This window comes from Streptomyces sp. NPDC047525, from assembly GCF_040643025.1.
GTDB lineage: Bacteria > Actinomycetota > Actinomycetes > Streptomycetales > Streptomycetaceae > Streptomyces > Streptomyces durmitorensis.
This window is the reverse complement of record NZ_JBEYTL010000003.1, coordinates 341,607-398,405: the sequence shown is the minus strand read 5'-3', so window position 1 is coordinate 398,405 and position 56,799 is coordinate 341,607. Positions and strand designations below refer to the sequence as shown.

Sequence of the window (56,799 nt, the reverse complement as noted above, 5' to 3'; positions counted from 1 at the left end):
CGCGGCACGGACGCGACCCGCGCCGTCCTCGTGCTGCCGAACAAGATCGTCGACCCGCGTGATCTGTCCGGCAACCTGATGGAGCGGGTGCCGGGCACGGACGTCTGGCACTGGTCGGTCCGGATGCGCGCGGACTGGCGCGCGACCTACAGCCTCTGCGTGGACGAGGGGGACGGCCCGCAGACGGATGGCGCCTACTGGCCCTGGCTGCGGCAGCAGCAGCGGACCGACCCGCTCAACTCGCGTGTCCTTGCCCGGCGTTGGGGCGGCGATCCGGTCTCGTACGTCGAACTGCCGCACGCGCCGGCCGGCGACGACTGGCAGCGTCGCGACGGCGTCGCGCGCGGCACCGTCAGCACACACACGGTCCGCAGCGAACTGCTCGGCAACGAACGGCCGGTCCATGTGTACGAGCCGCCCGGCGGCGGGCACGACCTGCCCGTCCTGGTGCTCATGGACGGCGAGATGTGGCAGCCGGGGCTGGATGTCGCGGCCCTGCTCGACAATCTCATCGCCGACGGCCGCATCCCGCCCGTGGTCGCCCTGCTGCCCGAGTCCCTCAGCGCCGACCAGCGCTGGGCCGAACTCGCCTGCAACGAACGGTTCGTCGGATTCCTGGAGACCGAGCTGCTGCCCTGGGCGGGCGAGCGTCTCTCCCTGACCGGCGATCCCGCGCGGACCGTCGTCGCGGGCCAGAGCCTCGGTGGCCTCACCGCCGCGTACGCAGGTGTCCTCGCGCCGGGGCGGTTCGGCCGCGTCCTCGCACAGTCGGGTTCCTTCTGGTGGCCCGACGGGCCCGACCTGGAGCGCTCCGAGTGGCTGACCGGCCGCATCGCCGCGAGCGAGAGGCTGCCGGTGCGGTTCTGGCTCTCGGCGGGAGAGCAGGAGTGGGTCGCGCTGCCCGCCATGCGCAGGCTGCGCGCCACCTTGCGGGAGAAGGGGTACGAGGACGCCGTGTACCGCGAGTTCAACGGCGGGCACGACTACCTGTGCTGGCGCACCGAACTCGCGGACGGACTCGTCGGGCTGCTCGGCGCCCGGTCCGCGACGGCCACCGCCGCCGCGTAACCCTCGGGGACGGCCACGTCCCGCACCGTCCAGCCCGGGACGGCGAGAGGCACGGAGCCCGTCCCCACGAGCAGCGACGCCATCCCGCCACCGGCCAGCCCCTCGCCCGTCCCCTTGAGGCACGCCTCCTTGCGCGTCCAGCAGCGGGCGAAGGCCAACGGGCGCTCGGCGGCGGGGAGTTCCGCGAGTTCGGCCTGCTCCCTCGGGTGCAGGGAAGCCGTCACGTCGGCCAGCACACCCGCGGACGGCAGTTTCTCGACGTCGGCGCCGACCGGGCGGTCCGCGAAGGCCAGCAGGGCGAGACCGTCCGTGTGCGAGAGCGAGAAGTGCGGGCCCGCCCCGCCCGCCACGGCAGGACGTCCGTGGGGGCCGCCGCACAGCGGGCACGGCAGCCGCACAAGATCCACCGCCGCCGGGTCGACGCGGAGGTACGCGCCGAGCCGCCGACGCAGCGCCGAGTGCGCCGCCGCGTACAGCTCCTGGTCCGCCGGGCGCCGCAACGCCGCCGCCCGGCGCCGCTCATCGGCGTCGAGGAGCGACACGTCGAGCGGGGCCGGGCGGACGAGCTGGATCTCCGTCACGCAGGCGGATCCTGGAGGCGGGCCACGCAACGGCCGTACGTCTCCGGGCCGTACACCGCGGTCCAGCCCTCCGGCGCACTGCGGAAGACCGGCCACAGGGAGTGCTCGCCGAGCGCGTTCTCCAGGACGAGATGGGTCGGCTCGGTGTCAGTGCCGGTGCCGGTGCCGACCGGGTCGAAGGGGCCGGGTGTGGTCGTCATGCGTGGTCCAGTTCCTTGAGGCGGGTGGCGAGTACGGCACACACCTCGTCGAGGCGGCGCGGCTGGGTCAGCTCCGGGTGCAGGCAGTCCACGTCGTGGTTGCTGATCGTGCCGCTGACGTACGGCGCCCAGGCCTCCCTCGTCAGCCAGTCCTCGGCGCGCGGCGCGGAGGCCGTGAAGAACAGGGCGTCGCCGTCGAAGGCGCGGTGATCGTGCTCGCGCATCAGGCGGGCGTTGTTGATCACGATGTCGAGCACCGCCGACAGTGTCCGGTCGGGGAGCCCGGCAAGGGCGCTGCCCTCGCGCTGCAGCGTGGCCAGGACGTCCTCGCGGGTCAGCTCGTCCGTCAGGTCGTAACCGGCCATCCGCAGGAGCGCCTTGAGGGCGTCCGCCTCCGCGGGGACCGCGGAGTCCCGCCACTGGTCGGACGGATAGGCGTCGAGCAGGGCGAGCAACTCGACCTCTTCGCCCGCCTCTTGGAGCAGTACGCCCACCGTGTGGGCGAGGACGCCGCCCACCGACCAGCCGAGCAGCCGGTAGGGGCCGTGCGGCCGCACCGCACGCAGGGCGTCGACGTACTCGGCCGCCATCTCCTCCATCGTGGCGGGGAGTTCACCCTCGCCGTGCAGTCCGCGCGCCTGGAGGCCGTACACCGGCTGCCCGGGGTCGAGCCGCGAGAGTAGCCCCGAGTAGCACCAGCTCATGCCGCCCGCCGGGTGGAACGCGAACAGCGGGGTGCGGTCGCCGCCTGCGCGCAGCGGAAGCAGCACGTCCAGGGCGTGGTCGGCCTCGCTGTGGTCCGCGTCCAGGTGGGCGGCGAGCGCCGCCGGGGTCTGCGCCTGGAAGAGCGTGCCGATGGTGAGCTTGGCGCCCAGCGTGTCGCGGACCCGGGAGACCAGGCGGGCCGCCAGGAGCGAGGTGCCGCCGAGGTCGAAGAAGGCGTCGTCCACGCCGAGTTGGGGTACGCCGAGGATTTCCGCGAAGAGCCGGGTGAGCGTCTCCTCGCGGTGCCCGCTGGGCACCCGGCCGCCGTCGGCCGACCCCTCGAAGGCGGGGGCGGGCAGGGCGCGCCGGTCCAGCTTGCCGTTCGGGCTGAGCGGGAAGTCGTCGAGGACGAGGATCGCGCCCGGCACCATGTAGTCGGGCAGCGTGAGCGCGAGCCGGGCGCGCAGCCCATCGGGGTCGGGGACGGTCCCGCTGTCGGGGGGCGTCACGTACCCGACGAGCCGTTGATCGCCCGGCCGGTCCTCGCGGACCAGGACGCTGGCCGCGCCCACCGCCGGATCGGCGGCCAACTCGGCCTCGATCTCGCCCAGTTCGATGCGCAGGCCGCGCAGCTTCACCTGGTGGTCGGTGCGGCCCAGGTACTCGATCTCGCCGTGCTCGGTCCAGCGCGCCAGGTCGCCCGTGCGGTACATACGGGTGCCGGGAGCGCCGTAGGGGTCGGCGACGAAGCGGGAAGCGGTCAGTTCGGGCCGCCCCAGGTACTCGGCCGCCAGCTGCGTCCCCGCCAGGTACAGCTCGCCCTGGATGCCGGGCGGGCACGGCTGGAGCGCCGCGTCGAGGACGTACAGACGGGTGTTCCAGACGGGCTTGCCGATCGGCACCGGGCCCGCGGCGTCGGTCGCGCACGGGTGGTGGGTGACGTCGACGGCGGCCTCGGTCGGGCCGTACAGATTGTGCAGCGGCACGCCGTCAAGCACGCGCCCGAACTCCCGGACCGTCTCGCGCGGCAACGCCTCGCCGCTGCAGAAGACGTGCCGCAGGCCACCGCAGTCCGCCGCGGCCGGTTCGGACAGGAACACCTGGAGCATCGACGGCACGAAGTGGCAGACGGTGACGCCCTGTTCGCGGATGACGCGCGCCAGGTACGCCGGGTCCTTGTGGCCGCCGGGCTCGGCGACGACCAGCGTCGCGCCCACCCGCAGCGCCCAGAAGAACTCCCACACCGACACGTCGAACCCGGACGGCGTCTTCTGCAACACCCGGTCACCCGGGGAGAGTTCGTACTGGCCCTGCATCCAGCGCAGCCGGTTGTCGATCGCGGAGTGCGGCACGACGACGCCCTTGGGGCGGCCGGTCGAACCGGACGTGTAGATGACGTACGCGGGGTGGTGCGGGGTCAGCGCGCGCGGCGGGTCGTACGTGCCGTACGGCGTCGTGTCCAGGCGGTCCAGGGCGACGAGCGGTACGCCCGAGGCGGGCACCCGGTCGGCGCGGTCGGCGATCACGCAGGCAGGGCCCGCGTCGTCCAGCATGTACGCGAGGCGCTCCGCCGGATAGTCCGGGTCCAGGGGGAGATAGGCGCCGCCCGCCTTGAGCACGGCCAGGAGCGTGATCACCAGGTCGAGCGAGCGGGGCACGGCGACCGCCGCGAGCGCGCCCGGACGTACGCCGACCTCGATGAGGTGGTGGGCGAGCCGGTTGGCGCGGGCGTTCAGCTCGGCGTAGGTCAGCTCCTGGTCGCCGAAGACCAGGGCGGTGGCGTCCGGGGTGCGGACGGCCTGACCTTCGATCGGGCCGATCAGCGTGGTGGGCGGCACCGGGTGCGCGGTGGCGTTGAACTCGTCGACGACCAGCGTGAGTTCGGCGCGGCGGGCGATCGTGTGCTCGGCCAGCACAGTGTGCGGGCCCGCCTCGGCGATGCGCTCCAGGAGCTCCATGAACCGCGCCTGGTGGGCGCCGAGTTCCTCCGGCTCGTAGAGGGCGGGGTTGCCGTCGTAGTCGATGCGCAGACCGCTGCCGTCGGCGCGGTCGTAGACGTTGACCGTCAGGTCCTCGACCGGGCCCGCCGACAGGTTGTGGGCGTCCGTGCGGGCGCCCGCGAAGGTCAGGCCGTAGTCGAACGGCATGACGTTGACCAGCGGCCCGACCAGGGAGCGGCCCTCGCCGAGCAGGCCCAGGTCCCGGCGGATGTCCTCGTAGCGGTAGCGCTGGTGGCGGCGGGCGGCGCGGATGCCGAGCACCACCTGCCGGGTCAGCTCGGCGAAGGTGGCCTGCGGGGTGACGGTGAGCCTCAGCGGCAGCACGTTCATCACCATGCCGGGCACGCGAAGCGCCACCGAACCCATGCGGCCCATCATCGGCAGGCCGAGCACCACCTCGGCGGAGCCGGTGGCCCGCGACACGTACAGCGCCTGCGCGGCGACGAGCACCTCCGGCCAGGTCGCCCGCATCGAGGACGCCGACTCCCGCAGCCGCGCGGTCGCCTCGGGGGAGAGGCGGGCGCTGCGGCGGTGGAAGGTGCGGGACGGCAGCGCGGTGCGCCCCGCCAGGTTGGGGGCGTCGGGCCGGTCGGCGAAGGCGCCGTCCCAATGGCGGCGGTCGGTGTCGAACGTCTCCGACGCGCGGTACGCGGTGTCCTCGGCGACCAGGTCGTCGAGCCGCCCGAAGGGACTCTGGGCCGGGGTCTCGCCCGCGGCGAGCGCGGTGTAGATCTCGGCGGTGCGCCGCGCGAGCAGCGAGTAGCCGAAGCCGTCCATCACGATGTGGTGCACCCGCTGGTACCACAGCCACCGCTCGTCGTCGACGCGGAACAGCGCGTGCGCGAACAGCGGTCCTGCCGCCAGGTCGAACGGCGTGGCCAGGTCCTCCCGCATCCACGCCCGCGCGTCGGCGTCCGGGTCGGCCGCGGCGCGCAGATCGCGCACCTTCAGCGGAAGCGTCGGGTCGACGACCTCCAACTGGCTCGGCCCGTCGGCCCCTTCGATGATCCGTACGCGCAGGGCATCGGCCTCCGACACCACCTGGCGCAGGGTCCGCGCGAACAGGGACGGGTCGATGGGGCCGTGGATCTCCAGGCACTCGGCCGTGTTCTGGGCCGGGCTGCCGGGGTCGAGCGCCTGCGCGAACCACATGCCCGACTGGGCAGCGGTGAGCCTCATGTGGAGGCTCCCAGAATCGGTGCCCAGGCCTCGATGGCGGGCTGCTCGGCCAGGTCCACGAAGGTGGCGGTGATGTCGTGGTCGCGGCGCCAGCGCTCGATGAGCGACATGATGCGCACCGAGTCGAGGCCGTAGTCGACGAGGTTCTCGTCGACGGGGATGTCGGCCGGGTCCTCGCCCAGGACATCGGCGACGTCGGCCCGGATGAGTTCCACGCTGAGTGCCATGTCAGATCCCCTTCAGAACCGTGTCGGTGGTGGTGACGACCGCGCACCGTCCCGCCGCGTAGCGCAGCGCCATGTCGTGGTCCTCGCGGGAGAAGTCGGCCACGGCGTCGGCGACGACGAAGGCCTGCACGTCACGCATCCACGCGTCGGCGGCCGTCATCAGGACGCCGATGTGGGCGTACACACCCACGATGACGATCTGGTCCCGGCCCGCCTCGCGCATGCGCTCCTCGAGGTCGGTGCGGACGTACGCGCTGTACTTCCACTTCGTGAGCACGGTGTCGCCGGGCTCCGGCGCGACCGGGCCCGCGATCGCCTTCGCGTGCTCGTCGTCGGGCAGTCCGGGGCCCCAGAAGTCCTGCTGCAGGCCGCGCTCGGCCGGCGACTGGCCGCCCGGCTGCGCTGAGTACAGGACGGGGATGCCGGACGCGCGGGCCGCCTTCGCCAACTCGCCGACATTGGCGAGCAGTTCGGTGGTCGGCGAGGTGTCGGGGGTGTAGGCGGTCAGGAAGTGGTTCTGCAGGTCATGGACGAGCAGCACCGCCCGCTGCGGGTCGATGGTCCACGCGACCCGGTTGTCGGGCAGCTCGTCGGACGAGGGCATCGGGTACGGCGTGACGGCGGGGAGCGCCATGTCTGGAGGCCTTTCGGGAACTCAGGAAAGCTGGGTGGATCGGGGTGCTGCCGGGCAGGGGTCGGCTGCCCGGAGCGGGCAGAGGTCAGGCGCCCGGAGCGGCGGCGGTCGTCCGCTGGTCCTTCTTGCTGATCTTGCCGATGCCGGTCTGTGGGAATGCGGTCACGAACTCGACCCGGTCGGGCACCTTGTACGCGGCGAGCCCGCGCTCCCGTACGAACTTCTTGATGACGACGGGCTTCAGCGGTTCGGCGTCCGCGCGCAGGATCACGTACGCGAGGGTCCGCTCGCCGAGGTACTCGTCGGGGACGGCGACGACCGACACGTCGTGCACGTGGGGGTGGGCGAGGATGATGTTCTCGACCTCCTCCGGTGCGATCTTCTCGCCGCCGCGGTTGATCTGGTCCTTCGCCCGGCCCTCCACCACCAGATGTCCGGTGGGGGTGCGGCTCACGATGTCGCCGGTGCGGTAGAAGCCGTCGGCGGTGAACGAGCGTGCGTTGTGCTCGGGGGCGCGCCAGTAGCCGCGAATGGTGTACGGGCCGCGGGTCAGCAGGTGGCCCGCCTCGCCGTCCGGCACGTCCTGGTCGAGGTCGTCGACGATGCGGACCTCGTCGTCCGGGGAGATCGGACGGCCCTGCGTGGTGACGATGGTCTCCGCCGGGTCGTCAAGACGCGTGTAGTTGACCAGGCCCTCGGCCATCCCGAAGACCTGCTGGAGGGTGCAGCCGAGCGCGGGGGCGACGCGGCGCGCCGCCGACTCGCTGAACTTCGCGCCGCCCACGAGGAGTACGTCGAGGCTGGAGATGTCGTACGGAGTGGTGCGCCCCGCGTCCGTCCAGACCAGGGCGAGCGGCGGGACGAGACCGGTGATCGTCACGCGTTCGCGCTCGATGAGCGGGAACGCGGTGTCCGGGTCGGGCTGCGGGCACATCACGACACGGCCGCCCGCGTAGAACAGACCCAGTGAACCGGGCGACGACAGCGGGAAGTTGTGCGCCGCGGGCAGCGCCACGAGGTAGACCGAGTCCTCCGTCACGCCACAGATCTCGTTCGAGCCCCACAGCGAGTACATGTAGTCGTCGTGGGTGCGGGGGATCAGCTTGGGCACGCCGGTGCTGCCGCCCGAGAGCTGGAGGAACGCGAGGTCGGACGGCGCGGGGCCGTCGATCTCGACCGGCTCGCGCGGCACGTCGGCCAGGGCCGTGTGCTCGCCCGGGTCGCCCACCACGAACACGTCGCGCAGCGTGGGCACTTCGGCACGGATCTTCGAAGCGAGGTCGCGGTGGTCGAAGCCGCCGGCCCGGTCCGGGATGACGTAGGCGACGGCCTCGGTGAACTCGCAGAAGTAGTGGATCTCCGTCTCGCGGTGCGCGGGCAGCGCGAAGACCGGCAGGGCGCCGATCCGGAAGAGCGCGAAGATCACCTCGAAGAACTCGGCGACGTTCGGCAGCTGGACGACGACCCGGTCACCCTTGGTGATGCCGCGGGCGATGAACCCTGCGGCCAACTGGTCGGCGCGTACGTCGAGTTCGCCGTACGTCCAGTTCCGGTCCCCGTCGGTGACCGCGACCCGGGCGGGGTGTGCGTCGGCCCGCTCGCGGAGCATGCCGCCGAAGGTCTCGCCGCGCCAGTAACCTGCGGCGCGATAGCGCTCGGCGAACACCTCCGGGATGCGCGGCGCGTCTCTGCGGCTGTCCGCCCCCAGGCTGTCCGTCTTCGTCATCGGTCGACCCCCACCGCATCAAGGAACGTACGGAACTTGGCGCCCGTCTCGGCCCGTTCGGCCTCGGGCGAGGAGTCGGCCACGACACCCGCGCCCGCGAAGAGCCGCAGCTGTCCACCGCCGCCCTGTGTCTCCTCGGCCTCCGCGCAGCGGATGGTGACGACCCACTCGCCGTCGCCGCGCGCGTCGCTCCATCCCACCATGCCGGTGTAGTGCCCGCGGTCGAAGGGCTCGAGCTCGCCGATCACGCCACGGGCGTGCCCGGTAGGGGTACCGCAGACCGCCGGAGTCGGGTGCAGGGCGGTGGCCAACTCCAGTGCCGAGGTGGTCGGTTCGGCAAGATCGCCGGTGACGGTCGTCGACAGGTGCCACATGGTGGCGGTGCGGACCAGGGTGGGCCGCTCCGGGACGTCGAGGTCGGTGCAGAACGGGGCGAGGGCCTTGTGCACGGCGTCCACGACGACGGCGTGCTCGTGCAGGTCCTTCGCCGATTCGAGCAGCGCGGCGGCCCGGCGCACGTCCTCGGCGAGGTCCGCCGAGCGGGGCGTCGAACCGGCAAGCGGGTTGGCGGTCAGGCGGTTGCCGTGCCGGGACACGAGCAGCTCGGGGCTCGCGCCCATGAGGGTGCGGCCCGCGCCCGTGGGCACGGCGAAGGAGTAGCCGCGCGGGTCGCGCCGTGCCAGGCGCTGGAGCATCGCGGGCAGGTCGAGCGGGCTGTCCGTGGACAGCTCCAGGGTGCGGGCGAGGACGACCTTGTCGAACTCTCCGCTCTTCATGCGCGCCACGGCGGCCTCGACCGAAGCTGCGTACTCGGCGCCCGACGGGACCTCGCGCAGCTGCCAGCCGCCGGCCGTGGCGGGCGGGGGAGTGGGCAGCGCGACGAGCGGGTCGGTGCGCAGCGCGGGCGCCCAGCGGGCCGCTTCGGGCACGGCGAGCACGGCGGGTGCGGTGGGGTCGAAGGGGATGGAGCCCACCACGATCGGGGCCTGGTTGCCCGCGCGTCGCTGCGCGTCGAGCGTGGCGGTGACCCGCTCCGTCAACGGCCGCTCGTCGTGCGGTACTTCGGCGGCCGTGCCGTGAGCGAGGAGAGTACGGGTGGGCGACGCGAAGAACCGGGTGTCGCCGGGTCGGTAGGCGTCGAGCAGCGCGGTCGCCGCGCCGACGGCCCCGGGGGTGGTGGGGGCGGCGACTGCGACCACGTCGTTGGGGGGTGTCACGGATGACTCCTCGTCAAGTAGGGGAGGGCGGCGCGGCTTTCAGGCGCGCAGGGTGGCGCCGCCGTCCACGTACAGGTCGTGCAGGGTGATGTGCCGGGCCCGGTCGGAGACCAGGAAGGTGACCGCGTCGGCGATGTCGGCGGGATCGGCGATCCGGCCGAGCGGGATGCCGACCCGGTACGAGGACGGGTCGCCGTCGATGACCCGGGCGGCGGCCTGCTCGTGGTCGTCCGTCCACAGCTGCCGCTGCATGTCGGTGTGCGTGGAGCCCGGCGAGACGACGTTGCAGCGCACGCCGTCGCGGGCGACCTCGAGGCCGAGGCATTTGGTGAACATGGTGGCGGCGGCCTTGGACGCGGCGTACGCGGCCATCTGGGTGCGGGGCACCCCGGCGGCGTTCGAACCCACCGTCACGATGGATCCCTTGCCCCGCGCGGTCATGCGGCGGGCCGCGGCGCGCGAGGTGTGGAAGACACCGTTCGTGTTGACGGCGAAGGTGTCCGCCCAGTCGGTGTCGGTGAGTTCGACGACCGGGGCGGGCCTGAGGATGCCCGCCACGTTGACGAGGATGTCCAACGGCCCCACGGTGCGCTCGACTTCGTCGAACGCCGCGTCCACGGCGGCCGCGTCGGTGACGTCGAGGACCATGCCGGTGATGCGGCCGCCCTCCGTCTCCTGCGGCTGCTGCTTGACGTCGGGCGACCGGTCGGCGGCCACGACCCGCGCGCCGCGCTCGGCGAGCGCGCGGGCCACTGCCTGTCCGATGCCCCGGTTCGCGCCGGTGACCAGGGCCACCCGCCCCGCGAGCTCCAGGTCGGCTATGCCGGAGGTCACTTGCCCATCGCCTTCTCGACGTCCTCGAGGACGGAGACGGCGGCCTGCGGGCCGCCCAGGCTGGTCCACTTCGAGCCGTCGATCTCGGTGGTGTGGTCCTTCTTGACCGCGTCGAGCTGCTTGTACGCGGCCTTGCCCTTCAGCTCCTTGAAGAGGTCGGCGTCCGGTCCTGCGGAGGCGAGCGTGCCGATGAACAGCCAGTCGGCGTCGATCTGCTTCAGGTCCTCGTCGCTGAGCGGCGTCGAGTGGCCCTCGCCCTTCTTGTTCTGGATGCCGGGGCGCTTGAAGCCGAGGTCCTTGAGGACGTCGGAGATGAACACGCCCTGCTGCATGACGGCGGTGCCCTTGGCGGAGTAGCGCGCGACGGAGACGCTGGCGCCCGCGTTGTCGCCGAGGTTCTTCTTCACGGCGGCGGCCTTGGTGTCGTAGTCCTTGAGGAACGCGCTCGCCTCGTTGGACTTGCCGAGCACCTCGCCGGTGATCTCCAGGGACTTCTTCCAGTCCTTGGTTCTGTCGATCGTGACGACCGTCGGGGCTATCGCCTTGAGCTGCTTGAGCACCTGCTGGTCGGCGAGCTGGCCCGCGAGGATGACGTCCGGCTTGGCCTGCAGGACCTTCTCGATGTCGGGTCCGGTGACCGCGCCCACGACGGGGATGTCCTTGGCCTGGTCGTTCAGGTACTCGGGGGCGCCCTTCTGGCCGCGGCCCGCGGAGAGGCCGACGGGCTTGACCTTCAGGGCGAGGGCGGAGTCCAGGTCCATCTCGCTCAGCGCGATGACCTTCTTGGGATTGGCCGGAACCTTTACCTCCGCACCGGAGGCGTCGGTGACGGTGACGTCCTTCGCGGCGTTTTTGGCCTTGTCGCCCGATCCGGAGCCGGAGTCGTCGGACGAGTCCGAACCGCAGGCGGAGAGGGCGAGCGCGGAGGCCAGAGTGAGGGCCGCAACCGCGGTCAGCCGGGTGCGCGGGGAGTGGTTCGAGGACATGTCCGTGATCTCCATGCTTCTGTAGTCCGGCGGTCAGTCCGGACATAAGGGTCATCCCTGGCCGTGTCGGGGCATGACGAATTGGCCCTGAGGGATCAGGGAGTTCGGCCACACCCCGAACCGGGGCTCCAGGTCAAGGTTAGGTTAGGCTAACTTCATGTTGGTTGCGCAAGAGGGGCGGGTCCCAACGTCCGGATCCAGACCTCCGATACCGGGCTTGGCGAAGATGCATCGCCCCACGCTGTGGGCGGCTGCCGCCCTCGTTGTCCTGCTTCTGCTGCTCGGCCTCCTTTCGCTCCTGGTCGGGTCGGGGTCGACGCCGATGGGCCGCGCCTGGGACTTCCTCACCGGGGATCCTTCGGCGCGGGCCGACGCCCAGATCCGGCTCGCCGTGATGGACGTACGCCTTCCGCGTACGCTCGCCGGTGCCCTGGTCGGCGTCGCCCTCGGCGCGGCGGGCTGCCTCCTGCAGGCCGTCACCCGCAACCCGCTCGCCGAGACGGGCCTCCTCGGGGTCAACTCGGGCGCGGCCCTTGGTGTCGTGATCGGCCTCACCTACTTCGAAGTGACCTCGGCGTACGGCGTGTTGGTGTGGGCGCTCGTCGGCGGCATGGCCGCGAGCGCGGTGGTGCTGCTGCTCGCCGCGTCCGGGCGGGCCGCTGGATCGCCGCTGCGGCTCGTCCTCGCCGGATCGGCGCTCGGCGCGACCTTCCACGGCATGACGTCGTACGTCCTGCTCGGCACGCAGTCGACCTTCGACACCTACCGCTACTGGACCATCGGTTCGCTGGCCGGCATCAAGACCTCCGAGACCTACCCCCTGATCCCGCTGATCGCGGTCGGCCTCCTGATCGCCTTCTGCTGCGTACGGCCGCTGTCCGCGCTCGCACTCGGCGACGACAGCGCACGCTCGCTCGGCCACCACCCGGGACGGATCCGTCTGATCGTCGCGGCGGCGGTGACGCTCCTCGCGGGCTCCGCGGTCGCCCTCGCGGGACCCATCGCCTTCCTCGGCCTGCTCGCCCCGTACGCCGCGCGCGCCGTCACCGGCCCCCGGATGGCGGGCCAGTTGGTGCTCTCGGCGCTGGTCGCGGCGAACGTGATGATCGCCGCCGACCTGCTCGCCAGGGTCGTGATCCGCCCCTGGGAGACCCCTGTGAGCGTGCTCCTCGCCTTCATCGGCGGCCCGTTGCTGATCTGGATCGCACGGTCGCAGCGGATGTCCACGGCGGGGGTCGCCGCGTGAGTACCCACGAGACACCGGAGTCAGGGGCTCCGGAGGCCGCGCATGTGACCCCGGACGACATCACCCCGCCCGACTCCACCGCCGTACGCGTCGGCGCCTTCTCCTGGCTCTTCCCCTACCGCAGCGCCCTCGCCGCCGTCGGACTCACGCTGGTCATCGCGGCGGTCGTCTCGCTCGCCACCTTCGCGAGCTCCACCGGGATGAGCTTCTCCGACAGCCTCTCCGGACTGCTCGGAACCGGGGACTCCGCCACCGTCATGCTGGTGCAGGACTTCCGCCTCCCGCGCATCGCCGTGGGGCTCATGGTCGGCGCGGCGCTCGGCATCGCCGGGTGCCTGACCCAGACGCTCGCCGGGAACCGCCTCGCCACCCCCGACATCATCGGCGTCAACGAAGGCGCCACCGCGGCCGTCGTCGCCTCCGTCGTCGGCTCGTCCACCGGCATGATCGGCGACTGGTGGCTCGGGCCGCTCGGCGCCGCCGCCGCGGCCATGGTGGTCGTCGCCTGCGCGGGCGGCGCGGGCAGCGGGGGATACCGGATCCTCGTCGTCGGCATCGGCGTCTCCACCGTCATCGGCGCCGTCACCGACCTCGTCATGTCCCGCGAGAACGACAACACCGCGGGCGGCGTCTTCCTCTGGACCGTCGGCTCGCTCAGCGGCCGGGACTGGAGCGTCGGCACGCCCCTGTCGCTCGTCCTGCTCGTCCTCGTCCCGCTCTCCCTCGTGGCGGGCAGCCGCCTCCAACTCCTGCGCTTCGACGACGACATGGCGGCCACCCTCGGCGTCAACGTCCGCCGCGTCCGCGCGGTGACCCTCGCGCTCGCCGTCGCCCTGTCCGGCGTGGCCGTCGGCATCGGCGGCCCCATCGCGTTCGTCGCGCTCGCCGCACCCGTGGTCGCGAGCCGGCTCAGCGGACCCACTCGTGTCCCGGTCATCGGCTCGGCCCTGGTCGGCGCGGCCCTCGTGGGCGCAGCCGACGCGCTCGGCCGCGTCGTCGCCCCCGTGGAGATCCCCGTCGGCGTCATCACCAGCGTCCTTGGCGGACCCTTCCTCCTGTGGGTCCTCTTCGGCAAGAACTCCGAGCAGACCGGAAAGGCCTGACCCCGTGCAACTGACCGTCGAGGCGCTCACCTCCGGCTACCCCGGCCACACGGCCGCCGTGGACGGCGTCGACCTGACCATCCCCAGCGGACAGGTCGCCGCCATCGTCGGCCCCAACGGCTGCGGAAAGTCCACGCTCCTGCGCTCCATCTCCCGGCTCCACAAGCCGAGTTCGGGCACCGTGCGCGCCGGGGACGAGGACGTGTGGCGGCTCACCCAGCGCCGCGCGGCCCACCGCATCGCGCTGCTCGCCCAGTCGCCGCAGGCCCCCGAGGCGGTCACCGTCGCCGGACTCGTCCGCTACGGCCGCCACCCCCACCAGGGGCTGTTCCGCCAGTGGTCGCGCGAGGACGAGGCCGCGGTGCGCGAGGCGCTCGAAGCCACCGGCACCACGGAGCTCGCCACGCGCCGCCTCGACCACCTCTCCGGCGGTCAGCGCCAGCGGTGCTGGCTGGCGATGGTCCTCGCGCAGCAGACGCCGATCGTGCTCCTCGACGAGCCGACCAGCGCCCTGGACCTCGGGCACGCCGTCGAAGTCCTGTCCCTGGTACGGGAGGTGGCCGCGGCGGGCCGCACCGTCGTCATGGTCCTGCACGACCTCGCGAGCGCCGCACGCTACGCCGACACCGTCGTCGCCATGAACGCCGGAAAGATCGTCGCGAACGGCCCGGCCCGCGACGTGGTGACCGCCGAGCTGGTCAAGGAGCTGTACGGGATCGACGCCGACATCCTCCAGGCACCGGGCGACGGCTCCCCGGTGGTCGTACCGACGATGACCGGGAAGCCATCGGTGCCCGCCCCCGCGAAGGCGACTACGAAATCGCCGACCGGCTGACGGCGAAGTCCGCGGCCGTCCACGCGAGCCCCACGGCCCCGTCGATCAGGGCCCGTTCGGCGAGGGGCGTGGCGGCCGCGGCGGCGAACTCCGGCTGGTGCGGGCCACAGCTGCCCCCGCTGATGTCGAGCACGGGGTGGATCGAGGGCACGACGTGCGAGACGTTGCCCATGTCGGTGGACGCGAAGGGCCCGCGCCGCTGCGGCTCGGGCCGCCCCAGGGCGCGCGCGTTAGCCTCCCACAGTGCGACGAGCCCGGCGTCCGACCGGAAGTCGAGATAGTCGGGCGCGGGCTGCTCGAGCTCCACCGTGCACCCGGCCGCGAGCGCCCCCGCCCGGAAGCAGTCCGCCACTCGCTCCCGCAGCTCGCGCAGCTCTTCGACGGACGGTGTCCGCAGCGCGTACGCCGCGCTCGCCCGCTCGGGAATCGCGTTGAGCGCCGTCCCCGCCTCGGTGGTGATGCCGTGCACCTTCCACTCCCCGGGCAACTGCTGCCGCAGCAGCCCGAGCGCCACCTGCGCCACGGTCAGCGCGTCGGCCGCGTTCCGCCCGTCCTGCGGGTTGAGCGCGGCGTGCGCGGACTTGCCCGTGTACGTCGCCGACAGCGCCCCCATCGCGTACGAATGGAAGTCGGCCACCTCGAACGGGCACGGATGCACCATCATCGCCGCGTCGACCCCCTCGAAGGCCCCGGCGTCGAGCAGCAGCGCCTTCCCGGCACCGCTCTCCTCGGCGGGAGTCCCCAACACCCGCACGGTGAGGCCCAGTTGATCGACGAACGGAGCAAGGCCGAGCGCGGCCCCCACGCCCGCCGCCGCGATCAGATTGTGCCCGCAGGCATGCCCCATGCCCGGCAGCGCGTCGTACTCGCAGGCCAGCGCGACGGTCACGGGCCCGGACCCCAAGGTCGCCTCGAAGGCGGTCTCGAGCCCGTAGGCAGGCGCGGTCACCGCGAACCCGTGCCCGCGCAGCACGTCCGCACACCAGGCGGCGGCCTGCCGCTCCTCGAACGCGATCTCCGGATGGGCGTGGATCAGCCGGCTGAGCCCGACGAGCTCGCCTTGCACCTCGCCGATCCGAGCCCGGATCTCCTCCTTGAGCCCGTCGCCTGCCACGCGTCCTCCTCGTCACCGCCGCCGACACTCCGTTCGGACAGCTTACGGTCGGCCGCGCGCCTGGTCAGACCGGCAGCAGACGCCCGATCAGCGCGCTGAGCTGCCGCGCGTTGCGGCACTCGTACATCTCCACGTACTCGGCGTAGGTGGAGGCCGCCGAGTCGCCCGTCTGCCACTGGGCGCGGCGCTCGGGGTTGAGCCAGTACACCTGGCGGGCGCGCGAGGCGATGGTGCGCAGGGCGGGGACGTTCGGGTCGCTCATGTTCGTGCGGGCGTCGCCGAGGACGAAGACCGTGGAGCGCGCGGTGACCGCCTCGGCGTAGCGCTCCGCGAACTCGCCCAGGGACGAGCCGTAGTCACTGCTGCCGTGGTAGCCGGTGACCGCCGCTCCCGAGATGATCCGGCCGCCCAGGCCCTCGGGGTCGGCCGTGCCCCGCGCGATGAGGTCGGTCACCTCGTCGACGCGGTTGACGAAGGCGAAGACGCGCACCTTGCTGAACTGGTCGTGCAGCGCCTGGACCAGCAGCATCGTGAAGTTGGCGAAGCCCGCCACCGAGCCGGACACGTCGCACAGGAGGACCAGTTCGGGGCGCGCGGGGCGGCGGCGCCGCAGGATCGGGCGCATGGGGATGCCGCCCGTGGACAGCGAGCCGCGCAGCGTCCTGCGCAGGTCGATCCGGCCGCGGGTCGCACGGCGGCGGCGCGCGGCGAGGCGCGTCGCGAGTTTGCGGGCCAGTGGCTGGACCGTTCTGCGCAGTTCGTCGAGCTGGGCGCGGCCCGCGATGAGGAAGTCGACCCGGTCGGCGGTCGGGGCGATGGCCCGCCGCGCGATCACCTCCGCGCCGCGCCGCTCGGCGACCCGGCGGCGCGCCTCGGCGCGTACCGCGTCGCGGAAGGTCTCGATGCGGCGGCGGATCTCGTCGGCGGTGAGGCGGTCGGTGAAATCGCCTTCCGCGGTGCCCTGGCGGATACCGGCCAGGACGCGGGCCAGCAGGGTCTCCGGACGGAGCCGGGACAGCGTCTGGTGCGACGACCACCCGTCCGAACCGCCCGAGCCGCCACCTTCACCTCCCGCCCCGGGCCGCGTGCCGTAGCCGCCCATGCCGTCGACCGCCTCGGCCGCCAATTGGACGAGCAGTGCCTGGTCGTCGGCGGCGAGCGCGGCGGCCAGGCGGTCGCGCAGGTCGTCCCTGTCGAAGGCCTTGCCGGAGCCGTCAAGGACCTCCGGAGCGCCGACCCCGCGCGGAAAGTACAGGTCGAAGACCGGATCGAACACCGGCCGCTGCCCCTCGCCGTGCAGCAGCGCGGCGGCGAGACCCTCCCGCAGCCGCTCCCGGTCGGTGAGGCCGAGCGCCTCCACCGCCATCCCGGCGTCCACCGTCTCGCCCGTGCCGATCCGGATGCCGTGCGAGCGCAGGGCCCGCACGAGTGCGGTGACACGTTCCGGTACCCCGGTGGTCCCGGCCGCCGACGGCGCGGTCACACCGCGTCCAGGTCCAGTTTGGCCGCCGCCTTCAGCACGTCCTCCTGGTGCTTGAGCACGACGCCGAGACTGCTCCGCACGACGTCCTCGTCGAGACAGTCGGCGCCGAGGGCGAGCAGCGTACGGGCCCAGTCGATGGTCTCGGCGACCGACGGCACCTTGCGCAGGTCCATCGCGCGCAGCGCGCCGACCACGCGGACGACGGACCGGGCGAGCGCCTCGTCGAGCCCCGGCACCTTCAGGCGCACGATCCGGCGCTCCAACTCCTCGTCGGGGAAGCCGATGTGGAGGAAGAGACAGCGGCGGCGCAGCGCCTCGGAGAGCTCACGGCTCGCGTTCGACGTGAGCACGGTGAAGGGGCGGCGCGTGGCGGTGATCGTGCCCAGCTCGGGGACCGTGACCTGGAAGTCGCTCAGGACTTCCAGGAGCAGCCCTTCCACCTCGACGTCCGCCTTGTCGGTCTCGTCGATCAGGAGGACCTTCGGCTCGCTGCCGCGGATGGCGGTGAGCAGCGGGCGCGGCAGCAGGAACTCCTCGCTGAAGATGTCCGTGCGCGTCTCGTCCCACGACTCGTCGCGGCCCGCGGTGATGCGCAGGAGCTGCTTGGCGTGGTTCCACTCGTACAGCGCGCGGGACTCGTCCACGCCCTCGTAGCACTGGAGACGGACCAGGCGCGCGTCCGCGACCTCGGCGACGGCCTTGGCCAGCTCGGTCTTGCCGACGCCCGCCGGGCCCTCCACGAGCAGCGGCTTGCCCAGGCGGTCGGCAAGGAAGACGGTGGTGGCGACGGCCGTCGAGGCCAGATAGCCCGTTTCGGCGAGCCGCGTGGCGACATCGTCCACGGATGTGAAGAGCAACGGAGCCTCCGGGCTGATACGGAACGACGTGACGGCTCCTGCCACTTGATCAGCAGCACGGACCCTTCCACAACGGCGGCGCCGCGTTTGCGTCGAACGTCACGTGAGCGCGCCCGCACCCGCCCCGGTCTGCTGAGTCCAGTCCCGAGACCCACCGGGATCCGTGGCCCCTTCTCGTATCCTTGCGGCATGAGGCGGACCTCCTTTGCCAACTGGCCCTGCTCCATCGCCCGCACCATGGACCTGCTGGGCGACTGGTGGACCCCGCTCGTGCTGCGCGAGGCGTTCTACGGGATCAAGCGGTTCGACGCCTTCCAGCAGGAGCTGGGCATCGCGCGCAACACCCTGACCGACCGGCTGCGCCGCCTGGTCGACGAGGGCCTGCTGGAGAAGCGCGCCTACCAGAACGAACCGGTCCGCTACGACTACGTGCTCACCGAGAAGGGCCGCGACTTCTTCGGCGTGCTCGCCGTGATGAACAGCTGGGGCAACCGCTGGCTGAGCGGTGACGAGGGGGCGCCCGTCGTCTTCGAGCACGACCGCTGCGGGCACGAGGCCTCGGCCGAGGTGGTCTGCGGTCACTGCAAGGAGCCGATGGCGGCCGCGGACACCCACCCGCGCCTCGGCCCCGGCTACCCGGCGCGCCTGGCCGAACGGCCGGGCATCCGGGACCGTTTCAACCGCTGAACTCCCCGGCTCCCCGCGTCTTCCCGTCCGTCGCCGCACTCTTGACGAGTGAGTCTATCTACGCAACTCTCGTGGTCAGCGACTACAGAGAGGCGACCCACGATGGAGTGGACAGGCGCGCGCTACGCGGACAGGCCGACGACCGAGGTGCACACACGGATCGCCGCGTCACCGGAGCACGTGTGGGAACTGGTCTCCGACATCGGCCTGATGCCCACGCTGAGCACCGAGCTGCGGTCGGTCGAATGGCTGGACGGAGCGACCTGGCCCGTGCTCGGCGCCCGCTTCCTCGGCCGCAGCGAGCACGCGTCGTTCGGCGCCTGGGAGACCACGTCGTACGTGGTGGAGTGCGAGGCCCCGCGTGTGTTCGCCTGGGCGGTCGAGGACCCCGAACAGCCCAGCGCCGTCTGGCGGTTCAGCCTCCGGGCGGCGGACGACGGCGGCACCGAGCTGACCCAGTGGATGCAGATGGGGCCCGGCCGCTCGGGCCTGTCGTACGCGATCGACCGGATGCCGGACAAGGAGCAGAAGATCGTGTACGTACGGATGCGGGAGTTCGAGCAGAACATGGCGGCCACGCTGGGCGCGATCAAGAAGCTGGCCGAGGGCGCCGCCTCCGGAGAGGCGGACGCGTGATGCGCACGTCGACGACCATCGAGGCGTCCGGGGCCAACTGGCGGGAGACCGTCGACTTCGTCACCGAGGCCGAGAAGCTGGGGATGGACATCTGCTGGGTCGCCGAGGCATGGGGATCCGAAGCGCCGTCCCCGCTCGGCTACTTGGCCGCGCGCACGGAACGGATGCTGCTCGGCTCCGGCATCATCCAGCTCGCGACCCGGACCCCGGCGGCCATCGCCCGAGCGGCGATCACCCTCTCGAACATCTCCGACGGGCGCTTCGTCCTCGGGCTCGGTCCGTCGGGACCGCAGGTGATCGAAGGCCTGCACGGAGTGCCGTTCGCCCGGCCGCTCACCCGGATGCGGGAGACCGTGGAGATCGTCCGCCAGGCGGCCACGGGGGAGAAGATCTCTTACGCGGGAAGGGAGTTCACCATCCCGCTGCCCGGCGGCGAGGCCAGGCCCATGCGCCTGTCGATGCGCGCCGAGCACGAACTGCCCGTCTATCTGGCCACCCTCTCGCCCAAGATGCTGCGCCTGACCGGCGAGGTCGCCGACGGCTGGCTCGGCACCAGCTTCGTCCCCGAGGGCGCCAAGGAGGCCTACTTCGACCACCTCGACGCGGGCCTCGCCGCCTCCGGCCGCACCCGCGGCGACCTGAACATCTGCCAGGGCGCCGAAGTGGCCTTCGCCGACGACGAGGACGCGCTGCGCACGATGGTCGCGAGCCGCAAGGCGGAACTCGCCTTCAGCCTGGGCGGCATGGGCTCTGCCACCACCAACTACTACAACAACGCCTACAGCAGGCAGGGTTGGGCCGACATCGCGGCGCAGGTCCGCACCCGCTGGCAGTCCGGCGACCGTGACGGAGCGGCGGCCCTGATCACCGACGACATGGTCCTCGCCACCACCCTCATCGGCACCGAGGACATGGTCCGCGAGCGGCTGAGGGTGTGGCGCGACGCGGGCGTGGACACGGTCCGCTTCTACCCCGCGGGCGAGAGCCTGGAGGCGCGGCTCACGACCCTGGGGCGGGCGATCGACCTGGTCCGTGAGGTGGAGGGGCAGGGGAGCGCTCCGGCGGCTGGGCCGTCAGACGCCACAGCGACGTGACCTCGGCGGCACGTGCCGCGTGCAGGGGGTCCGCGGGGTCGGATGCCCGGGGGTGACGTGGCCGGGTGTCGAGGCGGTCCGCGACCCGCAGGCCCGCTCCGGTGATGGCCGAAGGGAGTTCGCCGGGTGCGCGCAGGCCCAGGTGTTCGGCCAGGTCCGACATGATCAGCCAGCCTTCGCCGCCGGGCACCAGATGAGCGGCCAGGCCCGTCAGGAAGGCGTGGAGCATGGCGCCCTTGGGGTCGTAGACGCCTTGCTCCAGGGCCGAGTTGGGCTTCGCGGGGAGCCAGGGCGGGTTGCACACGACGAGGGCGGCGCGGCCGGGCGGGAAGAGTTCCCCGCCACCTGCGATCTCCACCTGCCCGGTCAGACCGAGGCGGCTCATGTTGGCGCGGGCGCAGGTCAGCGCACGGGGGTTGTCGTCGGTGGCCACGACGCGCCGCACGCCCCGGTGGGCGAGGACCGCGGCCAGGACGCCGGTGCCGGTGCCGAGGTCGAAGGCCGGTGCTCCGAGTGAGACGGGGCGGGGCAGCGGTGCCCGCGCCACCAGGTCGACGTACTCACCCCTGACCGGCGAGAACACCCCGTAGTGCGGATGGATCCGGGCGCCGATCGCGGGAACGTCCACGCCCTTGGCGCGCCACTGGTGCGCGCCGAGCACACCGAGCAGCTCCCGCAGCGAGACCACCGACGGGGTCGGCAGGGGCGGGCCGTACGCCTCCTCGCAGGCGGCCCGGACATCCGGAGCCCTGCGCAGGGCGAGCGTGTGGTCCGCGCCGAGCGGCACGATGAGCCTGCCGAGCACGCGGGCCCGGTGGCCACTGGCGCGCCGCTGGAGGTGGAAGGCCGCCTGTGCGGACGAGGCCACGGGGGCCTTGCGGTCGATCCGGCGGCCCATCGCGCGCAGCAACTGGCGCGCCTGGTGGTAGTCCCCCTGCCACAGCAGGGCGGTGCCCTCGCAGGCGAGGCGGTGGGCGGTGGAGGCGTTCATGCGGTCGTCGGCCGGGACGACATGGCGGGGCGCGGGCATTCCGGTCTCGGAGTGCCAGCGGGCGGTGTGCTCGGTGTCGCCGTCGATCCAGTGGATCTCGGACACAAATACTCCTCAGAGAGTGAACGTGCGGGGCACGAACAGCACTTCGACGAGGAGCGGGAGCGGTCGGCTCAGGAAAGGCGGTACGGCTCCCGCGTCGAAGTGCGGGAGGCGTCGCCGAGCACCAGGCCGGGCACCGCGCCGAGCGTCATGACGGGCTCCTTGAGGAGAGGGCCGTGGAGAGGGCCTTGAAGGTGGCCTTGGAGACGGGCCGTGAGGAAGAGCGAATGTCTCACACGGGACGGCGGCCCGGCAATCGACTTCTCGGCCCCTTGGATCCGTCGGCCCTGCCGGTCCTGACCAGCGCGTCCGATGATCCTCAACTACCGGTCAGGCAGGGCCTGTTGGCGCGGGGAACCCCTTGATCTAGCCTGGTAGCCGCCTGAGGGGGAGTCGAATGAGCGGAAGCGTCGAGCACACCCGGGACAGCAAACGTCCGGCTCCGGCCGGCAAGGGGGAGCGGGTCGCCGACTGGGCGGACGGCCGCCTCGGCATCAACACCCTGGCCAAGAGCCAGATGCGCAAGATCTTCCCTGACCACTGGTCCTTCATGTTCGGGGAGATCTGCCTCTACAGCTTCCTGATCCTGATCCTCACCGGCATCTATCTGACGCTGTTCTTCGAGCCGAGCGGATCCGAGGTCATCTACGACGGCGTCTACACGCCGCTCAAGGGCATCCAGATGACCCGGGCGTTCGAGTCCACGGTCGAGATCAGCATGGAAGTGCGCGGCGGGCTGCTGATCCGGCAGATCCACCACTGGGCCGCGATCGTCTTCGTCGCCGCCATGCTCGTGCACATGATGCGGGTGTTCTTCACCGGCGCCTTCCGCAAGCCGCGTGAGGTCAACTGGCTGTTCGGCTGGACGCTCCTGTTCCTCGGGATCATCACCGGCCTCACCGGCTACTCGCTCCCGGACGACCTGCTCTCGGGCACCGGCATCCGCTTCGCACAGGGGGCGATCCTGTCCGCCCCGGTCGTGGGGACGTATCTCTCCTTCTTCCTCTTCGGCGGAGAGTTCCCGGGCGACGCCATCATTCCGCGGCTCTTCAGCGTCCATGTCCTGCTGTTGCCGGGGATCATGCTGGGGCTCGTCGTCGCCCACCTGATCCTGGTCTTCTACCACAAGCACACCCAGTTCGCCGGGCCGGGCAAGACCGAGAAGAACGTGGTCGGGGCGCCCTTCCTGCCCATCTACATCGCCAAGGCGGGCGGCTTCTTCTTCCTGGTCTTCGGCGTCCTGGCGATCATGGGTGCGGTCGCCACCATCAACCCGGTGTGGGTGATCGGGCCCTACCGCCCGGACCTGGTCTCCACGGGCGCTCAACCCGACTGGTATCTGGGCTTCTCCGAAGGTCTGATCCGGGTGATGCCCAGCTGGGAGATCAATGTCTGGGGGCACACGCTCGAACTGGGTGTCTTCATCCCGTTCTCGCTCTTCCCGCTGATCCTGATGGCCATCGCCGTCTATCCGTTCATCGAGGCCTGGGTCACCGGCGACAAGCGCGAGCACCACATCGCGGACCGGCCGCGCAACGCCCCGGTGCGCACCGGGCTCGGCGTGGCGTGGCTGACGCTGTTCGCCGTACTGATGGTGGGCGGCGGCAACGACGTCTGGGCCACGCACTTCCATCTCTCCATCAACGGGATCACGTGGTTCGTGCGGATCGCGTGCTTCGTCGGTCCGGTGCTCGCCTTCTTCGTGACCCACCGATGGTGCATGGGGCTGCAGCTCCGCGACCGTGAGAAGGCGCTGCACGGCCGGGAGAGCGGCACGATCAAACGCCTGCCCCACGGTGAGTACGTGGAGGTGCATGTCCCGCTCTCGCAGGGCGAGCTGTACACCCTGACCGCGCACGAGCAGCCCAAGCCGTACGAGATCGGCCCCGAGGTCGACGCGCAGGGCGTGGCGCGCAAGGTCACCCGGGGCGAGCGGATGCGGGCACGCCTCGGCCGGGCCATGTACGGACCGTCGGCGCAGGTGCCCAAGGCGACTCCCGAGGAGTATCTGGAGATCCAGCAGGGCGGCGGGGACGGGCACCACTGACGCCACCCCGTCACTTCGTCAGGAGCCACCAGACCCGGTCGTAGGCGAGGACGTGGTAGACGACGAGGGCGATGAGGAACCAGCGGGCGACCCGGCGGATCTCCAGCTGGTAGAGGGCCGCGACCGCCCCGAAGAACACGGCGAGTTCGAGGAGCAGCCGGATCGGGCCCGGCGTCTCGTAGTCGGTCTCGCCCGAGCGTGACTCGTCGCCCGAGACGGCGAAGGCGCCCCAGGCCCAGCCGACGAAGACGGGTAACGCGACGACGGTGAGCCAGCGCCACGGCGACGGTGTCCTGCGCCACGCCCACAGACCGAGACAGCCCAGCGCGAAAAGTTCGAAGAGGAAGCGGAACAGCAGCATGGCCGGGTTGTAGGCCAGGGCGAGGGCGGTCAACGTGCCTCCACAGTAGGCGACTTGGGCGCATCATAATTACGCTACGGCAGTTTCGTAAATAGGGGGCCGGTTAAACTCATGGCCATGACCACCACCGCCCGACGCGGCCGCCCCCGGGGGGAAGGAACCGACGCCCGCATCCTCGGGGCGGCGCACGAACTGCTCCTGGAGCGCGGGTACGACGGCTACTCGATGGACGAGGTCGCCCAGCGGGCCGAAGTCGCCAAGACCACGCTCTACCGGCGCTGGCCCACCAAGGACCACCTCATCGTCGCCGTCGTCGCCAAGATCCAGGACGACGTCCCGGTGACGGACACCGGAGACATCCGGCACGACCTGGTCACGTACCTCGAAGCCATCGTGGCGGGCCTTGACCGCATGCGCCGGGTCGGCGCGTCGGCGGATGGCCCGTCGGCCGGTCTGGTCGCGGAGATCGTCGCGGCCGCCGCCCGCCATCCGGACGTGGGCCAGGCGGTACGGGCGGTCTTCGCCCGCCGCAACGCAACTCCGCTCGCGCTCCTGGAGAGCGCACGGGCACGCGGTGACCTGAACCCCGACGCCCGGCCGGACGTGATCTTCGACGAGCTGGCGGGCGCGGTCTACTACCGCCTGCTGATCACCGGCGAGCCCTTCGGCGGTGACTACGCCTCCCGCCTCGTCGACCAGGTCCTGGCCGGAGCCCGTACGCCGTCCCCGCGCGCCGAACGAAGCTGATCGCGCCACGCCGCGTCAGCACTGCGGTTAGCCTCACAGAGTGACACAAGTACCTGAGAAGACGCCGAAGTTATACGCCATCAGCGATCTGCACGTCGCGTACGACGACAACCGGAAGTTCCTCGATTCCCTGCGCCCGGAGACCGACGAGGACTGGCTGATCGTCGCGGGGGACACCGCCGAGCGCATGGCCGACGTCGAATGGGCGATGCGCACCCTCACCGATCGCTTCGCCAAGGTGGTGTGGACCCCGGGCAACCACGAACTGTGGACGCCCCGCGACGACCCGAACCAGTTGCGCGGCGAGGCCCGCTACCGCCACCTCGTGGACCTGTGCCGTTCCTTGGGCGCCGCGACCCCGGAGGACCCCTACCCGGTGTGGCGCGGCGAGGGCGGCCCGGTCACCGTGGCCCCGCTGTTCCTGCTCTACGACTACACGTTCCGCCCCGAAGGCACGTACGCGAAGCGGGACGCGCTCAAGGCCGCGCACGCGGCGGGCGTCGTCTGCACCGACGAGATGCTGCTGCATCCCGACCCCTACCCGGGCCGTGACGACTGGTGCCGCGCCCGCGTGGCGTTCACCGAGGAGATGCTCGCCCGGCGGACGCCCGGCCTGCCCACGGTGCTCATCAACCACTGGCCACTGGTGCGCGACCCCACGCGGATCCTGCACTACCCGGAGTTCGCCCTGTGGTGCGGCACCGAGCTGACCGCCGACTGGCACGTGAAGTACGAGGCGGCGGCCGTCGTCTACGGCCATCTGCACATCCCCCGCACCACCTGGCACGACGGAGTCCGCTTCCAGGAGGTCTCGGTCGGCTACCCGCGCGAGTGGCGCCGCGACTTTCACCCCGACCCGCGGCTACGCCAGATCCTGCCGGAGCCGCGCGAGGACGGATAGGGATGGTCAGCCGGTCCGGGCCGTCCGGGGCGCGGCAAGGCGGTGGGCGAGATCGACGAGGTCGGCGAGGCGCAGCGTCCGGCCCGGCCTGGCGGAGCCCGGGAGCGGGACGTGCAGGGGAGCCGTCCAGCGGGCGGGGATCGCGGTGAGGCCGTAACGGGCACCGGCAAGGGCGCCGGTGACCGCGGCCACCGTGTCCGTGTCGCCGCCGAGATCGACCGCCGCGCGGACCGCGTCCTCGTACGTGGACGTGGCGCGCAGCGCCCAGACCGCCGAGCCCAGACAGGTCCAGACGGCGCCGTTGAACTCGGTGGCGTCGTCCGGGTGCCAGTAGGGGGCCAGCGCGAGCGCGTACCGGTCGCGGTGGTCCGGGTGGACCAGGGCCAGCGTCTGCGGAAGGCGGTCCAGGGGATCGGCGCCCTCCAGCGTCAGGCGCAGCAGCTCGTGGAAGATCGCCGTGCCTTCCCAGGCCGCACGGTCGCCGTGCGTGAGGGCGGCGATGCTGCGGGCCGCGTCCATCGTGGCCGCCCTGCCGTCGAGGGCGAAGTAGAGGGCCGCCGTCGTGGCGCGCATCAGTGAACCGTTGCCCGCGGCCCGCGTGTTGACCTGGAAGTGGACCTGGGCGGCGAGGTCCCACGGCAGTCCGTTCGTCAGGACGTCCTCCGTCTGGAGGCCGATGTCCTTGGGCTCGGCCGCCGCCCACCGCTGGAACCGGCCGAAGACGTCCGGCAGGTCGAGACCCGCGTGCGCGAGCAGCGAGTCGGCGACATGCACCGCCATCTGCGTGTCGTCCGTCGCCTCCCCGGCGTCCCAGCCGCCGCCACCGCACATCTCCCCGCCCCGGCCGGGCCCGGGGAAACGCGCGGAGAAGTCACCCGCGAGCCCGAACTCGAAGGGCGCCCCCAGCGCGTCGCCCACGGCGGATCCGACGAGGGCGCCCGCGGCGCGCTGGGCGCGGTCAGGGAGGAGACTCATGAGGGCAGGCTAATGGTCCCTTCCATCTGACGGTCGACGGCGAGACCGAACTCCCGCAGCCAGTCCGGACGTACGGCCGCCATGCCGAACCCCGACGGCGTCCGCAGCGGGCCGTGCGACAGATCTTCCTCGCGGTAGCGGCGGCAGTCGCGGTGCCAGGTGTAGATGCCCGCCATCCAGTTCTCCAGCTCGCGCACATAGCCGTCGAGGATGTCCCGCGTCTCCTGCGGCAGGCCGAAGTCGTCGTACAGGGCGGGCAGTTCGTGGGCCGCGACGTGCTGGAACTGGCTCAGCCGCGACTTCATCAGGTCGTCGATGATGCCGAGCGCCGCCGGATAGTCGCAGCCGAAGAAGTTCTGCACGACGAGGATGCCGTTGTGGACCTCGCCCTCGTACTCGATCTCCTTCTGGTACGAGAAAACGTCGTTCATCAGGGCCGAGTAGTCGCTGGCCGCGTTCTCCAGGGCCTGCATCGGGCCCGTGCGGTAGATCTCCTGGGGCACCTGCGGGCCGTTGCCGAGGCGGCACAGGCTCATCGTGAGCGGGGAGCCGAAGGTGAGGCGGCGCATCTCGATGTAGTCGACGGGGTCGGGGATACGGTTCTGCGCCTGGTTGTCCAGCTCCCAGAGCCAGCTGGCCGTCATGACCTCGATGGCGGTCCGCAGCGTGCGGCGCGCCTCCTCGTCCATCGGGCCCGCGGTGCGCGCCCACAGGTCGGCGAGGCCCCGCTCCAGCGCGCTCGTCGGTGCCGGCATGCCGGTGAGGTCCAGCGGCATGAAGAGCGAGAGCCGGTCGTTGCAGAGCTTGGCTCCCGCGAGGTCGCGGGGCCTGCCGAAGACCACGGGGAAGTAGTCGTCGCCGTACGTCCCCCAGGTCAGCCAGTGCGCGCTCAGGTCGAGGGCTTCGAGTGTCGCGTCCGGGTCGAGGCCCGCCGAGCAGAGCGGGAAGTCGTAGCCCTCCAGCTTGCGCGCGTCCCAGATGTCCGAACTCGGCACCCCGGCCTGCGGTTCGAGCATGCCCATCCGCTCCGCCCACTGGACGGTGCGCGGGCGCGAAGCCTCCAGGTGCGGCGAGAGCCGGGTCTCGAACGGCAGGTCGAAGTCGGGGAGCCGGGACGGCCCGACCCGCTGGAAGGGGACATGGGTGTGGCCGCGCAGCCGCTCCGCACCCGTGGTCGCGATCAGCGCCTTGATCCCGGCGGCCGACGTGCCGGGGCCCGTGGGCCCCGCGAGCGGCGAAGGAGCGGCGCCGCCCTTGTTCATGTAGCGGCTGGACACCATGTGCCACTCGTGCCCGCCGGACTGCCAGTCCTGAAGACCCTTGGTGTACGCGAGCACGTCCGCGCACTGCTTCGGGGGCAGTCCGGTCCGGGCGAAGAGCGGGGCGAGTTCGGTCAGCGCCGTGTGCTCGAACTGCTGCATCCGCGAGGTCAGGAGGTCGTTCACGGCCTCCGCCGCCTCCTGTGTGCTGCAGTCGAGGAACTTCTCCAGGACCAGGACGCCATTGGAGAGTTCGCCCTCGTCCTCGATCTCGCGCTGGTACGAGAAGAGGTCGTTGCGCAGGTGCACGGCGTCGGAGAACGTCTCCTTGAGGACGCGCAGAGGCCTGGAACCGGCGACGGCCGGGGGGACCTCGGCGCCCGTCGCGTACTCGACGAGCCCCGCCGACCAGGGCGCGCCGCCCACCTTGCGGCGCATCTCGATGTACTCGACGGGGTTGGCGACCCGGCCCTCGTTGATGTTCGAGAGCTCCCACAGGGATTCGTTGAGCAGATTCTCCGTGCTCTCCGCGAACCGCGCCCGCCAGTCCTTGGACATGAACGGCACCGTGCGCGCCCACAGGTCCGCGAGACCCGCCTCGACGGGATTCGTCGGCTCCGGCACGGGCGCGGTCATGTCCATCGGCATGAAGGCGGGCAGCCGGTCGAGATAGGCCTTGCCGCCCTCGCGGTCCTGCGTCCGCTTGAACAGTTCGAGGAAGTGGTCGTCGAAGAAGAACACCCACACATACCAGTCGGTGATCAGGGACAGGGCGGGACTGTCGCAGTCGGGGTGGGTGTAGGCGCACAGCAGTGCGTAGTCGTGGGCGTCCAGGTCGCTCTGCTCCCAGACGCCCGACCCCTCCAGCATCCCCATGTCGCGCGCCCACTTCCCGGAGTGCTCCCTGGCCTCTTCCACATGGGGGTTGAGGCCGGCGGGATGCGCCATGTAGAAGCTGGGCAGTTCGAAGGGCTGCGACATACGGCGATCTCCTCGCGCGGTGGCTTACGGGCAGCGGAGCACTACCCGCGCGGGGGTGAGCGATGCGGTGATCGTGGGAGTGTCACACCATCGCGTGATGAGCGGAGTTCAAACCCGTCGTCAGCGCACCGGGGCTCCCGGACCCAGTGGGATGCCGAGCGCCCACCAGGCGAGGAACAGCAGCGTCCAGGCGACGGTCATCGCGACGGCGAGAGGCAGCGTGTACGAGGCGAGCGTGCCGAGCCCCGCCGACTTGCGGTACCGCTGAAGGAAACCGAGCGCCATCACGAAGTACGGACTCATGGGCGTGATGGCCGTCGAACCGGAGTCGGCGATGCGGAAGAGCGCCTGCGTGGTCTCCGCCGGGACGTCCACGAGCATCAGCATCGGTACGAGGACGGGGGCGGCCAGGGCCCACATCGCGGACCCGCTGGTGACCATGATGTTCACGACCGTCAGGAGCAGCAGGATGAGCAGGAAGACGACCACGATGGGCAGTTGGCTGTGCTCGAGCGCCTCGGCCGCCTTGACGGCGAGGACGTCGCCGATGTGCGTCCAGTCGAAGTAGGCGAGGAACTGGGCGATGGCGAAGAACAGGACGAGCACCGGAGCCATCTGCTTGACGCCCTCGACCATCAGCTTCGGTACGTCACCGGGTTTGGCGACGGATCCGCTGCGGGCGCCGTAGACGATGCCGACGAGCGCGAAGAGGAACGCGACGATCGCCGCGATCCCGTCCAGGAGCGGTGACTCGACGATGCTTCCGCCGTCGCCGCGCAGGGGCGAGGAGGCGGGCAGGACGGCCGCGGTGAGGGCCGCGACGGCCACCAGGAAGGTGAGGCCCGCCCGGCGCAGGGCCGAGCGTTCCCGGTCGCTGAGGCTGAGGGCGCCGATGTCGTCGAGGTCCGCGTCCGGGTCGGCGTCGAGGTCGGGCCGCTTGCTCAGGACGAAGCGGGTCACGAGGGTGATGACGGCGGCGAGGAGCAGGGAGGAGGCGATGTTGAAGAACCAGTTGCTCAGCGGCGAGACGTACGCGTCGTCGCCGCCCGCGATCTTCGCGGCGGTCGTGGTGATCCCGGCGAAGATGGCGTCGTTCGGTGTCGGCACGGGACTCGCGTCGTAGCCGGAGGCGATGGCGGTGTAGGCGACGACGATGCCGAGGACGGGGGAGCGGCCCACGGCACGGAAGGCGAGCCCGCCGAGCGGTACGAGGATGACGTAGGCGGCGGCGGACGCGACATGGGCCACCGTGCCCGCGAAGGCGACCGCGAAGACCACCCAGGAGGCGGGCACGCGGGAGACGCCGACCTTCATCAACGCGGCCAGGAATCCGCTGCGTTCGGCGACGGCGACGCCCATGATGACCACCACGATGGTCGCCATCGGCGGGAACGCGGCGAAGTTCTCGATCATCGTCGAGACGGCCATCGCGAGTCCGTCCCCGCTGAGCAGGCTCTGTACGGCGACGCCCTTGCCGTCGCCGGGCGCGATGACGGAGACGCCGAACCCGGCGAGGACCGCGCTGATGACGGCGAGGACGCCGGAGAGTATCCAGAACAGCCAGAAGGGGTGCGGCAGAGCGTTCCCGGCGCGTTCGACGACGGCCATCGCGCGGATGATGCGGGGGAGCGGGGGTCCGTCGGGTGGTGGGGGTGGCGCGTCCGGCAGGGCGGGGGTCGGGGAGGACATGGCGGCTCCGCGGGGGTGGGTGAGGAGGGGACGAGGAGGGTGCGGCTCAGCGCAGGTGGTGGCGGCGGAGGAAGTTCCACAGGACTTCGTGGGCCTCGATGCTCTGTGTGGTGTATCCGCCACCGCTGTAGCTGTCGGCGCCGGGCCAGGTGTGACCGCCGTCGGTGACGGCCACATGGCGGACCTCGGCGCCGCCCGCGCAGTCGGTCCAGCGGGACTCGGTGATGTCGGGGGCCGTGGCCCGGTCCGGGACGCGGGTGCGGCAGCCGTCGCGGTCGGCCCAGGCGGTGAGCCAGTCCTTGAGCGCGGGCAGACCGCGGCCGGGGTCTCCGGCGTACGGGATGGTGGCGTCCCCGGTGCCGTGGAAATCGATGACGGGGACCGGGCGGGCGGGGCGGCAGTTCTCGCCGGTACCGGGATAGAAGGCGCCGGCGACGGGCGCGATCGCGGCGATCCGGCCGGACATGCGGCAGGCGAGGAGCGCGGTGAACCCGGCGCCGTTGGACTTCCCGGTGGCGTACACGCGCCGCCGGTCCACGCAGAGGCGGTCCTCCAGCGAGTCCAGCAGATCACCGGTGAACGCCACGTCGTCCACGCCGGGCGCGGCGTACGGAGCGCCTTGCCACGCCTGCCGCTGCCCGTCACCGGTGCCGACGACGCCCTCCGGATACGCGACGATCGCGGGCAGGGAGGACAGCTTGCTGAACTCCTCCGTGCCGCTGCCGGTGTTGCCACGCCCGTGGAAGGCGAGGACGACGGGCAGAGCGCGGTCGCCGGTGTACCCCTCGGGCAGGTGGAGCTGGTAGGTCCGGGTCAGACCGCCGCTGGTGAGGGTGTGCGGGACGGTGGTGCCGGGAGGCTGCGGGGCGTCCTGGCGGCAACCGGGGACACCCTCACGGGCAGCGGAGGGAGAGGCAAGGCCCACCCCCGCGAGCAGGGTGAGACCGGCGATGACAGAGGCGGCCGTGCGGGACAGTGCGCGTTTCAAGGCAGGCTCCTTCCGCCGACGGCGCGATGCGCGGACGGCTGACAGGGGGGCGGGTGTGCTGACGGAGAGTCAGCCGGTGGCGTCCAGCCACTCCTTGGCGAAGGTGACGATGCGGTGGACGGCGGCGTCGACGATCGCGCGGCCGTCCTCGGGCGTGGCGCGGCGCGGATCGCCGAGTACGCCGTTGGGGCTGAGCCGGTCGTACGGCAGGGTCAGGGCGGGGTGGCCGCCGCGGCGGGCGACGCGCGAGAGCGGGTCCAGGTCGTCCTGGGTGACAGAACCCGGGGCGAGGCGCTCGCCGTGCACCAACTCCGGTGCCAGGTAGAGCATTTGAGCGGTCTCCGCCTCCCCGCTGTGTCCATGGACCTCGCTGGGCCGCATCGCCGCCACCGCTTCCCCGGCGAGCGAGGTCAGGGGGGTCCAGGCGAACCGCAGGCCCGGATGGGTGACGAGCAGGTCCTGCGCGACGGTGGTGAGCGTGGCGTTGTTGCCGCCGTGCCCCGTGATCACGAGCACGTCACGCCAGCCGTGGCGGTGCAGGCTGTCGACGTAGTCACGGACGAGCGCGGCCAGCGTCCCCGTCGACAGGCTCACCGTGCCGGCGAAGGTCAGATGGTGCGGCGAGACCCCGATGCCGATCGAGGGCCCGACCACGGCGCGCCCGGCGAGCTGCGAGGCGACAAGGCCTGCGACGTGCTCCGCCCTGATGGTGTCGGTGGCCAGCGGCATCCCGGGCCCGTGCTGCTCGAAGGCGCCGGCGGGAACGATGACGAGAGGGCTGGCACGGACCGCGGCGGCGGCTTCGAGAGTGGTCATCTCGGCCAGGCGGTAGGGATGTTGAGGGCTCGGGGGAGCGGAGTCGCTCATCGGCCGCCCTCCTCGGGGAAGTCCGCCGCGGCGACGGCGTCGCGGATCGCCGTCAGGTGTTCACGGGTCAGGCGTTCCGCCGCCTCCGCGTCGCCCGCGCGCACCGCCTCGTAGATCTCGACGTGTTCGGCGTGGTCGCGCTCGCGGTCGTTGTAGCGGTGCCGGATCTCCACCTGCTCGCGCGCCCTCACGTACAGCAGCGCCTCGACGGCCTCACGGAGCAGCGTGTTGCCGCTGGCCGCGGCGAGCGCCACGTGGAAGTGCACGGACTGGCGCAGGGATTCCTCGGGCGGGAGCAGGGCGTTGCCGGATGCGACAGCCAACTGTGCGACGCCCTCGCCGACTTGGGCGCGGGCCGCGCTCGCGGCGATGGCCGGTTCCAGGACGAGGCGGGCGCCGACGAGCTCAAGGACCGAGGCGCGGTCGCTGCGCGGCTGATGCGGGTTGGCCAGGAGCCTTCGGTCCACGCCGGGGCCCACGTACGTCCCCGAACCGTGCCGGAACTCCACCACCTCGGTGGCCTCCAGCCTGCGCAGCGCCTCGCGCACGGTGGGCGTGGTGACCTCGAAGCGGCGGGCCAGCTCGCGGGAGGAGGCCAACGCGTCGCCGGGGGTAAGGCGTTCGGTGCGGATGATCTCGACTATGTCGTCCGCCAGACGCTCGGACAGGGAGGGCTGACTGCCGTAACTCATGAAGTGAATAAATCACTTGGTCTCTAGGGCGGTCAATACTCGTCACATCATGGGAATTTGACGTCTCCCGACCCCTTGTACACGACATCTTTCTCGATCTAGCCTGCTGGCGCTCAAGCGCTTCAGCTCAGCGGTCACCCGCAGTTCGTCAACCCTCCTCGCCCGTGGACAACGTTGCCAACGGGACGTGCCCCACCGCACCCGCACCCCCATCCCGAAGCCCGGAGGTCCCATGACACGCCCCACCCGCACGCTCAGACCGCGTACGGCGCTCCTCGCGCTGGCCGTCCTCGCCGTTCCGCTGGCACCGGCGGCCGCCGCCGCGCCCGCATCGGCCCAGGGGGAGGCCGCCCAGGAGGAATCCGTGACCCGCAAGCTCCCCGTCGTCTCCCCGACCCCGCAGCACATGGCCCGCGCCGGCGACGACGTGCCGCTCGCGCGGCGCGCCGAACTCGTGGTCGGTGATGCCGCCGAGGAAGCCGACGATGCGGCGCGGGGCCGTGTCACCGAGACGCTGCGCGCCCACGGGGTGCGCGACATCGACGTACGCGCGAAGGCGTCGGGCCGTGCCCCGCTGACCGTCCTGCTCGGCCCGGCGGCCCGGCCCGACATCGCGAAGGCGCTCGGCGCGACGAAGGTGCCGGAGCAGGCCGAGGGGTACGCGCTGCGGGCGAAGCACCGCACCGTCGCACTCGGCGGCAAGGACGCGACCGGCCAGTTCTACGCGGCGCAGACCCTCGGCCAGCTGATCTCCAAGGGGCGGATAGCGGGGGCGGAGATCTCCGACTTCCCCGCCATGCCGCTGCGCGGCAGCATCGAGGGGTTCTACGGCCCGCCCTGGACCGAGGCCGAACGCCTCGACCAGATGGACTTCCTGGGCGACACCAAGGCCAATACGTACGTCTACGCGCCCAAGGACGACCCCTACCACCGCGAGAAGTGGCGCGACCCCTACCCGGCGGACAAGCTCACCGAGCTGGGCAAACTGATCGACCGCGCGACCGCCAACCACGTGCGCTTCACCTTCGCGGTCTCGCCGGGCGGCTCCATCTGCTACTCGGATCCGGCGGACGTCAAGGCGCTGACGGCGAAGCTCCAGGCGATGTACGACCTGGGGGTGCGGTCCTTCTCCGTTCCGCTGGACGACATCAGCTACACCAAGTGGAACTGCGACGCCGACAAGGCGAAGTTCGGCGAGCCCGGCCGTGGCCCCGCGGCCAAGGCGCAGGTGGGGCTCCTCAACACCATCCAGCGGGACTTCATCGCGCAGCACGAGGGGGCCAATCCGCTGCAGATGGTGCCCACGGAGTACGGCGACCTCACGGACACCGCGTACAAGCAGACGATGCGGGCCGAGCTCGACGGCGCCGTGGAGGTGATGTGGACCGGCACGGACGTGGTGCCGCCGGAGATCACCAACTCCCAGGCGGAGAAGGCCGCCGAGCTGTTCGGGCGGAAGGTGTTCGTCTGGGACAACTACCCGGTGAACGACTTCGCGCGCACGGCAGGGCGGCTGCTTCTCGCGCCCTACGACAAGCGTGAGCCCGGTCTGTCCGGTCACCTGAGCGGCATCGTGTCCAACCCGATGAACCAGGAAGGAGCCAGCAAGCTCGCCGTCTTCACCATGAACGACTTCTCGTGGAACGACCGGGGGTACGAGCGGGAGCGGTCGGGGCGGCAGGCTGCGCTGTATCTCGCCGGGGGCGACAAGCGGGTCGCCGACGCGGTGCAGACGTTCGTGGACCTCAACCACGCGGCGCCCACGTTCGGCGAGTCGAACTGGCAGCCGCAGTCGCCCGTGCTCGGGCCGAAGCTGGATGCCTTCTGGAAGCGGTACGAGAGTGATCCCGCCGGGGCCCTGCGGGCCTTGCGGCCCACCGCTCGGGAGATCGAGAAGGTCCCCGCGGTGCTGCGCTCCGGGGTGCCGGACGCGCAGTTCCTCCACGACGCGAAGCAGTGGCTCGACGCGACGGAGCTGTGGGGTGCCGCGCTGGGGCATGGGCTCGCGGCGCTGTCCGCTGCCGAGGAGGGGGACGGAGCGGAGGCCGCGCGGGAGCGTGCGGCGATGGAGTCCCTCGCGGGACAGGCGCGGGCGATTTCCGTCGACCCGGCCGAGCATCATCAGCTGGGGCAGGTGAAGGTCGCTGATCCGTTCCTGGACGAGTTCGTGAAGGGGGTCCAGGACAGGGTCTAGCCCCCGGGCTTCTTGGCGGATCTCTCTCTCACCCACCCACCCGTTTACCCCGCAGTGCAGGGGGGAGCGGGTGGGTGGGTGTGCGTGGTGGCCCGGTCTCCTCGCCCCCGCCCTTGTCGTGACCCGCTGGGGCCCCATTGCGATAACTGATACGTCAGTCAGGGTCGCAACCCAGGCCAGTAGCTGCGAAAAGGCGCGCCCCGCAGATTGCGATCAGCGCAACGCCCAGGTAGCGTGACCGCCCATGCAGCAAGACCCCGAGGTCGCGGACCGAGTCCGCAAGGTCATCGCCGACGCCGGCGCGACCCAGCGCGAATTCGCCCGCCGCATCGTGATGGACCCCTCCAAGCTCTCCCGCTCCCTCGGCGGCACCCGCCGCTTCACCGCGGCGGAGCTGGCCCGCATCGCGGACACCGGCGGCGTGGACGCGGGCTGGCTCCTGGGCACCCAGCACGTGGCACCCCCGGCCCACAGGGAACGCACCGCCGCCGCCCCGGAAGGCGGCCGCCCCCTCCAGATCGTCCGCGAAACCGTGCGCCTCGTGGCCGAGCGCGGCTTCCACGCCGTACGCGTCGCGGACATCGCCGAAGCCTGCGCCACCAGCACCGCCGCCATCCACTACCACTTCCCGGGCCGCGACGACCTCCTGGAGGCCGCCGTCCGCTGGTGCATGGACGAGGACACCGCACGCCGCGCGGCCCGCATCGCCGACGCGGCCGACGCCGCCGACGAGCTGCGTCAGCTGATCGAGCTCCAGACGCCGCGCACCCCGCAGCAGCGCTGGCAGTGGAGCGTCTGGCTCGACCTGTGGGCGGAGGCCGCCCGCTCCACCGCCGTCGGACGGCTGCACGCCGACTACTACCGGCAGTGGCGCGCGACTGTCGCCGACGTCATCCGGCGCGGGGTCGACCAGGGCGTGTTCCGCCTCGTCGATCCGCAGTCCGCCGCGCTCCGGCTGACCGCGCTGATCGACGGCCTCGCCACCCAGGTGCTCGCCTCCACGCCCGGCACCGACGGCACGACCCCCGACGACATGCACGAGGCGCTGCTCGTGTACGTGGACGCGACGCTCGCGGCGCCGCGCGGCGCGTAGCCGCCCCGCGACGCCTCTCCACGAGAGCGCAGAGCAGTAGAAAAGCAGAGCGTCAGAACCCCAACACCCCACCCCTGAGGGAGAGTTCACCATGCCCGTGAATCAAGACGTCATCATCACCGCCGCCCTCACCGGCGCGGGCGACACCGTACGCAAGAGTCCCCACGTCCCGGTCACCCCCGAGCAGATAGCCACCTCCGCCGTGGAGGCCGCCGAGGCCGGCGCCGCCGTCGTGCACATCCACGTGCGCGACCCCGAGACAGGCGACCCCTCGCGCGACCCTCGCCTCTACCGCGAGGTCGTCGAGCGCATCAAGGAGACCGGCACCGACGTCGTCATCAACCTCACCGCGGGCATGGGCGGCGACCTCGTCATCGACCCCGTCCAGCCGCTGAAGGACCTCGGCGAGCTGCCCGGCACCGACCTCGTCGGCGGCCTGGAGCGCCTCCCGCACGTCGAGGACCTGCTGCCCGACATCTGCACCCTGGACTGCGGCTCCCTCAACTTCGGCGACAACCTCTACATCTCCACCCCCGACATGCTCCGCCAGGGCGCCAAGCGCATCCAGGAGCTGGGCGTAAGGCCCGAGTTGGAGATCTTCGACACCGGTCAGCTCTGGTTCGCCAAGCAGCTCCTCGCGGAAGGGCTGCTCGACAACCCCACCGTCTTCCAGCTCTGCATGGGCATCCCGTGGGGCGCCCCCGCCGACCCGGGTGTCCTCCAGGCCATGGTCAACATGCTCCCCGAAGGCGCCCAGTGGGCCAGCTTCGCGCTCGGCCGCATGCAGATGCCGTGGGTGGCCCAGTCCATCCTGCTCGGCGGCCAGGTCCGCGTCGGCCTCGAGGACAACCTCTACCTCGGCAAGGGCAACAAGGTCTCCAACGCCCAACTCGTCGAGCGCGCCGTGCAGATCACCGAGAACCTCGGCTCGCGCGTCGCGACGCCGGACGAGGCCCGCCAGAAGCTCGGCCTCAAGCCCCGCGCCTGACGCCCCCCCCACGACGAGTAGGACCCCCTCCATGAACGACATCACCACGCCCCCCGCCCCCTGCGCCCCCGAAGACGTACGCCGTATCGCCTGCGTCGGCGCCGGAGTGATCGGCGGCGGCTGGGTCGCCCACTACCTCGCCCGCGGCTACGACGTCACCGCCTGGGACCCGGCCCCCGACGCCGAGCACAAGCTCCGCCGCCTGGTCGACGCCGCCTGGCCCGCGCTGACGCAGCTCGGTCTCGCCGAAGGGGCTTCCCCGGACCGGCTCACCGTCACCGCCACCCTCCAAGAGGCCGTCGCCGACGCCCAGTTCGTGCAGGAGAGCGCCCCCGAGAAGCTGGAGCTCAAGCGGGATCTGCTGGCACAGCTCGACGCCGCCGCGCCCGCCGGAGTCGTCATCGCCTCCTCCACCTCCGGCTACCCGATGACCGACATGCAGACCGAGGCCGCCGATCCCGGCCGCCTCGTCGTCGGACACCCCTTCAACCCGCCCTACCTGATCCCGCTCGTCGAGGTGGTGGGCGGCGACAAGACGGCCCCGCACGCGGTCACTTGGACCTCCCGCTTCTACGAGGTCGCGGGCAAGTCCGTGATCACCATGGCGAGCGAGGTGCCCGGCTTCATAGCCAACCGCCTTCAGGAGGCGCTCTGGCGCGAGGCGCTGCACATGGTCGCCAACGGCGAGGCCACGGTGAAGGAGATCGACGACTCGATCACCGAAGGCCCCGGTCTGCGCTGGGCGTTCATGGGTCCCATGCTCACCTTCGCGCTCGCGGGCGGCGAGGGCGGCATGGCCCACATGCTCGACCACTTCGGCCCGTCCCTGAAGTCGCCGTGGACGCGCCTCGAAGCACCCGAGCTGGACAAGGAGTTGTACGACGCCGTGGTCGCCGGATGCGACGACGCGGCGGACGGCAGGACCATCGCCGACCTGGTCGCCGAGCGTGACCAGGGAGTCATCGACGTACTGCGGGCGACGGGACGCCTGCCCCAGCAGCGCACCGCACAGGAGGACACCAAGTGAGCGAGTCCCTGACCGTCGAGCCGCTGCCCCTCCTCCACCGGACCGTACGGCCCGAGTGGATCGACTACAACGGCCACATGAGCGAGGCGTTCTACGTCCTCGTCTTCGGCTACGCCACCGACGCCATGATGATCGAGACCGGTCTGCACGCGGGATACCGCGAGTCCACGGGCTGCTCCCTCTACACGGTCGAGGCGCACATCCGCTACCTCGACGACGTCGCGGAGGGCGCCCACCTCGCGGTCCGCACCCGCATCCTGGGCGCGGACGCCAAGAAGGCACGCTTCACCCACGAGCTGTACGTCGTGGAGGAAGCCGACGCGGAGATACCCGCGGACGCGGTCCCGGCGGCGACCACCGAACTCCTGGCCCTCCACGTAGACCAGAACGCGGGCCGGACGACCCCGTTCCCGGACACGATCCGCGACCACCTGAAGACCCTCGCGGAACCGGCCCCGGGATGGGCGGGCCGCTCTATCGGGGCAGTTCCCAAGGCCCCGTAAGGGGCGCGGGGAACTGCGCGACCGGCCACATCCGGGCCGCAGTTCAAAAGAATCCTCACCGTTCGAGCTCTTTGTGCGCCGTTTCCGGCAGGCGCACGTAAACGGCCGACGACGCCAGGCACAGCACGGCCACGTACCAGGGGAAGAGCCCGGGAGAGCCGATCTCCTTGAACAGGGTTCCCATGTACGGGGCCGTGCCGCCGAACAGCGCCACGGTGAGCGAGTACGGAAACCCGATCCCGGCCGCCCGAACCCTCGCGGGGAAGATCTCCGCGTTCACGGCGGCCGAGATCGACGTGAAGCCGGTGAGCAGCACCATGCCCGCGCACTGCACCATGAGCAGCGAACCGAACGAGCCGTTCAGGGACCGGAGCAGCGGCACGCTCAGGACGGCGAAGCCGAGCCCGAAGAAGAGCAGGAGCGGCCTGCGGCCGAAGCGGTCGGAGAGCAGTCCGCCGACCGGCTGGAGCAGCGCGAAGAACGCGAGCGAGAGCGTGCCGGACAGGAGTGCCTGGCTCTTGCTGATGTCGGTGTTGAGCTCGGCGTACGTCGGCAGGTACGACGTCCACGTGTAGTACGCGATCGTGCCGCCGGCCGTGATGCCGCAGATGAGGAGCGACTGGCGTGGGTGCTTGCGCAACGCGTCGAACAGGCCGGGGCGCTCCGACGCCTCCTGGGGTGCCTGATGGGTCTCGTACGCGCCCTGCCTGATCCAGAAGCCCACCAGGCTCAGCACCGCGCCGATCACGAACGGCAGCCGCCAGCCCCAGCCGTCCATCTGCCCGTCGGAGAGCGTGCTGACGAGCAGGGCCGCGACGCCGGACGCGGCGAGCTGACCCGCGCTCGTCGACACGTACTGGAAGCTGGAGAAGAGCCCGCGCCGTCCGGGCCCCGCGGACTCGACGAGGAAGGTCGTCGACGCCGCGAACTCACCTCCCACGGACAGGCCTTGGAGCAGTCGCGCCAGGACCAGGATCACCGGCGCGAGCACCCCCACGGACGCGTACGTCGGCGTCAGGCCGACCAGCAGGCTGCTGCCGCCCATCAGCAGGATCGTGACGGTCAGCGCGACGCGCCTGCCGCGCCGGTCGGCGACCGCGCCCATGAGCAGGCCGCCGACCGGCCGCATGAAGAAGCCGACCGCGAAGACGGCGAACGTGGAGAGCAGCGGTACGAGGGAGTTCCCCGAGCTCTTGGGGAAGACCTGGTCGGCGATGTACGTCGCGAGGAACGTGTACGCGTACCAGTCGTACCACTCCACGGCGTTGCCCACCGAAGCGGCGAGCAGCTGCCGTATCGGGCGGCGGGGCGTGGCGGGGAGTGTGTCGGTCACGGGTTCGTGCCGGTGTTGCTGTGTCATGATCGCGACCATCCCCCGCCGGTCCCGTCGGCACACGTCAGGTGTGTTCAGAGTGTGTGCAGGTCAGCTCGTGCGGGTGGTCGGCGGTCAGCCCGTCGTCGGCTTGTACGAGTAGACCGACGTCGTCACCAGGCACGGCGCGGGCGGCACGACCTCGGCGCGCAGAGTGCGCCGCTCGGAGTCGTAGTCGACGCCCTCCGTCTCGAACGTGCCGCGGCACAGGCTCCGTTGCGGGGCGGCGAACAGGCTCGAGACCTTCCCCGTGACGGGCTTCCCGTCGAGCGCGTGCTCCAGGTCCACCTGGAGGACGGGACGGTCCTCGGGCCACAGTTCCTTCGACGCGTCGTTGGACGCGCACACGAGGCGGGTGCCGGAGACGAAGTCGCAGCCCTGGATGTCGCGCACCGGCTTGTCGAGCGTGATCTGCCCGGCCTGCGGGAGCGCGCCGCCGGTGGGCGGGGTCGAGGAGTTGAGGAGCGGGGCGGGGAAGACCTGGAGGCGGTTCTGGTCGCCCCATTCGCCCGACACCAGCCATTGTTTGTCGGGCGAGACGGCCGCGAAGGAGTTGTTGAGCTTCTCTCCGGCGTCGAGCTGGTGCTCGTAGAGGTAGCGCTTCCCGCCGGGTGTCGTGACGGCGAACATCTTCGACTTCGCGTCGTCGCCGCCCTGATAGGCGTCGACGGTGTGGCCGGCGGCTATGTCCGGGTCGCCGACATGGCTCCAGCCCTTGATCCGCAGGTCGAGCGGGATCGAGGCGAGGCCACGGTAGAGGAGGCTGCCGTCGGCGCGGCTCGCGAGCCCCTGGCTGCCGGTGAGGGAGTTGACGGACGAGACGCCGGACTCCTGCCAGCCGCCGGGGGATCTCGGCGCGGTGTCGGCGGAAGCGGAAGCGGAGGCGCTGGTGCCGGTTGCCAGGGCCAGGGTGAGGGCGCCCAGCAGTGCGGCGGATGCCTTCGCGGACGTCTTGAGGGGTGTCATCGGTGCGCTACCTCCGTGGGGGGTCGATCGCTGCCGGGCAATCGTACGTAACGTGACCTCTGTCGACGGTTGGGTTCTGACAGGTCGACAGATCGACAGATGTGCGTGAGCTGTACCGACAGAAGGTGGTCGAGACGTGAAGCTGGTCATTCTCGGTGGCGGCGGATTCCGCGTTCCGCTCGTGTACGGCGCGCTGCTCGGTGACCATGCCGAAGGCCGGGTCACCGAGGTCGTGCTGCACGACCTGGACGCGGGCCGGCTCGGCGCGGTCGCCCGGGTCCTCGCCGAGCAGGCCGCCGGGGTGCCGGACGCGCCCGCCGTCACGGCCACCACCGACCTCGACGAGGCCTTGCGCGGGGCGGACTTCGTCTTCTCCGCGATCCGGGTGGGGGGTCTTGAGGGGCGTGCGGACGACGAGCGGGTCGCTCTCGCGGAGGGGGTCCTCGGCCAGGAGACCGTGGGGGCGGGCGGCATCGCGTACGGCCTGCGGACCGTGCCCGTGGCCGTCGACATCGCGCGCCGCGTGCGGCGGCTCGCCCCGGACGCCTGGGTCATCAACTTCACCAACCCCGCGGGCCTGGTCACCGAAGCGATGTCCCGGCACATCGGCGATCGCGTCATCGGCATCTGCGACTCGCCGGTGGGCCTGGGGCGCCGCGTGGCACGCATGCTGGGCGGAACTCCCGACGAGGCGTTCATCGACTACGTCGGACTCAACCACCTCGGCTGGCTGCGGGGCCTGCGGATCGCGGGACGGGACGAGCTGCCGCGGCTCCTCGCCGATCCGGAGATGCTGGGCTCGTTCGAGGAAGGGCGGCTCTTCGGCGCGGAGTGGCTCCAGTCCCTGGGAGCCATCCCGAACGAGTACTTGCACTACTACTACTTCAACCGCGAGGCGGTCCGCGCCTATCAGGAGGCCGAGCAGACGCGGGGGGCGTTCCTGCGGGATCAACAGGCGCGGTTCTACGAGGCGTTGGGGCGGGCGGAGGGTTCCACCTCGGCCCTCAAGGCCTGGGACACGACGCGTGCGGAGCGTGAGGCCACGTACATGGCCGAGAACCGGGAGGCCGCGGGTGTGGGGGAGCGGGCGGCCGAGGATCTTGAATCCGGGGGGTACGAGAAGGTCGCCCTTGCCCTGATGCGGGCGATTGCGCGGGACGAGCGGACGACGCTGATCCTCAACGTCCGCAACCGCACGACGCTTTCGGCGCTGGACGCCGACGCGGTGATCGAGGTGCCGTGCTCCGTCGACGCCAACGGCGCGCATCCCATGGCCGTCGATCCGCTGCCGGGGCATGCGACGGGGCTCGTGTGCGCGGTGAAGGCGGTGGAGCGGGAGGTGCTCTCCGCTGCGGAGAGCGGCTCTCGCGCTACGGCCGTGAAGGCGTTCGCGCTGCATCCGCTGGTGGATTCCGTGGCGGTGGCGCGGCGGTTGGTGGAGGGGTATCGGGCGGTGCATCCGGGGTTGGGGTACTTGCGCTGATCCTGGCTCGGGGGCCTTGGGCGGTGCGGTGCGGTGCGGGTGCGTCTTGGGGTGCGGGGCCGCGCCGGTATGTCCGTCCTCGCTATCGTCCGGTGGCCGCGATTGCTGCTTCGGTGCTGGAGCGCCGCGAACCGTGCTCCGGGCGGACATACCGGCACGTCCCCTCGCGTACGTCGCCGACTGCGGGTGCCTTTGGGCCGGTCTCCGCCCATGTGACTTCCCCCGGCGGAAAAGGGGAGGACGGCTCGGCGGTTGCGTTGATAAATTCCGGATCATGGAACCTATCGGCGAGAAAGAGATTCGCGCGGCCTTCGTCAACTGCTCCAAGGGCGAAGCCCGCAGACTCACTCTCCCTGCGGGCTTCCCGGAGACTCCCTGGTCCGACCTGGACTTCCTCGGGTGGCGTGACCCCAAGGCCCCGGACCGCGGCTACATCGTGACGGAGCGGGACGGCGAGTACGTGGGCATCGCGCTGCGCGCCTCGACCGGCGCGCGCAAGAGCCTGCTCAAGTCCAGCATCTGCTCGGTCTGCGTGACCCCGCAGTCAGGCTCGGGCATCACCCTGCTCGTGGCGCCCCTGTCCGGCCCCGCGGGCCGGCAGGGCAACTCGGTCGGCATCTACATCTGCGCGGACCTCGCCTGCTCCCTCTACGTACGAGGCAAGAAGACGACGGCTCTGGCCCGCCGCTTCGAGGAGAGCCTCACGCTGGAGGAGCAGAACGCGCGCACCGTGGCGAATCTGCACGGCTTCGTCGACAAGGTGCTGGAAGGCTCGAAAACGGCGACGGCCTGAACCTCAGGACTTCCGGGGGTCGACCACCTGCAGCGTGAGCGCTGCCGACGGTGCCGCGATCCCCGGGCCGCCCGCCTCGGCCCACGCGATTATCTCGTCGATCGACTCGTCGTCCATGGCGAAGCCGATCCAGACGGCTCGGCCGCCTCTGCGACGCCCCTCTCGTGAGGGCTGCACGACGATGATGTTCGCCTGTCCGCAGGGCCCGAGGCACTCACTCGTACGTACCGCGAACCGCCCCGCCGACTCCGCGGCGGCGGCCCGCATCCGCGCCAGATGCCAGTCGTGGTCCGTGCCGGGGTGCTTGCGTGCGTCGCCGCAGCAGCAGCCCCGGCACACGACGAGTGTGCAGGGGCGGGCGGCGGCGGATCCGATGGAGATGACGGGGCTCATCCGGTGATCATCTCAGCCCTGTTGCCCGTACCTCCCGGCACGCCCGGTCCGGACGGTGAGGGATCAGCCCCTCACGCACGCGCAGTCGGCGACGCACGCGAGGGGACGTGCCGGTATGTCCGCCCGGAGCACGGTCGCGGCACTCCGGTGCCGAAGCACCCGGGCGGCCACCGGACGATGGCGAGGACGGACATACCGGCGCGGCCCCGCACCCACAGACGGACAAGCGCCGTCCCTCAGCCCCCGCCCCCCACCGGCACCCGAGCAGAGAGAAACCTGGTCCTGGATCGCAGCCGGAAGCCCAGCGACTCGTACAAGCGGATGGCCTCGGTGTTCCGGGCCGACGTATGCAGGAACGGCGTCTCCCCGCGGGAGCGGATCCCATCGGCCACCGCCAGGACCAGCCGCGACGCAAGCCCCTCTCCCCGGTGGCCCGGATCAGTGCAGACCGCGCTGATCTCCGTCCACCCCGGCGGCCGCAACCGCTCCCCGGCCATCGCGACGAGCGCACCCCCGCGGCGAATGCCGAGATACGTGCCGAGCTCGACCGTGCGCGGCAGGAAGGGACCGGGCTGCGTGCGCTCGACCAGGTCCAGCATCTCCGGCACGTCGTCCGCCCCGAGCCGCACAGCCTCCGGATCGGGCGCGGCAGCCACCCCGTCATCCACCAACTGCACGCCCTCCATGTCGAACGTCACCTCCCACCCCTCCGGCAGCGCCACCCGCACCCCCGGCAGCGGCACTTCCACGCCGGGTCCCGCGAGCGCGGCGAGATCCGCCCAGTCGGCCGCCTCCGGAGCATCGGGCAGACCGAGCCACGGCGACACGTCCAGCTGATAGCGCACCACGCGCCCCTGCCGCTCGGCGAACCGCGCGTGGGGTCCGTTCAAGGCGGCGTAGGCGGGGTTGTCCAAGGGGTGCGACCCCTGCTGAACGGGCACCGCACGGCTCGGGGCCTCGAGGCCCGTCCCGCTCACCGCACTCACGCCCCCACCTCGATCACGACCTTGCCGCGCGCATGCCCGTCCTCCACCGCACGGAGCGCCTCACCGGCCCGCTCCAGCGGATACGTCGCCGTCACCTGAGGCCGCAGCACCCCGTCCTCGGCGAGCCGCGCCACCGCTTCCAGGACCTCACTGGTCCGCGCCCGCGCGACCGCGGCCCCGCCCAGGTCGGCGACCGTCTCCTTGGCCGCGGCCGTGATCAGCTTCCCCCGGCGTTCCGCTGCGGGGAGCAGGGACGCCGCCGCCACGAGATCCTCGCCGCCCACCAGATCGAAGACCGCGTCGACACGGCCGCCCGGCGCAGCCGCCCGGACCCGGTCCGCCAGGTCCGGCCCCGGCGGCACATGCACCGCACCCAGGGACTCGACGAAGTCCTTCTTGCCCGCGCTCGCCGTGCCCACGACACGGATGCCGAAGTGCCGCGCCAACTGCGCCGCGGCCACGCCCACCCCGCCGCCGACCCCGGTGATCAGCAGCGTCGCCCCGGCGGGCAGATCCAGCTGACGCACCCCGTCGTACGCCGTGGCCACCGCGACCGGCAGGGCAGCGGCCTCCGCGAAGGTCAGCCGCGCCGGCTTGTGCGCGGCAAGAGAGGCGGGAAGGAGGGTGTGCTCGGCGTAACCGCCGGTGTCCGGGTTGCCGAACACCGCGTCGCCCACCGCGAAGCCCTCGACGCCCGCGCCGACCGCCTCGACCACACCGGCGACCTCGCTGCCCAGCACCTCGGGGAACTCGGCGGGCGGCGACCCCGGCCTCCGCTTGCCGGCCCGCAGCTTCCAGTCGACCGGATTGACCCCGGCCGCCCGCACCGCGACCAGGAGCTGCCCCGGACCGGGCTCCGGTGGCTGCTGGTCGACGAAGGCCTCCACTTCAGGGCCACCGAACCGGGTGAATACGTACGCCTTGGACATGTGCTCCCTCGCTTCGAACCGTGATCCGCATCCGCGTCACTCTGAACGACCGCCATGATCGCCCCGCTATTCCCCGTGCGGCACAGCGTTCACGAGGTCGCAATGACTTGCACCGACGCGGCCGCCCACCCCTGTTCCCACCCGCCACCACAAAACTGAACGACCCACAAAGTTTTGCTGGCACGAGCCTTGACCTTCACCGTTCAACCAATCAAGACTCAGGCCCCGTAACACCGCACTGGCGCGGATGACGCATTCAGCTCTTGGCGTCGCCGACCCAGTTCGGCATGCCCAGAGCCGCGTTCGGAGGCCATTTCGCCATGCCTGCCACCACACGTCGTGAACTCATGAAGCAACTGGGCGGCACCGCAGCCGCCTTCGCCTTCGTGGCCGCCGCCGGCCCGATCGCCGCAGCCGCGCCCGCCGCGGCAGCCACCGGAGCCGCCGGAGGGACCGAAGGCGCCGCCTCCCCGGGCGTGGCCGCCGCCACGCGCCGCGTCCGGGGGCTCATCGCCCGCCTCACCCTCGACGAGAAGATCAGCCTCGTCCACGGAGCCACCGACCCGCGAAGACTCGGACAGGCCGGGTACCTGCCGGGCGTCAAGCGCCTCGGCATACCGGAGCTGCGCCTGAGCGACGGCCCCGCGGGCGTGAACGTCACCGAGTCCGCGACCGGCCTCCCGCCGGTCGCGACGCTCGGCTCCTCCTTCAACCTCGAACTCGCCCGCGAGTACGGCGAGGTCATGGGCCGCGAGGGCCGCACCCTCGACATGGACGTGCTGCTCGCCCCGCAGATCGAGCTCTCCCGCACCCCCTTCTTCAGCCGCAACAAGGACCAGTCCGGCGAGGACCCCTACCTCAACGGCCTGATCGGCGCCGCCCAGGTCGAGGGCGTCCAGGCGCAGGGCATGCTCGCCCAGGCCAAGCACTTCCTCGCCAACAACCAGCGCCTGCACGAGTTCGACCGCGAGAAGCCGGAGAACTCCTACGACTTCGTGGTCGACGACCGCACCCTGCACGAGCTGTACCTGCCGGCCTTCGAAGCCGTCGTCCGCGCGGGCGTCGCCTCCGTCATGTCGGCGTACAACCACCTCAACGGCGTGTGGAACTCCGAGCAGAGCACCACCCTCACCGGCATCCTCCGCGGCGAACTCGGCTTCAAGGGCTTCGTCACCTCCGACTGGGGCGCCACCCACTCCACGGCCGCGCTCGAAGCGGGCCAGGACATGCAGATGTGGGACGGCTCGTTCTACGGGGAGCCGCTGAAGAAGGCCATCCAGGACGGCTCCGTCCCCGAGGCCGCCCTGGACACCGCGGTCTCCCGCATCCTCGGCCGGTACGACGCCTTCGGCATGCTCGACGGCAGCCGCGTCCCCGCCCGCAAGAGGATCGACGTCAGGGCAGGAGCCCGCGTCGCCCGCGAAGTCGCCACGCAGGGCGCGGTGCTGCTCGCCAACGACGGCGGCCTGCCGCTGTCGCACGCCGCGCTGCGCGACCTCGCGCTCATCGGCCCGACCGCGGGTCAGGTCGCCACGTCCGTCTCGGGCGAGCGGGCGTACGGCTTCGAGGAGCGCCTGGTCAGCCCGCTCGACGCGCTGCGCCGCTCCACCAAGCGGAAGATCGCGTACGAGGTCGGCGTCGACCTCACGGGCACGGCCGTCCCCGCCTCCGCGTTCCCCAAGGGCCTGACGCGCAAGGGTGCCGGAACGGACAGGAACGTCGACTTCGTCGGCGACGAGGCGCTCCCCGTCGGTACGACGGCCGAGTGGACCGGCACCTTCGTGCCGCCCACCACGGGCGAGTACGCGCTTCTGATCCAGGGCTGGGGCGCGGCGGTCTCGCTGAGCCTCGACGGCAAGGAGCTGACGACCGCGGCGGGCGCCCGTGACAGCTTCGCGCGCAAGTGGTCCTCCATCGTCCCGACCACCGACGGCCTCGACAACGGCCAGGCCGAACCCGTCGGGCTCACCGGCGGCAAGCCCTACCAGGTCGTCGTCAAGGCCACTGGCTGGGCCGCGACCATCGCCGAACGCGGGCCGGTCCAGGTGCGGTTCGCCTGGGTGACCCCCGAGCGGCGCACCGCCTCCATCGCCGCCGCGGCGAAGCTGGCCCGGCGCGTCCACACCCCGGTCGTCTTCGCCTTCAACGGCTCGGGCGGCTCGGTGGGCGGTGGCGGCGACTTCACCACGCTGACGCTCCCCGCCCACCAGGACGAGCTGATCGCGGCGGTGGCCGAGGCCAACCCGCGTACGGTCGTCGTCCTCACCACCGGCTGCCCGGCGACGATGCCCTGGCGCCGCGACGTCGGCACGATCCTGCACACCGGCTATGTCGGCCAGGAGGGCGGCTGGTCCACCGCCGACCTCCTCACCGGCCGCGCGAACCCGGGCGGCAAGGCCACGGTGACCTGGCCGAAGAAGGACACGGACCACCCCACGCTGGACCCGGCACACCCCGAGCGCTACTACGGCGTCGACGGTGTGGTCACGTACAGCGAGGGCATCTTCACCGGCTACCGAGGCTTCGACAAGGCGGACATCGAGCCCCTCTTCCCCTTCGGACACGGCCTGTCCTACACGGAGTTCGGCTACCGCAACCTGTCCGTGCGCCGGGAGGGCGCGGGTTACGAGGTGTCGTTCACGGTGACCAACCGGGGGCGGCGCACGGGCGCGGAGGTCCCGCAGGTGTACGTGGGCGCGCCGCGCGGCGCCGATGTCGAGATGGCCGTGAAGACCCTGGCCGCCTTCGAGCGCGTCGAACTGCGGGCAGGGCAGTCGCGCCGGGTCACGGTGCGCGTCGCCGAGCGGCAGCTGTCGTACTGGGACACGGACCGCGGCCGCTGGGTGCGCCCCGAGGGGCGGCGCGCGGTGTACGTCGGTTCGTCGTCGCGCGACATCCGGCTGACGGGGGTGGCGCGTTAGACGGCAGGGAGACCCACGTAAAGCTCGGCTGAACCTCATGGCAAGTCCCGGCGCGGCCAAGGCCCTGAAGCACATCGTCGCCGCGGGCAAGTCGCACGCGGGGGAGTCCCAGGTCCGTCTCCACCTGGTCGCGGCCTGGCGGGAGGCCTCGGTGTTCACCGACGCCGAGCGCGCCGCCCTGGAACTGGCGGAGGAGGGCACCCGCCTCGCGGACGCGGCCGGTGGTGTCAGCGACGAGGTGTGGGCGAACGCCGCCAAGCACTACGACGAGGACCAAGGTCGGCCAGTACCACTGAGGTGACGGCCTAGGGGAGCCGCTCCGCCTCGGTCGGCTCGCCCAGGCCCTTCCCGTCCAGGGTGAGGGCCTGGGCGAGCCGGTCCAGGTGGGCGCGGTACAACCCGACGAAGTCCAGGCGCCCTTCGGCGACGGCCCACTGCACCTGGAGCCCGTCGGAGACCGCGAGGATCTCGCGGGCGATGCTCTCCGGGTCGGTGTCCGGCCTCAACTGCCCTGCCCCGACCGAGCGTTGCAGCGCGTCGGCGAGGGAGTGCGCGACGCGCTCGTACCGCTCGGCGAAGTAGCCGTGTGCCGGGTGCGAGGGGTCTCCTGCCTCCGCCGAAAGTCTGGTGTAGAGCTGGATCAGCCCCGGCTGGGTGAGGTTGTACGCGGCCAGCGCGAGCACCTCCCTGAACAGCGCGCGCACGTCGTCACCGCCGGAGCCGGGGCCCAGCCGCCCGAACGTGCGCACCGTGCGCTCCTCGCGGGCTTCGAGGACCGCCATCAGAAGGCGCTGCTTCGACCCGAAGTGGTGGGTGATGACCGTGGCGGAGGTGCCCGCCTCCGCGGCGATCTTCGCCAGGGACGAGTTCAGATAGCCCGCCTTGGCGAAGAGCGCGAGAGCGGCGTCGATGATGGCCGCTCTGCGGGGGTCGGCGGCGGCGTACTGCCCTGTCGGGCGGTGGCGGGGGGTGTGCTGCTCCATGGGGGGCAGATTACGTTCCCCGAGCCCCTCACCTCAGGCTTCGGTACAACGCCCCCACCAGATGGATGCTCCGCAGATCCTCCCCCGAGGTCCCGCCGCCCATCCGGTTCATCACGTACGCGTACGAGACCCGGTTCTCGGGATCGGCGAACGCGTAGGACCCGCCCGCGCCCCCGTGCCCGAAGGCCCGCGGATTGGGCCCGGCCTGCCCGTACAGGTTCAGCATGTAGCCGAGCCCCCAGTCCCACTTCTCGCCCCACGCCGTCCCCGCCGCGAGCACCAGGTCCGGCTCGTCGGGCTTCCCCTGTCGCGTCCGGAGCCGCTCAAGGGCCGCGGGGCTCACCAGCTCCCCGCCGCCCAGGGCCGCGTACACCGTCGCGAGACCGCGCGCGGACGCGTGCCCGTTGGCCGCGGGGATCTCGGCGGACCGATACGCCGCACTGTTCACGCTGCCGACCGGCAGGTACTGCAGGGCGAGCGTGACGGCGGCCATCGGGTGGTCGTCGATCGAGCGCACCGGCGGGGCAGGCGGGGGAGCGGAGCCGAGCGCGCTGCGCGGGCCGTCCGAAGCGAGCGGCTTCGCCATGTTCGCGCACCGGCCGTGCTCGCTCTGCGGCGTGCCCACGAAGACATCGGCTCCCAGCGGCCCGGTGACCTCGCTGCGCAGGAACGTACCGAGCGAGACGCCCGTGATCCGCCGGACGACCTCGCCCACCAGATAGCCGTAGCTCAGCGCGTGATACCCCTGCGCCGAACCCGGCTTCCACCACGGCGGCGTCGCGGCAAGCGCCGCGCAGACCTTCTCCCAGTCGTAGAGGTCGTCCGACGTCATGGGTTCGCGCGGCGCGATCACCCCGGAGCGATGGCTCAGGAGCCAGCGCACGGGGATGTCCGCCTTGCCCTCCTGGGCGAACTCGGGCCAGTAACGGGCGACCGGCGCGTCCAGGTCGAGCTCGCCCCGGTCCACGAGCAGATGCGCGCACAGCGCGGTCATCCCCTTGGTCGTGGAGTACACGTTCACCAGCGAATCGCGCTCCCACGCGCGCGTGCCCGTCTTGTCGGCGTCACCGCCCCACAGATCGACGACGAACTCGCCGTCCACGGTGGCCGCGACGGCCGCACCGAGGTCGCCGCGCTCGGTGAAGTTCCGCTCGAACTCCTCGCGTACGCCCTCGAATCCGGGAGCACAGGTGCCATGGATGCGTGCGGTCATGACTCTCCTCGATCGCTGGAAGCGCCGACCCGCCACATCCTCGCGCATGGTTGCCCACGGCACCTAGAGTGCGGCGGCAGGAGAGAAAAGAGAAAGGCAAGGAGGTGTTCCCACTCCTTGCCACTCTTAATTTATAGCGCAGTGGGGGGCTTGCGGCAAGGCCCCGGTCATCCCGCACAATCACAGGCCAAAGCCAGGACCTGCGGAAACGGGAGATTCACCAAGTGCCTGCCTTGCTGTCTGCGTTCGACCTTCCTGCCCATCTCGCCCTCAAGGCCGACCCCACGCTGATCGCCGGCGACGAGAAGCACTTCGCTGCCATCGCGCAGAGCCTCGAGCAGACGATCGCCGACGTGTCCGCCCGCCTCGACGTCCAGCGCAAGGCGCCCGGCGGCATCGGCCGGGAAGCGATGGACCGGGACCTGGAGATCCACCGGCTGACCGCCCGCCTGCGCACCCTGAGCCGCTTCGGGCTCGACCTGTGCCTCGGGCACATCGTCGGCGCGGACGACTCCGAGCCCGTGTACATCGGGCGGCTCGGCCTCACCGACAGCGAGGGCCGTCGGCTGCTGCTCGACTGGCGCGCCCCCGCGGCCGAGCCGTTCTTCGCGGCGACGCACGCCGACCCGATGGGTCTGGCGAGCCGCCGCAGGTACCGCTGGACCGACGGCCGGATCAGCGACTACTGGGACGAGGTGTTCACCGCCGACGGCCTTGAGGGCCACGCGGCGCTCGACGACCAGTCCGCCTTCATCGCCAGCCTGGGCAGCAACCGGTCGGCCCGGATGCGGGACGTGCTCTCCACCATCCAGTCCGACCAGGACGCCATCATCCGCGCGGGCTCCCGCGGCGCCCTCGTCGTCGACGGCGGCCCCGGCACGGGCAAGACCGTCGTCGCCCTGCACCGCTCCGCCTATCTCCTCTACTCCGACCCCCGCCTCGGCCACAACCGGGGCGGCGTGCTGTTCGTCGGCCCGCACCGGCCCTACCTGAACTACGTCTCCGACGTCCTGCCCAGCCTCGGCGAAGAGGGCGTGCAGACCTGCATCCTGGAGGACCTCGTCGCCGAGGGAGCCGGGGCGGCGGCCGAGGCCGACCCGGAGGTGGCTCGCCTGAAGTCGTCCGCGGACATGGTCAAGGCGATCGAGAAGGCCGTCAGGTTCTACGAGGAGCCGCCGACCAAGGGCATGACGGTCTCGACCGACTGGGCCGACGTCCGGCTGAGCGCCGACGACTGGGCCGAGGCGTTCGACGCGGCGGGAGGCGGCACTCCGCACAACGAGGCGCGCGAGCAGGTCTGGGAGGAGCTCGTCGCGATCCTCCTCGACAAGCTCGACGGCGACGTTCCCGGCGAGCTCTTCGAGAGGTCGCTGCGGCACGACGAGGAGCTGGTCACGACCCTGCACCGCGCATGGCCGCTGCTCGAGGCGGCGGACCTCGTCGCAGACCTGTGGTCGAACTCCGCCTATCTGCGGATGTGCGCGCCCTGGCTCGACCCGAACGAGGTGCGCACCCTGCTCCGCAAGGAGGCGCCCCAGGCCTGGACGCTCTGTGACCTGCCGCTCCTGGACGCGGCGCGACAGCGGCTCGGCGACCCGGAGGCGGCCCGGCACAGGCGCAGGCAGGAGGCCGTCCTCGCCGCCCAGCGCGAGCAGATGGCCCAGGTCGTCGACAACCTGATCGACGCCGCGGCCGCCTCCGGCGCCGACGGTGACGACGGCGAAGGCCTGGTGACGATGTTGCGCGGCCAGGACGCCCAGGTCAGCCTCGTCGACGAGTCCGAGCTGCCGCCCGCCGCCCCGGACCGGCTCGCGGGACCGTTCGCCCACATCGTCGTGGACGAGGCGCAGGAGCTGACCGACGCCCAGTGGCAGATGCTGCTGCTTCGCTGCCCGTCCCGGAGCTTCACCATCGTCGGTGACCGGGCGCAGGCCAGGCACGGCTTCACGGAGTCGTGGCAGGAACGCCTTGAGCGGATCGGGCTCGACCGCGTCAATCTGGAGTCCCTGAGCGTCAACTACCGGACGCCGGAAGAGGTCATGACTCAGGCCGAGCCGGTCATCCGGGCCGCGCTCCCGGACGCCAACGTGCCGACCTCCGTCCGCAGCAGCGGTGTCCCCGTCGCCCACGGATCCGTCGCGGACCTGGAATCGGTCCTCGACACGTGGCTCGCCGCCCACGCCGACGGGATCGCCTGTGTGATCGGCGATCCCGCCTTCGGGGAGACGTCCCGCGTCCGGTCACTGACACCGGAGCTCGCGAAGGGGCTCGAGTTCGACCTGGTCGTCCTCATCGACCCCGAGAACTTCGGTGAGGGGATCGAAGGAGCGGTCGACCGCTATGTGGCGATGACCCGTGCGACCCAGCAACTCGTCGTCCTCACGAGCTGACGGCGTCAGCTCGGCAGCCTCAGAGCCAGCTGCCGTAGCGCCGGATGTACCAACCCTTCACCACCTGGGTGAGCGCGCAGTACGCGAGCAGCGTCCCGATCAGCCACGGGAAGTAGCTCATCGGCAGCGGCTCCATCGACAGGGCCGACGCCAGCGGCGAGAACGGCAGCCAGAGGCCGAAGGCCATCACCGCGCCCGTCATCAGGAGCACCGGCAGTGACGCGCGGGACTGGATGAACGGGATCCTGCGTGTGCGGATCATGTGCACGATCAGCGTCTGCGACAGCAGACCCTCCACGAACCAGCCCGTCTGGAAGAGGGTCTGCTGCGCGGGCGAGTTCGCCTGGAAGACGTACCACATCACCAGGAACGTGGTGATGTCGAAGACCGAGCTGATCGGACCGATCCGGATCATGAACCGGCCGATGCCCTTCGCGTCCCACGCGCGCGGCTTGCGCAGGTACTCCTTGTCCATCCGGTCCCAGGGGATCGACAGCTGGCTGATGTCGTAGCAGAGGTTCTGCACCAGGAGGTGGATGGCGAGCATCGGCTGGAAGGGGAGGAACGCCGATGCCACCAGGACCGAGAAGACGTTCCCGAAGTTCGACGACGCCGTCATCTTGATGTACTTGATGGTGTTGCCGAAGGTCTGACGGCCCATCAACACGCCCTGTTCCAGGACCATCAGGTCCTTCTCCAGGAGGATGATGTCGGCGGACTCCTTGGCGATGTCGACGGCCGTGTCGACCGAGACGCCCACATCGGCCTCGCGCAGCGCCGCGGCGTCGTTGATGCCGTCCCCGAGGAACCCGACCGTGTGCCCGTCGGCCTTCAGGGCCCGTACGATCCGTGCCTTCTGGACCGGGTTGACCTTCGCGAACACCGTGGTCGTACGGGCGAGTTCGATCAGTTCCGCGTCGTCGACCAGGTCGATCGTGGCGCCCGTGATCAGCTCGCTGACGTCGAGGCCGACGTCCGCGCAGACGCGCGCGGCGACCAGTTCGTTGTCGCCGGTGACGACCTTGACCGCGATGCCGTTCTCGGCGAGCGCGCGCAGGGCGTCCGCGGCGTCCTGCTTCGGCGGGTCGAGGAACGCAAGGAACCCGACGAGGGTCAGGTCCGACTCGTCCGCCGCCGTGTAGGTGTCGCGGTCGGCGGGCACGCTGCGCGTCGCGACCGCGAGGACCCGCAGGCCCTCACGGTTGTGGCGCTCGCTGATGTGCGTGACGTGGGCCCGCAGTTGACCGGTGAGTGCGACCCGCTCGCCGCGGTCCATGACGTGGCCGCACCGCTCGATGACCTCCTCCACCGCTCCTTTGGTGACGATCGTGTGCTCGGCGGCAGGACCGGACAGTTCCTCGCGGCGCAGCACGACGGACATCCGCCGCCGGGCGAAGTCGAAGGGGATCTCGTCGACCATCGTGAAGAGCCGGTCGACGACAACCTCCTCGGCCTCGTCGATGCGGTCGATGACCGCCTGGTCCATCAGGTTGCGCAGGCCCGTCTGGAAGTGCGCGTTGAGGTAGGCGTATTCGAGCACCTCGCGGTCCTCGTGGCCGTGCGCGTCGAGGTAGCGGTCGAGGACGATGCGGTCCTCGGTGAGCGTGCCCGTCTTGTCGGTGCACAGCACGTCCATGGCGCCCAGGTTCTGGATCGCGTTGAGCTGCTTGACGACGACCTTGTGCCCGGACATCGCGACCGCGCCGCGCGCCAGGTTCGCCGAGACCACCATCGGCAGCATCTCGGGGGTGAGCCCGACCGCCACGGAGACGGAGAACAGCAGCGCCTGGTCCCAGTCGCCCTTGGTGAAGCCGTTGATCGCGAAGACGATCGGGACCATCACCAGCATGAACCGGATGAGCAGGAAGCTGACCCGCCGCACGCCGAGGTCGAAGGCGGTCTGCGGACGGTCGCCGACCAGGGCGCCCGCCATCGAGCCGAAGTAGGTGTCCGAGCCGGTGGCGACGACCACACCGGTCGCCGTTCCCGAGGTCACCGACGTACCCATCAGGCAGAGGTTGTCCGCCTCGACGGGGTCGGTGGTCGCGCCCTGGCCGAGGTCGGGAGCGCGCGTGTCCGCCTTGGCGGCCGGCAGCGACTCGCCCGACAGGGCGGCCTGGCTGACCATCAGGTCCTTGGCGGTGAGCAGCCGGAGATCGGCCGGGACCATGTCGCCCGCGGCGAGCTTCACGAGGTCGCCGGGGACGACCTGCTCCATGGGGATCTCTTCGGTGCCGGGGCGCTCGCTCCACCGGCGCTGGACCGCGCAGGAGGTGGTGACCAGGGCTTTCAGCGCCTCGGCCGACCTGGTCGAGCGGAACTCCTGCCAGAACCGCAGCAGTCCGCTGATCAGCACCATCGAGGTGAGGATCCAGACACCGGGGTCGGCCGGGTCCTGCCAGTACATGACCGCGGCGAGCACGACGAGGACGCCGATGAAGGGGTTGCAGAAGGACTTGGCGAGCTGCGTCGTCCAGTGCGGTGCGCGCTCCTGGGCGACGACGTTCTCGCCGTGCCGCTCCAGGCGCTCGAGGACCTGGTCCTGGCGCAGTCCGCGGGTGTCCGTGCCGAGGTCCCGCAGGACGTCGCGGGCGGGCTTCGCGCTCAACTCGGCCAGACGGGCGCCGACTTCGCGGGTGCGGGCGTCCAGCTCGGCGGCCTTGCGCTCGCGGCGGCCGTCGGGGACGCGGGGGGTGGTGGGGGTGGGGCTGGCGCTGGGGTTCTCGCCCGGCGTCGCCGGGCGTACCTGGGGAATCAGCTTGTTCATGGCAGACCTCCCTCCGTGCGGGGGCATGGCGAAGCAGGCCCGTGCACAGGGACGTGGATGTGATGGGTGGCCGCCCGCGGGCATGGCGCATTGCCGCGCAGACCTACTGCGCGTGGAATGCCGCATTACTGCGCGTGCATGACCGCATGGCGGAAAAGGGGCGAGGCGAATGACGCCTCAGCCGGGAAAGCGGAATCGCTTCAGTGAGACGTGACGCTGGCGCAAGGACTTCCTTCGGGACTCATCCCGAACACCTCCTTGCGATCGCGGGACACGGAAGAACGCACCATCGAGCGGTGCAGGGCCAAGTCAGGCATGTCGGTTCGTATATGTCAAATACGGGACTTTGGGCCTCATGAAGTCGGGACTTGTGTCCCGGGCACCAAGGGTTGGACTTCTCTTCACATCCAGGTCACAGCCCCTTCCCTGATCCTTGCTCCCCTTGAAACACTTCACCCGCTCACGTCCCCCACAACCCCACACCACGAGGTCGAATCCACTCATGCCAGAACTCAATCGGCGCCGGTTCATGCAGATCGCCGGCGGCACCGCAGCATCCGCGATGCTCACCGAGAGCATCGCCCGCGCAGCCGCCCTGCCCGCCCAGCGCCGCTCCGGCTCCATCGAGGACGTCGAGCACGTCGTCGTCCTGATGCAGGAGAACCGTTCCTTCGACCACTATTTCGGCACGATGAAGGGCGTACGCGGCTTCGGCGACCCGCGCCCGGTGACCCTGCCCAGCGGAAAACCCGTCTGGAACCAGTCGGGCGGCGGCAAAGAGGTGCT

48 protein-coding genes and 1 pseudogene (2 of these 49 running past the window's edge) are annotated in these 56,799 nt (G+C 71.3%); 21 read left to right on the top strand and 28 right to left on the bottom strand.

The genetic code is table 11. The features are described 5' to 3' along the window. On the top strand, nt 1–1,068 hold the 3' portion of the coding sequence (gene fes / locus ABZ833_RS10750) for an enterochelin esterase (protein WP_361043995.1). It extends 210 nt beyond the left edge of the window; the window shows 1,068 of its 1,278 coding nt (coding positions 211–1,278); its start codon lies off the left edge, out of view; it ends in the stop codon at nt 1,066–1,068. On the opposite strand, the gene ABZ833_RS10745 is transcribed toward fes, so the two are convergent. From ABZ833_RS10745 to ABZ833_RS10705, 9 genes are all read right to left on the bottom strand, one after another. Continuing rightward, complete coding sequence (locus ABZ833_RS10745) at nt 984–1,649, bottom strand: 4'-phosphopantetheinyl transferase superfamily protein (RefSeq protein ID WP_361043992.1); 666 nt, start codon at nt 1,647–1,649, stop codon at nt 984–986. The two genes, fes and ABZ833_RS10745, sit on opposite strands and share 85 nt — an antisense overlap. Further along, on the bottom strand, nt 1,646–1,849 hold the full coding sequence (locus tag ABZ833_RS10740) for an MbtH family NRPS accessory protein (RefSeq protein ID WP_361043989.1): 204 nt from the start codon (nt 1,847–1,849) through the stop codon (nt 1,646–1,648). Before ABZ833_RS10740 ends, ABZ833_RS10745 begins: the two co-directional genes overlap by 4 nt. Beyond that, nucleotides 1,846–5,733 (bottom strand): amino acid adenylation domain-containing protein, encoded by a 3,888-nt coding sequence (locus ABZ833_RS10735; protein WP_361043986.1) that lies wholly within the window; start codon nt 5,731–5,733, stop codon nt 1,846–1,848. The genes ABZ833_RS10740 and ABZ833_RS10735 overlap by 4 nt, the downstream gene beginning before the upstream one ends. Next, a complete protein-coding gene (locus ABZ833_RS10730) occupies nt 5,730–5,960 on the bottom strand; it encodes a phosphopantetheine-binding protein (RefSeq protein WP_361043983.1) in 231 nt (76 codons plus the stop codon). The genes ABZ833_RS10735 and ABZ833_RS10730 overlap by 4 nt, the downstream gene beginning before the upstream one ends. Nucleotide 5,961: 1 nt before the next feature. Next, on the bottom strand, nt 5,962–6,594 hold the full coding sequence (locus ABZ833_RS10725) for an isochorismatase family protein (RefSeq protein ID WP_249586616.1): 633 nt from the start codon (nt 6,592–6,594) through the stop codon (nt 5,962–5,964). 85 nt (nt 6,595–6,679) lie between these two features. Beyond that, nucleotides 6,680–8,320 carry a (2,3-dihydroxybenzoyl)adenylate synthase gene (locus ABZ833_RS10720; RefSeq protein ID WP_361043980.1) on the bottom strand — a complete coding sequence of 547 codons (1,641 nt, stop codon included), beginning with the start codon at nt 8,318–8,320 and terminating at the stop codon, nt 6,680–6,682. Beyond that, complete coding sequence (dhbC, locus tag ABZ833_RS10715) at nt 8,317–9,537, bottom strand: isochorismate synthase DhbC (RefSeq protein ID WP_361043978.1); 1,221 nt, start codon at nt 9,535–9,537, stop codon at nt 8,317–8,319. Before dhbC ends, ABZ833_RS10720 begins: the two co-directional genes overlap by 4 nt. Before the next feature lie 39 nt (nt 9,538–9,576). Continuing rightward, nucleotides 9,577–10,371, bottom strand: a complete 795-nt coding sequence (locus ABZ833_RS10710; protein ID WP_361043976.1) for a 2,3-dihydro-2,3-dihydroxybenzoate dehydrogenase — start codon at nt 10,369–10,371, stop codon at nt 9,577–9,579. After that, a complete protein-coding gene (locus ABZ833_RS10705) occupies nt 10,368–11,357 on the bottom strand; it encodes an iron-siderophore ABC transporter substrate-binding protein (protein ID WP_361043974.1) in 990 nt (329 codons plus the stop codon). Before ABZ833_RS10705 ends, ABZ833_RS10710 begins: the two co-directional genes overlap by 4 nt. Before the next feature lie 226 nt (nt 11,358–11,583). On the opposite strand from ABZ833_RS10705, the gene ABZ833_RS10700 reads away from it, so the two are divergent. Genes ABZ833_RS10700 through ABZ833_RS10690 form a run of 3 tightly spaced genes read left to right on the top strand, consistent with a single transcriptional unit; the run spans nt 11,584 to nt 14,541 of the window. Further along, nucleotides 11,584–12,603 (top strand): iron ABC transporter permease, encoded by a 1,020-nt coding sequence (locus tag ABZ833_RS10700; RefSeq protein ID WP_361044780.1) that lies wholly within the window; start codon nt 11,584–11,586, stop codon nt 12,601–12,603. 44 nt (nt 12,604–12,647) lie between these two features. After that, nucleotides 12,648–13,706 (top strand): iron ABC transporter permease, encoded by a 1,059-nt coding sequence (locus ABZ833_RS10695; protein WP_361044777.1) that lies wholly within the window; start codon nt 12,648–12,650, stop codon nt 13,704–13,706. Nucleotides 13,707–13,710: 4 nt separating this feature from the next. After that, nucleotides 13,711–14,541 (top strand): ABC transporter ATP-binding protein, encoded by an 831-nt coding sequence (locus tag ABZ833_RS10690; RefSeq protein ID WP_361043971.1) that lies wholly within the window; start codon nt 13,711–13,713, stop codon nt 14,539–14,541. Here the strand turns inward: ABZ833_RS10690 and ABZ833_RS10685 are convergent. From ABZ833_RS10685 to ABZ833_RS10675, 3 genes are all read right to left on the bottom strand, one after another. After that, nucleotides 14,519–15,655: a M20 family metallopeptidase gene (locus ABZ833_RS10685; RefSeq protein WP_361043968.1), complete on the bottom strand. Its 1,137-nt coding sequence runs from the start codon at nt 15,653–15,655 to the stop codon at nt 14,519–14,521. The genes ABZ833_RS10690 and ABZ833_RS10685 overlap by 23 nt on opposite strands. Nucleotides 15,656–15,719: 64 nt before the next feature. Further along, complete coding sequence (locus ABZ833_RS10680) at nt 15,720–17,138, bottom strand: VWA domain-containing protein (RefSeq protein WP_361043965.1); 1,419 nt, start codon at nt 17,136–17,138, stop codon at nt 15,720–15,722. Further along, complete coding sequence (locus ABZ833_RS10675) at nt 17,135–17,995, bottom strand: MoxR family ATPase (RefSeq protein WP_361044774.1); 861 nt, start codon at nt 17,993–17,995, stop codon at nt 17,135–17,137. Before ABZ833_RS10675 ends, ABZ833_RS10680 begins: the two co-directional genes overlap by 4 nt. 189 nt (nt 17,996–18,184) lie before the next feature. On the opposite strand from ABZ833_RS10675, the gene ABZ833_RS10670 reads away from it, so the two are divergent. The 3 genes from ABZ833_RS10670 (at nt 18,185) to ABZ833_RS10660 (ending at nt 20,412) form a co-directional block, all read left to right on the top strand. After that, nucleotides 18,185–18,682: a helix-turn-helix domain-containing protein gene (locus ABZ833_RS10670; protein WP_361043963.1), complete on the top strand. Its 498-nt coding sequence runs from the start codon at nt 18,185–18,187 to the stop codon at nt 18,680–18,682. A 102-nt stretch (nt 18,683–18,784) separates the two neighbouring features. After that, complete coding sequence (locus ABZ833_RS10665) at nt 18,785–19,318, top strand: SRPBCC family protein (protein ID WP_361043960.1); 534 nt, start codon at nt 18,785–18,787, stop codon at nt 19,316–19,318. Continuing rightward, on the top strand, nt 19,318–20,412 hold the full coding sequence (locus ABZ833_RS10660; RefSeq protein WP_361043957.1) for an LLM class flavin-dependent oxidoreductase: 1,095 nt from the start codon (nt 19,318–19,320) through the stop codon (nt 20,410–20,412). The genes ABZ833_RS10665 and ABZ833_RS10660 overlap by 1 nt, the downstream gene beginning before the upstream one ends. Here the strand turns inward: ABZ833_RS10660 and ABZ833_RS10655 are convergent. After that, nucleotides 20,318–21,508 (bottom strand): class I SAM-dependent methyltransferase, encoded by a 1,191-nt coding sequence (locus tag ABZ833_RS10655; protein WP_361043954.1) that lies wholly within the window; start codon nt 21,506–21,508, stop codon nt 20,318–20,320. The two genes, ABZ833_RS10660 and ABZ833_RS10655, sit on opposite strands and share 95 nt — an antisense overlap. A gap of 394 nt (nt 21,509–21,902) precedes the next feature. Here ABZ833_RS10655 and ABZ833_RS10650 point away from each other — a divergent pair, with 394 nt between their 5' ends. Beyond that, complete coding sequence (locus ABZ833_RS10650; protein ID WP_361043951.1) at nt 21,903–23,552, top strand: cytochrome bc complex cytochrome b subunit; 1,650 nt, start codon at nt 21,903–21,905, stop codon at nt 23,550–23,552. A gap of 10 nt (nt 23,553–23,562) precedes the next feature. On the opposite strand, the gene ABZ833_RS10645 is transcribed toward ABZ833_RS10650, so the two are convergent. Beyond that, entirely contained in the window at nt 23,563–23,946 is a 384-nt protein-coding gene (locus ABZ833_RS10645) for a YrdB family protein (RefSeq protein WP_361043948.1), read from the bottom strand. 84 nt (nt 23,947–24,030) lie between these two features. Between ABZ833_RS10645 and ABZ833_RS10640 the strand changes: the two genes are divergently transcribed. Next, entirely contained in the window at nt 24,031–24,660 is a 630-nt protein-coding gene (locus ABZ833_RS10640) for a TetR/AcrR family transcriptional regulator (RefSeq protein ID WP_361043946.1), read from the top strand. 40 nt (nt 24,661–24,700) lie between these two features. Further along, nucleotides 24,701–25,561: a metallophosphoesterase gene (locus tag ABZ833_RS10635; protein WP_361043944.1), complete on the top strand. Its 861-nt coding sequence runs from the start codon at nt 24,701–24,703 to the stop codon at nt 25,559–25,561. Nucleotides 25,562–25,567: 6 nt separating this feature from the next. On the opposite strand, the gene ABZ833_RS10630 is transcribed toward ABZ833_RS10635, so the two are convergent. The 6 genes from ABZ833_RS10630 to ABZ833_RS10605 all read right to left on the bottom strand — a co-directional run bounded on the left by ABZ833_RS10630 (nt 25,568) and on the right by ABZ833_RS10605 (nt 33,012). Next, nucleotides 25,568–26,536, bottom strand: coding sequence for an ADP-ribosylglycohydrolase family protein (locus ABZ833_RS10630; protein ID WP_361043941.1), 969 nt, complete (start codon nt 26,534–26,536; stop codon nt 25,568–25,570). After that, nucleotides 26,533–28,776 carry a terpene synthase family protein gene (locus ABZ833_RS10625; protein ID WP_361043939.1) on the bottom strand — a complete coding sequence of 748 codons (2,244 nt, stop codon included), beginning with the start codon at nt 28,774–28,776 and terminating at the stop codon, nt 26,533–26,535. Before ABZ833_RS10625 ends, ABZ833_RS10630 begins: the two co-directional genes overlap by 4 nt. Nucleotides 28,777–28,896: 120 nt before the next feature. Continuing rightward, nucleotides 28,897–30,465: an AbgT family transporter gene (locus tag ABZ833_RS10620; RefSeq protein ID WP_361043937.1), complete on the bottom strand. Its 1,569-nt coding sequence runs from the start codon at nt 30,463–30,465 to the stop codon at nt 28,897–28,899. 46 nt (nt 30,466–30,511) lie between these two features. Next, nucleotides 30,512–31,453: a PHB depolymerase family esterase gene (locus ABZ833_RS10615; protein WP_361043934.1), complete on the bottom strand. Its 942-nt coding sequence runs from the start codon at nt 31,451–31,453 to the stop codon at nt 30,512–30,514. Nucleotides 31,454–31,522: 69 nt separating this feature from the next. Further along, entirely contained in the window at nt 31,523–32,320 is a 798-nt protein-coding gene (locus ABZ833_RS10610; protein ID WP_361043931.1) for a creatininase family protein, read from the bottom strand. Beyond that, nucleotides 32,317–33,012 (bottom strand): GntR family transcriptional regulator, encoded by a 696-nt coding sequence (locus ABZ833_RS10605; RefSeq protein WP_361043929.1) that lies wholly within the window; start codon nt 33,010–33,012, stop codon nt 32,317–32,319. Before ABZ833_RS10605 ends, ABZ833_RS10610 begins: the two co-directional genes overlap by 4 nt. Nucleotides 33,013–33,244: 232 nt before the next feature. Between ABZ833_RS10605 and ABZ833_RS10600 the strand changes: the two genes are divergently transcribed. The 5 genes from ABZ833_RS10600 (at nt 33,245) to ABZ833_RS10580 (ending at nt 38,817) form a co-directional block, all read left to right on the top strand. Further along, complete coding sequence (locus ABZ833_RS10600) at nt 33,245–35,206, top strand: beta-N-acetylglucosaminidase domain-containing protein (RefSeq protein ID WP_361043926.1); 1,962 nt, start codon at nt 33,245–33,247, stop codon at nt 35,204–35,206. 244 nt (nt 35,207–35,450) lie between these two features. Continuing rightward, the gene (locus tag ABZ833_RS10595) at nt 35,451–36,299 is read left to right on the top strand and encodes a TetR/AcrR family transcriptional regulator (protein WP_361043924.1); all 849 of its coding nucleotides are present in this window, start codon (nt 35,451–35,453) and stop codon (nt 36,297–36,299) included. Nucleotides 36,300–36,390: 91 nt separating this feature from the next. Beyond that, complete coding sequence (locus ABZ833_RS10590) at nt 36,391–37,287, top strand: 3-keto-5-aminohexanoate cleavage protein (protein WP_361043922.1); 897 nt, start codon at nt 36,391–36,393, stop codon at nt 37,285–37,287. A 31-nt stretch (nt 37,288–37,318) separates the two neighbouring features. Continuing rightward, nucleotides 37,319–38,314 (top strand): 3-hydroxyacyl-CoA dehydrogenase NAD-binding domain-containing protein, encoded by a 996-nt coding sequence (locus ABZ833_RS10585; protein WP_361043919.1) that lies wholly within the window; start codon nt 37,319–37,321, stop codon nt 38,312–38,314. After that, entirely contained in the window at nt 38,311–38,817 is a 507-nt protein-coding gene (locus ABZ833_RS10580) for a thioesterase family protein (protein ID WP_361043916.1), read from the top strand. The genes ABZ833_RS10585 and ABZ833_RS10580 overlap by 4 nt, the downstream gene beginning before the upstream one ends. A gap of 55 nt (nt 38,818–38,872) precedes the next feature. On the opposite strand, the gene ABZ833_RS10575 is transcribed toward ABZ833_RS10580, so the two are convergent. Together ABZ833_RS10575 and ABZ833_RS10570 are read right to left on the bottom strand one after the other, a co-directional pair. Then, nucleotides 38,873–40,177, bottom strand: a complete 1,305-nt coding sequence (locus tag ABZ833_RS10575; protein WP_361043913.1) for an MFS transporter — start codon at nt 40,175–40,177, stop codon at nt 38,873–38,875. Between the two features lie 87 nt (nt 40,178–40,264). After that, entirely contained in the window at nt 40,265–41,155 is an 891-nt protein-coding gene (locus ABZ833_RS10570) for a hypothetical protein (protein WP_361043910.1), read from the bottom strand. Nucleotides 41,156–41,291: 136 nt separating this feature from the next. Between ABZ833_RS10570 and ABZ833_RS10565 the strand changes: the two genes are divergently transcribed. Together ABZ833_RS10565 and ABZ833_RS10560 are read left to right on the top strand one after the other, a co-directional pair. After that, nucleotides 41,292–42,638, top strand: coding sequence for a 6-phospho-beta-glucosidase (locus tag ABZ833_RS10565; RefSeq protein WP_361043908.1), 1,347 nt, complete (start codon nt 41,292–41,294; stop codon nt 42,636–42,638). 274 nt (nt 42,639–42,912) lie between these two features. Then, on the top strand, nt 42,913–43,431 hold the full coding sequence (locus tag ABZ833_RS10560) for an FBP domain-containing protein (RefSeq protein ID WP_361043905.1): 519 nt from the start codon (nt 42,913–42,915) through the stop codon (nt 43,429–43,431). A 3-nt stretch (nt 43,432–43,434) separates the two neighbouring features. Here ABZ833_RS10560 and ABZ833_RS10555 read toward each other — a convergent pair whose 3' ends face one another. From ABZ833_RS10555 to ABZ833_RS10545, 3 genes are all read right to left on the bottom strand, one after another. Beyond that, complete coding sequence (locus tag ABZ833_RS10555; protein ID WP_361043902.1) at nt 43,435–43,824, bottom strand: (2Fe-2S) ferredoxin domain-containing protein; 390 nt, start codon at nt 43,822–43,824, stop codon at nt 43,435–43,437. Between the two features lie 236 nt (nt 43,825–44,060). Then, on the bottom strand, nt 44,061–44,765 hold the full coding sequence (locus ABZ833_RS10550) for a GNAT family N-acetyltransferase (RefSeq protein ID WP_361044771.1): 705 nt from the start codon (nt 44,763–44,765) through the stop codon (nt 44,061–44,063). A gap of 41 nt (nt 44,766–44,806) precedes the next feature. Continuing rightward, entirely contained in the window at nt 44,807–45,739 is a 933-nt protein-coding gene (locus ABZ833_RS10545) for an NADP-dependent oxidoreductase (protein ID WP_361043899.1), read from the bottom strand. 320 nt (nt 45,740–46,059) lie between these two features. Between ABZ833_RS10545 and ABZ833_RS10540 the strand changes: the two genes are divergently transcribed. Further along, complete coding sequence (locus tag ABZ833_RS10540; RefSeq protein WP_361043896.1) at nt 46,060–48,660, top strand: glycoside hydrolase family 3 N-terminal domain-containing protein; 2,601 nt, start codon at nt 46,060–46,062, stop codon at nt 48,658–48,660. A 37-nt stretch (nt 48,661–48,697) separates the two neighbouring features. Continuing rightward, a pseudogene (locus tag ABZ833_RS10535) lies at nt 48,698–48,937 on the top strand (carboxymuconolactone decarboxylase family protein); the annotation flags it as partial. A 28-nt stretch (nt 48,938–48,965) separates the two neighbouring features. Here the strand turns inward: ABZ833_RS10535 and ABZ833_RS10530 are convergent. Both ABZ833_RS10530 and ABZ833_RS10525 read right to left on the bottom strand, forming a co-directional pair. Further along, nucleotides 48,966–49,643 carry a TetR/AcrR family transcriptional regulator gene (locus tag ABZ833_RS10530; RefSeq protein ID WP_361043893.1) on the bottom strand — a complete coding sequence of 226 codons (678 nt, stop codon included), beginning with the start codon at nt 49,641–49,643 and terminating at the stop codon, nt 48,966–48,968. A gap of 28 nt (nt 49,644–49,671) precedes the next feature. Further along, nucleotides 49,672–50,856: a serine hydrolase domain-containing protein gene (locus ABZ833_RS10525; protein ID WP_361043890.1), complete on the bottom strand. Its 1,185-nt coding sequence runs from the start codon at nt 50,854–50,856 to the stop codon at nt 49,672–49,674. A gap of 224 nt (nt 50,857–51,080) precedes the next feature. On the opposite strand from ABZ833_RS10525, the gene helR reads away from it, so the two are divergent. Then, the gene (helR, locus tag ABZ833_RS10520; RefSeq protein WP_361043887.1) at nt 51,081–53,246 is read left to right on the top strand and encodes an RNA polymerase recycling motor ATPase HelR; all 2,166 of its coding nucleotides are present in this window, start codon (nt 51,081–51,083) and stop codon (nt 53,244–53,246) included. Nucleotides 53,247–53,265: 19 nt separating this feature from the next. On the opposite strand, the gene mgtA is transcribed toward helR, so the two are convergent. After that, on the bottom strand, nt 53,266–56,013 hold the full coding sequence (mgtA, locus tag ABZ833_RS10515) for a magnesium-translocating P-type ATPase (protein ID WP_361043884.1): 2,748 nt from the start codon (nt 56,011–56,013) through the stop codon (nt 53,266–53,268). Between the two features lie 502 nt (nt 56,014–56,515). On the opposite strand from mgtA, the gene ABZ833_RS10510 reads away from it, so the two are divergent. After that, on the top strand, nt 56,516–56,799 hold the start of the coding sequence (locus tag ABZ833_RS10510; protein WP_361043881.1) for a phosphocholine-specific phospholipase C. It continues 1,774 nt past the right edge of the window; 284 of the gene's 2,058 nt are visible here — the first part of the coding sequence; it begins with the start codon at nt 56,516–56,518; its stop codon lies off the right edge, out of view.

What these genes read in the sequence shown, in the direction of transcription:
- ABZ833_RS10720 (WP_361043980.1), bottom strand. Translation starts at nt 8,320, where the DNA reads ATGACGAAGACGGACAGCCTGGGGGCGGACAGCCGCAGAGACGCGCCG.
- ABZ833_RS10620 (WP_361043937.1), bottom strand. Translation starts at nt 30,465, where the DNA reads ATGTCCTCCCCGACCCCCGCCCTGCCGGACGCGCCACCCCCACCACCC.
- ABZ833_RS10530 (WP_361043893.1), bottom strand. Translation starts at nt 49,643, where the DNA reads ATGGAGCAGCACACCCCCCGCCACCGCCCGACAGGGCAGTACGCCGCC.
- ABZ833_RS10735 (WP_361043986.1), bottom strand. Translation starts at nt 5,733, where the DNA reads ATGAGGCTCACCGCTGCCCAGTCGGGCATGTGGTTCGCGCAGGCGCTC.
- ABZ833_RS10640 (WP_361043946.1), top strand. Translation starts at nt 24,031, where the DNA reads ATGACCACCACCGCCCGACGCGGCCGCCCCCGGGGGGAAGGAACCGAC.
- ABZ833_RS10700 (WP_361044780.1), top strand. Translation starts at nt 11,584, where the DNA reads ATGCATCGCCCCACGCTGTGGGCGGCTGCCGCCCTCGTTGTCCTGCTT.
- ABZ833_RS10630 (WP_361043941.1), bottom strand. Translation starts at nt 26,536, where the DNA reads ATGAGTCTCCTCCCTGACCGCGCCCAGCGCGCCGCGGGCGCCCTCGTC.
- ABZ833_RS10730 (WP_361043983.1), bottom strand. Translation starts at nt 5,960, where the DNA reads ATGGCACTCAGCGTGGAACTCATCCGGGCCGACGTCGCCGATGTCCTG.
- ABZ833_RS10670 (WP_361043963.1), top strand. Translation starts at nt 18,185, where the DNA reads ATGAGGCGGACCTCCTTTGCCAACTGGCCCTGCTCCATCGCCCGCACC.
- ABZ833_RS10660 (WP_361043957.1), top strand. Translation starts at nt 19,318, where the DNA reads ATGCGCACGTCGACGACCATCGAGGCGTCCGGGGCCAACTGGCGGGAG.
- ABZ833_RS10595 (WP_361043924.1), top strand. Translation starts at nt 35,451, where the DNA reads ATGCAGCAAGACCCCGAGGTCGCGGACCGAGTCCGCAAGGTCATCGCC.
- ABZ833_RS10610 (WP_361043931.1), bottom strand. Translation starts at nt 32,320, where the DNA reads ATGAGCGACTCCGCTCCCCCGAGCCCTCAACATCCCTACCGCCTGGCC.
- ABZ833_RS10545 (WP_361043899.1), bottom strand. Translation starts at nt 45,739, where the DNA reads ATGTCCAAGGCGTACGTATTCACCCGGTTCGGTGGCCCTGAAGTGGAG.
- ABZ833_RS10740 (WP_361043989.1), bottom strand. Translation starts at nt 1,849, where the DNA reads ATGACGACCACACCCGGCCCCTTCGACCCGGTCGGCACCGGCACCGGC.
- ABZ833_RS10625 (WP_361043939.1), bottom strand. Translation starts at nt 28,776, where the DNA reads ATGTCGCAGCCCTTCGAACTGCCCAGCTTCTACATGGCGCATCCCGCC.
- ABZ833_RS10555 (WP_361043902.1), bottom strand. Translation starts at nt 43,824, where the DNA reads ATGAGCCCCGTCATCTCCATCGGATCCGCCGCCGCCCGCCCCTGCACA.
- ABZ833_RS10605 (WP_361043929.1), bottom strand. Translation starts at nt 33,012, where the DNA reads ATGAGTTACGGCAGTCAGCCCTCCCTGTCCGAGCGTCTGGCGGACGAC.
- ABZ833_RS10540 (WP_361043896.1), top strand. Translation starts at nt 46,060, where the DNA reads ATGCCTGCCACCACACGTCGTGAACTCATGAAGCAACTGGGCGGCACC.
- ABZ833_RS10560 (WP_361043905.1), top strand. Translation starts at nt 42,913, where the DNA reads ATGGAACCTATCGGCGAGAAAGAGATTCGCGCGGCCTTCGTCAACTGC.
- ABZ833_RS10570 (WP_361043910.1), bottom strand. Translation starts at nt 41,155, where the DNA reads ATGACACCCCTCAAGACGTCCGCGAAGGCATCCGCCGCACTGCTGGGC.
- mgtA (WP_361043884.1), bottom strand. Translation starts at nt 56,013, where the DNA reads ATGAACAAGCTGATTCCCCAGGTACGCCCGGCGACGCCGGGCGAGAAC.
- ABZ833_RS10705 (WP_361043974.1), bottom strand. Translation starts at nt 11,357, where the DNA reads ATGTCCTCGAACCACTCCCCGCGCACCCGGCTGACCGCGGTTGCGGCC.
- ABZ833_RS10525 (WP_361043890.1), bottom strand. Translation starts at nt 50,856, where the DNA reads ATGACCGCACGCATCCATGGCACCTGTGCTCCCGGATTCGAGGGCGTA.
- ABZ833_RS10665 (WP_361043960.1), top strand. Translation starts at nt 18,785, where the DNA reads ATGGAGTGGACAGGCGCGCGCTACGCGGACAGGCCGACGACCGAGGTG.
- ABZ833_RS10650 (WP_361043951.1), top strand. Translation starts at nt 21,903, where the DNA reads ATGAGCGGAAGCGTCGAGCACACCCGGGACAGCAAACGTCCGGCTCCG.
- ABZ833_RS10725 (WP_249586616.1), bottom strand. Translation starts at nt 6,594, where the DNA reads ATGGCGCTCCCCGCCGTCACGCCGTACCCGATGCCCTCGTCCGACGAG.
- ABZ833_RS10590 (WP_361043922.1), top strand. Translation starts at nt 36,391, where the DNA reads ATGCCCGTGAATCAAGACGTCATCATCACCGCCGCCCTCACCGGCGCG.
- ABZ833_RS10600 (WP_361043926.1), top strand. Translation starts at nt 33,245, where the DNA reads ATGACACGCCCCACCCGCACGCTCAGACCGCGTACGGCGCTCCTCGCG.
- ABZ833_RS10585 (WP_361043919.1), top strand. Translation starts at nt 37,319, where the DNA reads ATGAACGACATCACCACGCCCCCCGCCCCCTGCGCCCCCGAAGACGTA.
- ABZ833_RS10575 (WP_361043913.1), bottom strand. Translation starts at nt 40,177, where the DNA reads ATGACACAGCAACACCGGCACGAACCCGTGACCGACACACTCCCCGCC.